Here is a 54,343-nt window from a genome sequence, read left to right on the forward strand (position 1 = left end):
GGGACCCTGTGGGAGAGTAGGACGCCGCCGAACAATCATTGTGGGGAAGCCCCGCACCAAGCCTTCGGGCCCGGTGCGGGGCTTTTCTGCGTTTACGGCCCGCCGTACGCGCCAAAAGCTTGGGGTATCCGTTGTGAGCAACAGCAGGCGAAGGCTTGGCCTGGCCGGCGCGGCCAGCGCGGGCACGTTTCTGTTGGCTGCGACAGCTTGCGGGGTTCTTGGGTCTTCTACGCCTCCCCATGTCACCGAGGACCGGCTGGTCGGCCGCTGGAGCGGCGATTGCGGAGCGGCCATGGAGGTGAGCGAGGACCACACCTTCAACGTCACCGGGTTTCCCGTCGACTTCCGGGGCGTGGGGACCAAGCCGGAGCTGGCCTCGGGGAGCGGGAAGTGGCGGCTGGCGCCTGCGATCAAGGGCGTTCGGTGGCAAGAGCTGTCCCTCCTCATGGAGGGAACCCACTTCGATCTTGCGGTGGGCGGGAACAGCGAAGAGGTTCTGCTCCTGTGGGAGGTCGGAGATCCTGACTACTCCTACAGGTGCGAGTTCGCCGCTGAACCACTCGACTAGTCGAGGAGCCCGGCGCCGGAGGCCGAGAATTCTCCGATGTTCAGCCGATCACCGGCATCAGGTTGCCGGGGAGGGGAGCTGACGGCTCGTAGGGTTGGGGTATGGGCTATGACCTCGTCATCTTCGACAACGACGGCGTGCTGGTGGACAGTGAGCCGCTCGCCAACAGCGTCCTCGCCGGGTATCTGACCGAGCTGGGGCACACGACCACGTACGAGGACTCGCTCCGCGACTACATGGGGGCGGCCGTGCACCGGGTGCACGACCTCGTCCAGGAGCGGACCGGGGAGCGGCTGCCCGCGGACTTCGACGCGACGCTGGCCGCCCGGACCATCGCCGCGTTCGAGCGGGAGCTGAAGCCGGTCGCCGGCATCGAGGACGTGCTCGGGGCGCTGACCGCGAGCGGCGTCGGGTACTGCCTCGCCTCCTCCGGGAGCCACGAGCGGATCAGGGCCGCGCACCTGGCGGCCGGCATCGACGGATGGTTCGAGGAGGAGTGGATCTTCAGCTCCGAGGACGTGGGCCACGGCAAGCCGGCACCCGACCTGTTCCTGCACGCGGCACGGCAGATGGGCGTCGAGCCCGCGCGGTGCGTCGTCATCGAGGACAGCCCCCGCGGGATCCAGGCCGCCGTCGCCGCCGGCATGGACGTGTACGCGTACACCGCGATGCTTCCCGCCGAACAGCTGCCCGGGGCCACCGGGTACTTCGGGGACATGATGCAGGTCCCGCTGATCCTGCAACTGCCTGTGTGATCGCTCTACCCACGGGTAGCCCCGGGGCCTACGCTGACCCGCCATGACGGATGATGTGCGGCTGCGGCGCGGCCGCGGCGCCCTGGGGTTCAGTTTCTTCGCGCAGGGCGTGGCCTTCGCGCTGCTCGTGACCCGGATCCCGGCCATCCAGGACCGGTACGGGATATCCGACGGGCTGCTGCCCGCCTTCCTCGCGGCCGTGCCGATCCTCGCCGGGGCGTCGAGCGTGGCCACCGAGCACCTGGTGAAGCGGGTGGCGCCCAGCGTCGTGCTGCGGTGGGCGCAGCCGCTCGTGCTGCTGTCCCTGCTGGGCGTCGGGACCGGCGGCCAGATGTGGCACGTGGCGGTGGCCCTGGGGGCGTTCGGGCTGTCGGTGGGTGCGCTGGACGCCTCGATGAACATGCTCGGGGTCAGCCTCCAGCGGGCGTACGGGCGGAGCATCATGCTCGGCTTCCACGCCGCGTACAGCCTCGGCGGGATCCTGGGCGCGTCGGCGGCGTGGGCCGGGGCGCACTGGCACCTGAGCCTGTTCACCGGCTATCTGCCGGCCGTGGTCGTGCTGGTGCCGCTCGTGGTGGTGCTGAGCCGGCGCTACGTGGACGGTGGGGGCCCGGCCGATGTGCAGGAGAAGGAGAAGGAGAAGGGGCTGGGCAGCGGCGGGTTCAAGCTGTTGCTGCCGCTGTGCCTGGTGATGGCGTGCGCGTACATCGGTGACTCGACGGTGGCGAACTGGAGTGCCAAGTACCTCCAGGACGTGCTGGGGAGCTCGGAGCAGATGGCGACCGTCCCCTACAACGTCTACATGGTGACCACGCTCATCGGGCGGGCCGTCGGGGACCTGGGCGTGCGCCGTTTCGGGGCCGCGGCCGTGGTGCGGGCCGGGACGCTGGTCGCCGCGGCGGGCTTCGCCGTCGTCGCGGCCGCGCCGGGCGCGTGGGTGGGGATGCTCGGTTTCACGCTGCTGGGGATCGGGCTGTGCGTGATCGTGCCGCAGACCTTCGCGGCGGCGGGGCGGTTGTTCCCGGGGGCGTCCGACACGGCGGTCGCGCGGCTCAACATCTTCAACTACGTCGGCTTCCTGATCGGGTCGCCGCTCGTCGGTGCGGTCGGCGACGCCTGGAGCTACCGGGGCGCGATGCTGGTGCCGATGGCGTTGGTGCTGGTGACCTTGCTCCAAGCCCGCTCGTTCGGCTCCGAGAAGGCCCGATACGGTGTCCGGCATGAGCGGCGAGCCGGTGACCGGGCTGTTGATGTGGGACGAGGCGGTAACGAGGTATGACTTCGGACCGAGCCATCCGATGGACCCGGTGCGCCTGGCGCTGACCATGGGCCTGGTGCGCGCCTTCGGGCTGGACCGGGCGATGGAGGTACGGGCGGCCCCCGCGGCCGGTGATTCGACGCTGCGGCTGGTCCACCGGGAGGACTACGTCGCCGCGGTGCGCGAGGTGTCTGCGGATCCGGGGATCGCCGACGGGTCGTACGGGCTGGGCACCGTCGACGATCCGGCCTTCCCCGGCATGCACGAGGCGTCGGCGCTGATCGCCGGGCAGTCCGTGGCGGGCGCGGAGGCGCTGTGGCACGGGGAGGCGGAGCACGCGGTGAACTTCGCGGGCGGGCTGCACCACGCCATGCCGGGCGGGGCGGCCGGTTTCTGCGTGTACAACGACGCGTCGCTGGCGATCGCGCGGCTGCTGGAGCTGGGGGCCGAGCGGGTCGCGTACGTGGATGTGGACGTCCATCACGGGGACGGCGTGCAGGCGGCCTTCTGGGACGACCCGCGGGTGCTGACGATCTCGATGCACGAGCACCCGCGGACGCTGTTCCCGCAGACCGGCTGGCCGGAGGAGACCGGGGGGCCGGCGGCCGAGGGGTCGGCGGTGAACATCGCGCTGCCCGCCGGGACGGGGGACGAGGGGTGGCTGCGGGCCTTCCACAGCGTGGTGCCGGAGCTGCTGGCGGACTTCCGGCCGCAGGTGCTGGTGACCCAGCACGGGGCCGATACGCACTTCGAGGACCCTCTCGCGCACCTGGCGGTCTCGCTGGACGCCCAGCGGGCCGTCCAGGAGTCCTGTCACCGGCTCGCGCACGAGTACGCGGACGGGCGGTGGCTGGCGCTGGGCGGCGGCGGGTACGCGGTGGTGGACGTCGTGCCGAGGTCGTGGACGCACCTGGTGGCGATCGCCGCGCATGCGCCGGTGGATCCGGCGTCGGCGGTCCCGACGGCGTGGCGGGACGAGGTGTACGCGCGGACGCGGCAGTTGGCGCCGGCCCGGATGACGGACGGGCGGACGCCTTCGTGGCGGGACTGGGACGCGGGTTACGACCCGGCGGACCGTACGGATCAGGCCGTTCTCGCGACGCGCCGGGCGGTCTTCCCGCTGCGCGGAATGCTGACCTGACCCCTCTTGATGACCTTGATGCATCGTTACGCCAACGGTGGGGCTGTTCGCCGGAATTGATGACCTGCCAGATGTGTTGGAGGCAGCATCGGAGGGTGTTGAGCACCGGCGCGCTGCGTGCGCATCTGCTGGCCGCCCGGTTGGCCGGGCCCGTCGCCACCTCCCGGGAGGAGAGCCTGCGCAGTTACCGGCTGTTCGCGGCGCGTGATCCGCGGGTGCTGCTGGGGCTGGATCCGGAGTGGGGCTGGGGCGAGGGTGACCTGCTGAGGCTGATGGCGGACAAGTGCGGTGTCTCGGCGGACCCCGCGCACGTCAGCGGGCCGGACGTGATCGATCCGGAGCGGACGGTGGCCGCGCTGGAGGCCTTCGCGGGGCGGCTGCGGGAGGCGGCGCGGGCGCGGTCGCCGGTGCTGTTCGGGACCGGTCATCCGCACCGGCTCCTGGGCTTCTACGCCGGTTTGGCCGAGGCGATGTCGGCGGCGGGATGTGTTGTCCTCACCCCGGCGCAGGGGGCGAGTGTCGACATGACGACCCGGTTCGGCGTACGCACGTACCGCATCGAATACGTACGGGGGGTCGCGCTGGTGCGGGAACCCGGCGCGCGGGTGCCGGGGAGTGCGACCGGCGTGCACACCCATTCACCCCTGCCGGTACGGATGGCTCTGGGGGCCCTCGCGGAGGCCGGCGGGCCGCTGCCGGAGCTGGTCGTGGGGGACCACGGGTGGGTCTGCGGCGCAGGTCAGCTCGGTGTGGAGGCGATCGGGCTGGCGGACACGGATGATCCCGCGCTGTTCGTCGGGGAGGCCGAGGGGCGGGTGTCGGTGGCCGTTCCACTTGATGACGCGGTGCGAGCGGACTACTACCGACCGCTTACGCGCTACGTTCTCGGCAGGGCGAGTCTGACGGCTCGGCAGGAGTGGCCGTAGCTCCTCTTCCCCACTCGTATCACGCGCCCCTACTCTGGGGAGTGAGCGTGCGACGACGAGGAGTAACCGGAGGGGAAGCCGGTGCCCGTCATGCGCGGAAGGTCAAGGTGTGTCATGGCTGCTGGCGAGAGGCCTCTCAGTGAGGTTCAGTTCCTGACCGTGGCGGAGGTTGCCTCGGTGATGCGAGTGTCGAAGATGACCGTGTACCGGCTGGTGCACAACGGTCATCTGCCCGCAATCCGGGTGGGCCGGTCCTTCCGGGTCCCCGAGAACGCGGTCCACGAGTACCTCCGAGAGTCCTATGTGGGGGTGGAGTCGGCCTGAGACTGACCCCGGCACGCCCTCGGATTACAAGCTCAGAGCTCGGGACGGTAGGCTAGGCCGACGTAGGTCGTGTGGGCCCCGACGCCCCGCACCGAATGAAGAGAAGTGAGCGAGGGTAGTCGTGGGCTCTGTTATCAAGAAGCGGCGCAAGCGGATGGCTAAGAAGAAGCACCGCAAGCTGCTCAAGCGCACCCGCGTCCAGCGCCGTAACAAGAAGTAAACGGCAGCTGTACGTGTTCTCCGCAGCCCCTCCACCATCCTGGTGGAGGGGCTGCGGTGCAGCCGGGGGACTTCTTCGAGGGAGGCGCTGAGCTCGTGGGGAAGGTCGTACTCGTCACCGGGGCAGCCCGGCAGCTGGGCGGCCGCTTCGTGCGCCGGATCCAGCGTGACCCGGACGTCGAGCGGGTGATCGCGGTGGACGCGGTGACACCGCCGCACCGGCTCGGTTCGGCGGAGTTCGTCCGTACGGACATCAGACAGTCGGCGATCGCCCGCGTGCTCGCCGAGCACGCCGTGGACACGGTGGTCCACCTGGCGGTCACCGGGAGCGCCGCGGGCGCCGGCGGCGCGCGCAGCGCCGTCAAGGAAACGAACGTCATCGGGACGATGCAGCTCCTCGGGGCCTGCCAGAAGTCGCCGACGGTACGACGGCTCGTGGTGAAGTCCAGTACCAGCGTGTACGGGGGCACTTCCAGGGACCCGGCCGTCTTCACCGAGACCACCGAACCGAAATCGCTGCCGGCGGGCGGCTTCGCCAAGGACGCCGCCGAGGTCGAGGGCTACGTACGCGGCTTCGCGCGCAGGCGGCCCGATGTCGCGGTGTGCGTCCTGCGGTTCGCGAACATCCTGGGGCCCTTCGCGGACTCGGCGCTCGCCGAGTACTTCTCGATCCCGGTGATGCCGACCGTGCTGGGCTACGACCCGCGGCTGCAGTTCGTGCACGAGGACGACGTCCTCGACGTGCTGCGGCTCGCCGCACAGGAGCCCCGGCGCGGAACGCTGAACAGCGGGACCTTCAACATCGCGGGTGACGGCGTACTGCTGCTGTCGCAGTGCTCGCGGCGGCTGGGGCGGCCCACGGTGCCGCTGCTGCTGCCCGCGCTGACGTGGGTGGGCTCCGCCCTGCGGGCGGTCGGGGTCACGGAGTTCTCGGCGGAGCAGATGAAGCTGCTCACGCACGGCCGGGTCGTGGAGACCTCGCAGATGCGGGAGGTCCTCGGCTTCGAGCCGCTCTACACGACGGCGGAGACCTTCTCGGACTTCGCGCGGAGCCGGGGGAGCGGGCTGCTGCCGCCGGAGCGGGTCGGGCGGGCCGTGGACCGGGTGGCGGCCATGCTGGGGGCAGACGGGCTCGATGTCGATGCCGACGCGGTTGAAGGAGCGAAGCGATAGTGGCGGACGCCAAGGTCATTCCGTTCGACGAGGACCGGCCGCGCCGGCGGATCCCCCGCCGGGTGCGGGCGTTGTCCGTTCCCGAGCCGGTGGAGCCGCCGCCGGCCCCCGAGCCGGCGCCGGAGCCGGCACCGTCGGGGTCCGGTGACGGCTGGGACCGGCGGATCGCGGGCGGGCTGGCGTTCCTGCGGCGGCGGATCACCGGGGACTACGAGGTCGACGAGTTCGGCTACGACAAGGAACTGACGGACCAGGTCCTGATGTCCCTGATGCGGCCGCTCTACGACAAGTACTTCCGCGTCGAGGTCAGGGGCATCGAGAACATCCCGGCGGAGGGCGGCGCGCTGATCGTGGCCAACCACTCCGGGACGCTCCCGCTGGACGGGCTGATGCTCCAGGTCGCCGTGCACGACCGCCACCCGGCACAGCGCCACCTGCGACTGCTGGCGGCGGACCTGGTGTTCATGCTGCCGGTGGTCAACGAGCTGGCCCGCAAGGCGGGGCACACCCTGGCGTGCGCGGAGGACGCGCAGCGGCTGCTGGAGGCCGGGGAACTCGTCGGTGTGATGCCGGAGGGCTTCAAGGGGATAGGGAAGCCGTTCGGGGACCGGTACAAGCTGCAGCGCTTCGGCCGGGGCGGGTTCGTGTCGACGGCGCTGCGGGCGGGGACGCCGATCGTGCCGTGCTCGATCGTGGGGGCGGAGGAGATCTACCCCATGGTCGGCAACGCGAAGACGCTGGCGCGGCTGCTGGGGGTCCCGTACTTCCCGATCACGCCGACGTTTCCGTGGCTGGGGCCGTTGGGGGCGGTGCCGTTGCCGACGAAGTGGACGATCCAGTTCGGCGAGCCGATTCCCACGGCGGGGTACGCGGCCGAGGCGGCGGAGGATCCGATGCTGATGTTCAACCTGACGGATCAGGTGCGGGAGCAGATTCAGCACACGCTGTACAAGCTGCTCGTGCAGCGGCGGTCCGTGTTCTTCTGACCCGCCGCGGGAGGACAAGGGCGGGGCTGCGCAAGCAGCCCCGCCCTTGCTCTACTCCGCGTCCTCCGCGCCCAGGCCCAGGCCCGGGAGGATGCCCGGGAGGAGGGGCGGGAGGGTGATGTCCGGGCGGGCTTGCTCCGGGGTGCCCGAGGGGGGCGGGGCCGACTCTCCCGCGGGCGGGTTGAGCAGGTCGCCCGTACCGCCCAGGAGGCCGCCGGCCGGTGGCCGGGTGCTGCCCGAGGGGGACGGCGCGGGGCTGCCGGAGGGCGTGCTCGCGGCCGGGGCGGACTGGTGCGCTCCGCTGGGGGTGCCCGGCTTGCCGGAGGTGCTGCCGGGCGTGCCGGTGCCGCGGGTCTGCTCCGGCGGTTTGGGGAGCAGGCTCTGGAGCGGCGCCACGTCTTCGTCTATGGCCTGGAAGACCGACTCCACCTCACCGCCCACGTCCGTGAGCTGCGCCGGGAGCCGTTCGCGGAGCTTGCCCCACGCGTCGCGGTGGGAGCGGGAGAACGACGACAGCTTCTGGATCGGGCCGAGCGAGCCGTCCCGTTCGTATGCCGCCTGGAGGAGCCGGTGGCCCTCCTCCGCGTCGTGCTTCACGCCCGCCAGGGCCCGGCGGATCGCGCCCAGGGACTCGTGGTCCAGGTCGCCCAGCCGGCCCCGTTCCATCAGCCTGCGGGCTTCCGACAGACGGTTCGAGGCCTGGTCGAGATAGAGCTCGCCCCGGTCCGAGTCGTCGTCGGCCATCCCCAGCTTCAGGTCCTCCATGCCCCGCTTCACGGGGTAGAGGTGGTCACCGGGCAGGGCGTCGGAACTGGCAGCGGCCACTCCGCTGAAGGCCCCCGCGGCCACACCCACGGTGAGGCCTCCCGCCGCGATGCCCTTGGACCAGCGGGAGCGGGGCCGCAATTTCCGGAGCGGGGTCGCCCGGTGGGCGCCACGGCCGGTCCGCTGCTCGGGCACCTGAGGGTCCGAGGCGGTACCGCCCCCGGCCCTCTCTTCCAACACCATGGCCTCCATGGCGGCAACGAGCTGGGCTCGCTGCACCACTTTGACCTTGGGGTCCAGCACCGGGCGCGGCATTCTTTCGCCGAGCACGCTCGCCAGGGCCAACAACCGGTCGTGGTCGGCAGGTTCGGCAGGTGCCTCGGACTGCTCGGCCGCCGGGTCCGGTTCCGAAAGGTCGGACAGGGTCCGATCCTCCAGGGCCTGGGCGAAGGCGTTCGCCCGCCGGTGCGGAGTCACGTTCGCGATCACTGGCGGCACCTCCTCTCGTCATGACGATCGACTCCCCAAGGTGTCCGGAAGGTTGCCTGCCTTGAGCACATCCACACTTTCGAGTGAGCGGCTTCGGGCAGGGCGTGTCCACAGGGAGTCTGCATTCCGCACAACGAGCGTCGCGGCACTTGGGTTACGGACGAAGGATGATCGGACCACAGCGTCATCGAGGGGTCACCGGATGTATGTGAGGTTGTGTTGATTTATGAGGGGGTCAGCGGGCGTCGTCCGGGAGGAGGCGGGCCAGCGTGCGGACCGCCCGGTACTGGAGCGTCTTGATCGCTCCTTCGTTCTTTCCCATGACCCGGGCCGTCTCGGCGACCGAGAGGCCCTGCAGGAAGCGCAGGGTCACGCACTCCTGCTGCTGCGGATTGAGCTTCCGTACGGCCTCCAGCAGGGCCGCGTTGGAGAGGGACTCCAGGACGGAGTCCTCGGGGCTGCGCTCGACCTCGTTGGCGTCGAGCATCTCGCCGGTGGTGACCTCCAGCCGGAAGCGGCTGGACTTGAAGTGGTCCGCCACCAGGTTCCGGGCGATCGTCACGAGCCAGGCGCCGAAGTCGCGGCCCTGCCAGGTGAAGGTGGAGATCCGGCGCAGCGCGCGCAGGAAGGTCTCGCTGGTGAGGTCCTCCGCGGTCGCCTTCCCTCCGACCCGGTAGTAGATGTAGCGGTAGACCGTGTCGCTGTACTGGTCGTAGAGGCGGCCGAAGGCGTCGGCCTCGCCCGCCTGGGCGCGTTCGACCAGGTCCATCATGCGGGCCTGGTCGCTGTCCGCCGTGGGGCGGCGGGGGGTGGCCTGGGTGCTCGTGCCGGCTGCGCCGTTCGAGCCCCCGGCCGCGCGGCCTCGTCTGCCCACCGTCGCTCCGCCGTCGGTCAGGGCATAGCAAGGACCGGCCGGGCCGATACCGGCGGGGACCGCTGCGGCGAAGGCGGGGACGGCGTACGCGGTGGGGACGAAGCCGCGCAGGTGGTCGAGGACCGTTGCGCGCAGCTGAGCCAGGCCCGAGGCGTCAACCCCGACAGGTGGGTACACGGGACTCCCAGAGGCAGAGCTTCCATCACGTGCAGTGCGGAACCGTTCACCCGTCGTGGCGACAGATGGCCGGTGGCATGCGTTTGAGGAGAATAACGCTTCGTACAGGCGGCGCTACACCTAGTTGCTCAAATCACCGGTTCCGACACTTCTGTTGCGTGTCGAGGGCATATTCAGTCGCCGTTGGTGATCGATTCTTGATCACTTGGGCGCGCGGAATGGACGCTTCCAAGGGGGCTCACGACCGAGTCGGGCAGGCCGGAGTGCCGGGTCCCGTCCGGGGGTAGGGCTGGGGGAATGCCCGGTCGGCCGGGGTCGGAGCGGGGGAGGCGCCGAGGCGGCGCGGGCCGTGGTGCCGGTGCGGGCCCTGGACCGGTGCGGGTTCCGGCCCGGGCGGCGGGCCGGGGCTCCGCTACTTGCGGCGGCGGTGCAGGGCGATGGCGGCGGCCGCGCCGCCCGCGATCGCGCCGACGCCGGCGGCTGCCGGGACGCCGACCTTCACGGCCTTGCGGCCGGTCCGATAGTCGCGCAGCCGCCAGTCGTTGGTCCGGGCATGCTTGCGCAGTTTTGTGTCCGGATTGATCGCGTACGGATGTCCGACCAGCGACAGCATCGGGATGTCGTTGTGCGAATCGCTGTACGCGGCGCAGCGCGCGAGGTCCAGGCCCTCGGCGGCGGCCAGGGCGCGGACCGCCTCGGCCTTGGCGGGGCCGTGCAGCGGCTCGCCGACCAGGCGGCCGGTGTAGATGCCGTCGACGGACTCGGCGACGGTGCCCAGGGCGCCGGTCAGGCCCAGCCTGCGGGCGATGATCGTGGCCGTCTCCACCGGGGCGGCGGTGACCAGCCACACCTTCTGGCCGGCGTCGAGGTGGGCCTGGGCCAGGGCGCGGGTGCCCGGCCAGATCCGCTCGGCCATGTACTCGTCGTAGATCTCCTCGCCGATGGCCATCAGCTCGGAGACCTTGTGGCCCTTGACGATGGACAGGGCGCTGTCGCGGGCGTCCTGCATGTGCTCGGGGTCCTCGACCCCGGCGAGCCGGAACCAGGCCTGCTGCCAGGCGAAGCGGGCGAGTTCGCGGCGCTGGAAGAACTCGCGCTTGTAGAGGCCGCGGCCGAAGTGGAAGATCGCGGCGCCCTGCATGACGGTGTTGTCGAGGTCGAAGAAGGCGGCGGCGAGGTCGTCGCCCGCGACCGGGAACTCGGGCTCGGCCGGCGGCTCTTCCAGGGGCGCCTCGACCGCCGGCGCCTCGATCCCGGCCTCGGCTCCGGCCTCGGCCAGCGCGGTCTTGCGGGCGGCCTCCGCCGAGGCCTCGCCTGCCAGCACGCTCCGGGCGGTTGCGGAGCGTCTACGAGGGGTGAGCCATCCGAGAGCGGCCATGCGGCGAGCATAGCCACTGTGTTCGGTACTTCCCGAACCGATGGGAAACGGAGGCGTTAACACTTCGGGAGAATGAAGCCATGAGCCCTTTGTTGCGCCGTAAGGAAAAGAAGCGTCCCGGCGAGCGGATGGTGACGCTGATCGGGAAGCCCGGGTGTCACCTGTGCGACGAAGCCGAGGAGGTGGTCGCCAAGGTCTGCGCCGAGACCGGGGCGCAGTGGGAGAAGAAGGACATCTCGCAGGACGAGGAGTTGTACCGGCTGCACTGGGAGCAGATCCCGGTGGTGCTCGTCGACGGCGAGCAGCACACCTTCTGGAGGGTGAACCCGGACCGGCTCCGGCGGGCGTTGGAGGCCTGACCCCTTTCCCGGTTACCATCATGGGCGATTTATGGGGTCTCGGGGGCGTATCTGTGAGGAGTGTGCACGGTTTTGCCCCCTTTGGGATTTGAACGGGTTCGGCGTGCCGCCGGTTCCGGGTTTACGTGGCGAGGTCGCGTGACCCCGGTCACTTTGCGCGGACAAAGCGGACACAATCTTTGTGCACGCGTTCACAAAGGCATAGCCTGCTGTCGACGGGGCGGTCTTGGGACAAGTGACCGCCTGCAGCCCCGCTCATCCCGCAGGAGCATCGTGGCAACTGGCCGAACTCACCGACCGGCGACCCGCAGCCGAGGTATTCCCGAGGCCACTGTCGCCCGGCTTCCGCTGTACCTGCGTGCCCTCACCGCGCTCTCCGAGCGATCGGTGCCCACGGTGTCCTCCGAGGAGCTCGCAGCCGCCGCCGGAGTCAACTCCGCGAAGCTGCGCAAGGACTTCTCGTACCTCGGTTCCTACGGGACCCGCGGCGTCGGCTACGACGTCGAGTACCTCGTCTACCAGATCTCCCGCGAGCTCGGCCTGACCCAGGACTGGCCGGTCGTCATCGTCGGCATCGGCAACCTCGGCGCCGCGCTCGCCAACTACGGCGGCTTCTCCGCGCGCGGCTTCCGTGTCGCGGCCCTCATCGACGCTGACCCGGCGATGGCCGGAAAGCCGGTCGCGGGCATGTCCGTGCAGCACACCGATGATCTGGAGAAGATCATCTCGGAGAACGGCGTCTCGATCGGTGTCATCGCGACGCCGGCCGGTGCGGCCCAGCAGGTCAGCGAGCGGCTGATCGCGGCCGGAGTCACCTCCATCCTGAACTTCGCGCCGACCGTGCTGTCCGTGCCCGAGGGCGTGGACGTGCGCAAGGTCGACCTCTCCATCGAGCTCCAGATCCTGGCCTTCCACGAGCAGCGCAAGGCCGGCGAGGAAGCGGCCGCCGCCGCTGCCGCCGGCGGCTCCTCCGTGGGCGGCGCCGCCCCCGCCGCGGCCGTCGTGCCGCCGGCCGGGCGCGCGGCCGCCGAGGCACGCAAGGGCAACCCCGACGGTGACCACCCGGCGGTGATGCCGGCATGAGTCTGCTCGTCGTAGGGCTGAGCCACCGCAGCGCACCCGTGAGCGTCCTGGAGCGGGCCTCGCTGTCCGCGGACGCCAAGATCAAGCTGCTGCACGACACCCTCGCCGCGGAACCCGCGGCGGAGGCGGCGGTGCTCGCCACGTGCAACCGGATCGAGCTGTACGCCGACGTGGACAAGTTCCACGCGGGTGTGGCCGAGCTGTCCACGCTGCTGGCCCAGCACAGCGGGGTGGCGCTCGAAGAGCTCACTCCCTACCTGTACGTGCACTACGAGGACCGGGCGGTGCACCACCTGTTCTCGGTGGCGTGCGGTCTGGACTCGATGGTCGTGGGCGAGGGGCAGATCCTCGGCCAGATCAAGGACGCGCTGGCGCTGGGGCAGGAGCTGCACACCGCCGGCCGGCTGATCAACGATCTGTTCCAGCAGGCGCTGCGGGTCGGCAAGCGGGCGCACTCGGAGACCGGGATCGACCGCGCGGGCCAGTCGCTGGTGACGTTCGGGCTGGAGCAGCTGGCCGTGCGGGTGCCGGTCGCGGAGTGGGCCGCTGGGAAGCGGGCCCTGGTGATCGGGGCCGGGTCGATGTCCTCGCTGGCCGCCGCGACCCTTGCGCGGGTCGGCGTCGCCGAGATCGTGGTGGCGAACCGGACCGCGGAGCGGGCGGAGCGGCTTGCGGAGATTCTGGTTGCCTCAGGCACGGGTGTGCGGGCTTCGGCCGTGCCGATGGCTGAGGTCGCGGATGAGCTGACGCGAGTCGACGTGGTCGTGTCCTGTACCGGGGCGACTGGGCTCGTCCTGAGCGCCGATGACGTGCTGGACGCCGTGTCCTGGGGCTCCGCCCCAGACCCCGCGCCTCAAACGCCGGCGGGGCTGAAAGAGCGGGGCTCCGCCCCGGACCCCGCGCCTCAAACTCCCCCAGCTACCGCTGGGAGGGGCCCCCAGGCGGGGCTGGAGTTGGCCGGGCTGGATGTGTCGGCGGGGCTGGAAACGGCGGATGCGGCCGTCATTGCGCGGCTTGTTGCTGCTGCGCAGGACGGCGGGCGGTTGGCTGATGCCGGGGCGGCTCGGACGATCAGTGCTCCCGTCGAGGGCGACGGGTGTCCCGTCGGGCCCGATGGGCGGGCCGCGCTGACCGGGGTCGACGCGAGCTCCCTCGAACTGCACGGGACCTGGGCCGACCAGGGTGAGGCCGCCGCGCAGCGGCAGCCCCGCAAGGGCGCCCGCAGCCAGGTCGACGTGGCGCCCGTACGGCTGGCCCTGCTGGACCTGGCCATGCCGCGCGACATCGACGCCGCCGTGCACCGGATCCCCGGGGTGCGGCTCGTCGACATCGAAAGCCTGGCCGAGGCCTCGGCCGACGCCCCGATGGCGGCCGACGTCGACGCCGTGCGCGGCATAGTCGCCGAGGAAGTGGCCGCCTTCGGGGCCGCACAGCGGGCCGCGCACATCACGCCCACCGTCGTGGCCCTGCGCGCGATGGCGGCCGAGGTCGTGGCCATGGAAGTGGCGCGGCTCGACGGGCGGGTGCCCGACCTCGACGAACGGCAGCGGGCAGAGGTCACCCAGACCGTGCGCCGCGTCGTCGACAAGCTCCTCCACGCGCCGACCGTGCGCGTCAAGCAGCTCGCCAGCGAGCCCGGCGGCGCCGGGTACGCGGAGGCGCTGCGCGAACTCTTCGACCTCGACCCTCAGACGGTTGCTTCCGTCAGCCGGGCGGACGCGGCCGATCCGATGAACGACGACGACCCAGGACGGGCATCATGAACACACGTCCCGACCAGCCGCTGCGGCTCGGTACGCGGCGGAGCAAGCTGGCCATGTCCCAGTCGGGGCACGTCGCCGACGCCGTACGGGCGATCACCGGCCGGGCCGTCGAGCTCGTGGAGATCACGACCTACGGCGACGTCTCGCGCGAGCACCTGGCGCAGATCGGCGGGACGGGCGTGTTCGTCACCGCCCTGCGCGACGCGCTGCTGCGGGGCGAGGTCGACTTCGCCGTGCACTCGCTGAAGGACCTGCCGACCGCGCAGCCCGACGACCTCGTGATCGCGGCCATGCCGCTGCGCGAGGACGCCCGGGACGCGCTCGTCGCGCGGGACGGCCTGACCTTCGAGCAGCTGCCCGACGGTGCCCGCATCGGCACCGGGTCGCCGCGGCGCACCGCCCAGCTCAACCACCTGGCACTGTCGCTCGGCAAGCGGATCGAGACGGTGCCCATCCGCGGCAACGTCGACACCCGGATCGGCTTCGTCCGCGACGGCGAGCTCGATGCCGTCGTGCTCGCGGCCGCCGGCCTCAACCGGATCGGTCGCGGTGACGAGGCGACCGACCTGCTCTCCGTCGACAGCGTTCTGCCGGCCCCCGGCCAGGGCGCCCTCGCCGTGGAGTGCCTCGCGTCCGACACGGACCTCATCGCCGCGCTCGGCGAACTCGACGACCCGCACACCCGGGCCGCCGTGACCGCCGAGCGTTCTCTGCTCGCCGCCCTGGAGGCCGGCTGCAGCGCACCCGTGGGCGCGTTCGCCGATCTTCTGGCCGACGGCCAGGTTGTCAATGAAATGCGCCTGCGCGGCGTCGTCGGAACCCTCGACGGCTCGACGCTGGTGCAGCTGTCCACCACCGGTCCCGTGCCCCAGTCGTACGACGAGGCCATAGCGCTCGGCCGCGAACTCGCGGACGAGATGCTGGCCAAGGGCGCGGCCGGTCTGATGGGGGAGCGATCGCTTTGAACCCCTCAATTCCGACCACCTCCGCCTATCCGGCCGTCGCCGCCCACGGACGCGTCACCTTCCTCGGTGCCGGCCCCGGCGACCCGGGTCTGCTGACGCTGCGCGCCGTCGAGGCGCTCGCCGCCGCGGACGTACTGATCGCGGAGCCCGAGGTGCTCGAGGTCGTACGGACGCATGCGCGCGCGAATGTCGACACGCCGCAGCTGACGATCGCTGACGAAGTGTCAGCAGCCGCCGGGGTCCCGGTGATCCGGGATGCGGCCAATCTTGTCATGGAGGCCGCACGCTCCGGCAGGCGGGTCGTACGTGCCGTCACGGGCGACCCCGGGCTCGACGGCAACGCGGCCGAGGAGATGCTCGTCTGCGCCACCGCAGGCATCCCCTTCGAGGTGGTGCCCGGAGTCGCGACCGCGGTCGGCGTGCCCGCGTACGCCGGTGTCCCGCTGCGCGACAAGCAGGGCGCGGACGTCCGCTTCGTCGACGCGAAGACGGCCTCGGCGCGCTGCTGGAGCGAGGTCGGCGCGAGCGACGGGATCCTCGTCGTCTCCGCGACGCTGGAGACCGTCTCGGCGGCCGCCGCCGAGCTGGTGAGCGCCGGGCGCAAGCCCGACACCCCGCTGACGGTGACCGTCGCCGGCACCACCACGCGGCAGCGGACCTGGTGCGCGACGCTGGGCACCATCGCCCAGGTGTTCAAGCAGGGCAAGGTGCTCCCGTCCCCCGAGGGCGCCCGGCCCGTCATAGCCGTGGTCGGTGAGCACAGCGCCGCCGCGCGGCGCGAGGAGCTGGCCTGGTTCGAGTCGAAGCCGCTGTTCGGCTGGCGGGTCCTCGTACCGCGCACCAAGGAGCAGGCCGCCTCGCTCTCCGACCAACTGCGTTCGTACGGCGCGGTGCCCCACGAGGTGCCGACCATCGCCGTGGAGCCGCCGCGCACCCCGCAGCAGATGGAGCGGGCGGTGAAGGGCCTGGTGACGGGCCGCTACGAGTGGATCGCTTTCACGAGCGTGAACGCCGTGAAGGCGGTGCGGGAGAAGTTCGAGGAGTACGGGCTCGACGCGCGCGCCTTCGCGGGCATCAAGGTCGCCGCGGTGGGCGAGCAGACCGCGGCCGCGCTGGTGGAGTTCGGCGTGAAGCCGGACCTGGTGCCGAGCGGTGAGCAGTCCGCGGCCGGACTGCTGGAGGACTGGCCGCCGTACGACCCGGTCTTCGACCCGATCGACCGCGTGTTCCTGCCGCGGGCCGACATCGCGACCGAGACGCTGGTCGCCGGGCTGATCGAGCTCGGGTGGGAGGTCGACGACGTCACGGCCTACCGGACCGTGCGGGCGTCGCCGCCGCCGGCGGACACGCGCGAGGCGATCAAGGGCGGCGGGTTCGACGCCGTGCTCTTCACGTCGAGCTCCACGGTGCGGAACCTGGTGGGCATCGCCGGGAAGCCGCACAACGTGACCGTCATCGCGTGTATCGGGCCGGCGACGGCCAAGACCGCCGAGGAGCACGGGCTGCGCGTGGACGTGCTGTCCCCGGAGCCGTCGGTGTCGAAGCTGGCGGAGGCGCTGGCCGAGTACGGTGCGGCGCGCCGCGAGGCGGCCAAGGAGGCCGGCGAGACGGTGTTCCGGCCGAGCGAGCGACGGCCGGGAGCACGGCGGCGTCGTACGACGTGAGCGGCTTAGGCCGGCTGGCGCGGGAAGTGATCAGGGCCCGGGTGCGGTGCGCACCCGGGCCCTTCGCCGTGTGATCCACGTCGCACCGGTCCCTTCGGCCCGTTTGGGAGCGCCGTGACCGCGCAGACGGGAGGGCTGGAACACCCACCGAGGAAAGGACCGGCCATGGCGGCCCCCCGACCCCCGCAGGTGGCCGATCCGGAAGCGGTGAAGCGCCATCCCGTACTCTTCCGAGCCGTCCGTCAGCGGCTGAACCCCAGACTCCGCCGGACCGACATCACCGTCACGGACGACCTGGCCGTCAAGCGCGCCGTGAAGGCGGCCTCGCTCGGCAACGCCATGGAGTGGTTCGACTTCGGCATCTACTCCTACCTGGCCGTCACCCTGGGGCGGGTCTTCTTCCCGTCGGGGAGCGACACCACGCAGCTGTTGTCCTCCTTCGCGACGTTCGCCGTGGCCTTCCTGGTGCGGCCGCTGGGCGGGATGTTCTTCGGCCCGATGGGCGACCGCATCGGGCGCAAGAAGGTCCTGGCCCTCACCATGATCATGATGGCGGTGGGCACCTTCGCCATCGGCCTGATCCCCTCGCACGAGGCGATCGGGCTGTGGGCGCCCGCCCTGCTGATCCTCTTCCGGATGCTCCAGGGCTTCTCGACGGGCGGGGAGTACGGCGGCGCCTCCACCTTCATCGCCGAGTACGCGCCCGACAAGCGCCGCGGCTTCTTCGGCAGCTTCCTGGAATTCGGCACCCTGGCCGGCTACGTCGGAGCGGCCGGTCTGGTGACCGCCCTGTACGCGCTGCTCGACGACGCGGCGATGGACTCCTGGGGCTGGCGCGTGCCGTTCCTCGTCGCGGGGCCGCTCGGACTGGTCGGCCTCTACCTGCGGATGCGCCTGGACGAGACCCCGGCCTTCCAGAGGCTGGACGGGGGCACGGGCGCGCGGGCCACCGAGGCCGCCGACGCGGTGGAGACGACCACCAAGGGCGACCTGGCGAAGATCTTCCGCGAGTACTGGCCGACGCTGATCCTGTGCGTCTGCCTGGTCGGCGCGTACAACATCACCGACTACATGCTGCTGTCGTACATGCCGACCTACCTCTCGGACGAGCTGGGCTACAGCGAGACGCACGGCCTGCTGATCCTGCTCGGCGTGATGGTCTGCCTGATGCTCGTCATCAGCCGGGTCGGCACCCTCTCCGACCGCTACGGCCGCAAGCCGCTGCTGATGGCCGGCATGACGGGCTTCCTCCTGCTCTCCCTTCCGGCGTTCCTGCTGATCCGCCAGGGCGGCGTGCCCGCGGTCACCGCCGGCATGCTGATGCTGGGCCTCTCGCTGGTCTGCATGCTCGGCACCATGTCCGCCGCGCTGCCGGCCCTCTTCCCGACCCAGGTCCGCTACGGCTCCCTGTCGGTCGGCTACAACCTGTCGGCGTCCCTCTTCGGCGGGACGACGCCGCTGGTGATCACCGCCCTGATCGGCTGGACCGGCTCGAACCTGATGCCCGCGTTCTACGCGATGGGGGCGGCCCTGGTCGGCATCATCGCGGTGGCGTGCATGAAGGAGACCGCGCAGAAGCCGCTCGACGGGTCCCCGCCGTCGGTGGAGACCGAGGAGGAGGCCGCCGAACTGTGCGCCGCCCAGACCCCGGACCCGAAGTTCTGACCGCAGCCGCCGGGCCCGGACGACGGGCGGAGTCCGGGCACGGGGGAGCCGGGCCTACCCTTGTCCGGACTGCTGTCGATGCTCGAAGAGGCGACTGGAACATGAGCACGTACGGATCCTTCCCCGGCTCGCGGCCCCGCCGGCTGCGCACCACCCCGGCGATGCGGCGGATGGTCGCGGAGAACCGGCTGCACCCCTCGGACCTGATCCTCCCCGCGTTCGTACGGGAGGGCATCAGCGAGCCCCTGGCGATCTCGGCGATGCCCGGCGTCGTCCAGCACACGCGGGACACGCTGCGGAAGGCCGCCGTGGAGGCGGTCGGGGCGGGGGTCGCGGGGATCATGCTGTTCGGTGTCCCGGCCGACGAGAACAAGGACGCGCGGGGCACGGCGGGCACCGAGCCGGACGGGATCCTGCAGGTCGCGATCCGCGATGTGAAGGCCGAGGTCGGGGACGACCTGGTGATCATGTCGGACCTGTGCCTGGACGAGTACACCGACCACGGGCACTGCGGCGTGCTGGACGAGCACGGGCGGGTGGACAACGACGCGACGCTGGAGCGGTACGCCGAGATGGCGCAGGTCCAGGCCGACGCGGGCGTGCACGTGGTGGGCCCGAGCGGGATGATGGACGGTCAGGTCGGTGTCATCCGTGACGCGCTGGACGAGACCGGGCACGAGGACGTGTCGATCCTGGCGTACACGGCGAAGTACTCCTCCGCCTTCTACGGTCCCTTCCGGGAGGCCGTCGCCTCCTCGCTCCAGGGCGACCGCAAGACGTACCAGCAGGACCCGGCCAACGCCCGGGAGTCCCTGCGGGAGCTGGCCCTCGACCTGGAGGAGGGCGCGGACATGGTCATGGTCAAGCCGGCCGGCCCCTACCTCGACATCCTGTACCGGGTCGCGCAGGCGGTGGACGTCCCGGTGGCGGCGTACCAGATCAGCGGCGAGTTCGCGATGATCGAGGCGGCCGCGGAGAAGGGCTGGATCGAGCGGGACCGGGCGATCCTGGAGACCCTGCTGGGCATCAAGCGGGCGGGCGCCGACACGATCCTGACCTACTGGGCGACCGAGGTCGCCGGCTGGCTGCGCAACGCCTGATCCGTTCTACGGCCAGTCGACGAGGCCGTTGAAGACGATGAAGTCGAAGACGACGGCCGCCGGGGCGACGACGGCCAGCCACACCCTGGCGGCGGCGTGCCGCCGCTGCCAGGGCAGCGCCCACGCGGCGACCAACACGGCCAGGACCACCAGCAGTCCGAAGCCGAAGGTGCCGAAGGCGGTGCCGTACGAGGCGTCGAACCGGTCGCTCGCCGCTTCACCGCAGGAGTCGCAGGCCATCGGGGACAGCCCGACGAAGAAGAACGCGACGGCCGCGAGCGGCAGCGTGAGCAGGGTGGAGACGAGCGGCGCGACGAACGCACGGGGGTGGCGGGCGGTGTCCGGGGTCATGGATCCAGTGAACTCCCTGCGAAGAACTGGAACATGAGTGCGCATACTCAGGTGACCCCGGTGTCCCACCTGCGAAACTCTTAGGCGTACGTACGTATGCACGTACGTATGGACGGAAGACGGGGTGGACATGACGGACGGCGATCTGAGCGTCTCGGAGGACGGCCTCACCAAGCTCGCGGACGACCTCGATGCGATGCAGGGTCATCTGGAGCGCCAGATCCGGAACATGGACCGGGTGGTCGACAGCATCGCGGCGGGCTGGCAGGGGCCCACGGCCACGGCCTACCGCGCCCTGCACCGGGGGGCCGCCGAGGACGCCGTGCGGATCCGGCAGGTGCTCTCCCTCCTCGAAGCGGCCACCAGAGCCTCCCGTGACGGCTTCACGGCCCAGGAGCTTGAGGTCCTGGCCGCGTTCAGACGCGTCCAGAGCCAGGAGGACGTGTCCGCTTCCGCCGCGGAGCTGACCGTGCCGGACCAGCCGGCCGCCGCCCCGCACAGCCGTCTGCAGGACATCTGAGAGCAGCGAGGAACAGCACCGCCATGTCGGACGACGACCGGATCACTGTCGATTTCGCCACCCTGCAGCGCCTGTCGGGGGATCTGGAGGAGATCCTCAAGGACCTCAACGAGAAGCTGGAGCTGCTGTACGAGCGCTCCAAGAAGGCCGTTCTGAGCTGGGACGGCGAGGCCCGGCAGGCCTTCATCGACGAGCTGGACAAATGGGACCGCTCGGCCCAGGACCTCAAGGCCGCGCAGGCCTGGCTGCACGAGGTCGTGGTCAAGGGGCATCTCAATTACGCCGCGGCGAACAAGTCCGTGCTGCAGGGCTGGGGAGGCGGCGCCTGATGGCCGGACCCACCCCGGGCCCCCCGTCGAGCCCCGGCCCGGCGCAGCCGCCCGCCGGAGGCGGCACCATCGACGTCAAGCCGTCGAGCCTGTGGACCGTCTCCGGACGGGTCGCCGGTCAGCAGGATCCCATGATGCGCGGTGGGAACACGCTTGTGCGGGAGTTGCAGAAGCACCCGGACGCCGGTGGGGCGGGCACCGAGGCCGAGAAGTTCGCGGTGGCCTACAAGAAGATAGGCAACCGCTGGCTGGAAGTGTTGGGCAAGAGCGTGGTGAGCATCGGGGGTGTCGCGGTCGGCTTCACGGAGACCGCCAACGCCTACACCAAGGCCGATGCGGCGGCCCACCCCAAGCCCGGACAGGCCCCGGAGCAGCGCCCGCTCCCCACGGTCATCGACAAGGATCCCAAGTTCGGCAGCGTCCCCGACATCAAGTGGGGTGACGACGACGGCGGCGACGACCTGATCCGCGGCGCGATGGAGGGCATACCGGAGATCATCCGGGACGTCCTGCAGCCCGTCGCGAAGCACGTCTTCCGTGTCGGCAAGGTGGCGGACGTCCATCCCTTCCCGGAGCAGCACTACCTCAACTCGCACTGCCACAGCTGGATGAACGCCTCGGTCGTCCCGAGCAACACGGCCGCCGAGCTGACGATGATCATCGGCACCATCACCAACCACCAGAAAGCGGACTGGGAGGCCGCCATGCGCACGTTCTGCAGTGCGCTGTGGGGCGGTACGGATTGGGGCCAGACCCGGCACGGCCTCCAGTGGGCGCACACCACGGGTCCGTACGGAGCGACGGTGGCCACGGGCAGCGAGCCGGTGATGACCGTGCTCAACGACGTGGCGATCAAGATCAGCGACTGTCTGCGCGAGTATGCGGAAGCCGCCGTCGAGCTGAACCACGATGTCTTCGAAGAGCTCAAGCGGGCCATGAAGAAGGCCGCCATGAGCATCATCGAGGACTTGGAGAAGGCCAAGGACAAGCCCAGCGTCAAGAGCATCGTCGGCGCGGTCACCAGTGTGGCCAGTGGGGTCGGCGGGGCCGCCGGACTCCTGCTGAAGTTCGATGTCAACACGGTCCTGAAGCTGGACAAGGCCAAGCTCAACCGGATCGTGGACAAGTACACCGGCATCGTGGACGGCCTCACCACGCGCATGAACGCGCTTGAGGCCGTCCTGGACGAAGCGCACCTGAGCGCCCCGAAGTTCGAGGCCGGCGTCGCCCGCGCCCACGGCTTCGGCGCCCGGTCGCTGGAGGACTTCAAGGACACCTCGCAGACCTGGCTGAAGATCGACTCAGTCACCGGCAAGTACGTGCTGGACCTTGCGGCCAACGAGTACATGAACGACGGCCACACACTGGACAAGCACGTCGGCAAGACGGACCAGCAGTTGATGCAGCGTCTGCGCGACCAGGTGCAGGGCAACTCGACCCAGACCTGGCCGTTCGGCAAGCCGAAGACGAAGGCTTCCTCGGCCTTCCCGGACTACCAGCGGGCGCAGGAACTCACCCAGCACAACCTCAACGAGAACGCCGCGGCGATCGACGCCTGGATCAAGGGCCCACCGCCGCCGGACGAAGGTGCCGTGAAGGACTTCAAGGGGACGGCGCCCAACGGCGGGGTCAGCGGGCGCAGCGTGAGCAGAGCGCCGGCGGACCTCCAAGAGCCGCTGTCCGGATGGCAGAACGGCGGCATCAGGGCCAAGGCGCATGATGTGAAGGGCATCGACACGAGGATCAAGTACGACAGCAACCGCAATCCTCCCTTCACCGTCATGACATCCATGCCCAGCGACTGAGAAAGGCCCTTCGGAAATGTCCACTGACCAGACGTCCTGGGAAGCGGCGGTACGGCACCTCTACGAGGACGCGTTCACGTTCAGCGCCACCGGTCCGCGCAGGCACGAGGACTGGCGGACCGATGTGCTCGCCGTCATGGAACGCGCCGTCCCCGACCCGCGCGGCTGGGCCGGGCTCGACGACACCGCGAACGAGCGCACCACGGAACACCCCGCCGTCCCGTTCTACCGCCCGTCCTTCAGGGACGAACCGGCCCGCCCGCTCACCCCGGCCGACATCGGGGAACGGATGCACGAGATCGACCGTGCGAGTGCCGAGAACCTCCTCCTCGCGCTCACCGACGGCGGCTGCACCCTGCGGAACCTCGAAAGGTTCACCGAGAGCTTCGACGAGCTGCAGAACATGGCCCGCACCATCCTCGCCCGCTACGGGGACACGTTCACCTGCTACACCAACGTCACCGTCGGCGCGCGCAAGGACGACACGCTGGACTTTGGAGCGTCCCACTGGGGCTACACCCCGATGACCTACTACCTGGAGGACGCCGGCCTGGTCATCGTCTCCGACACCGAGGTCGGGCTGTTCTGGACATTCGATTGCTGAGCCCGGAGAGAAGGGACTCCATGCCGAGCCGATCCGTCGATGCCGCCACCTGGGAAGCCGCGCTGCTGCGGCTCCTGGAGGACGTCTTCACCTTCGCCAGGAGCGGTCCCCGGCTGCACGAGGACTGGGCCGAGGACGTCCGCGCCGTCATGGAGCGGTCGGTCGCCGACCCGCGGGGCTGGTCCGCCCAGGATTCGGAGACGTTCAAGGAGGGATGGGAGGCCGGGTTCCCCTCCTACCCCTTCCGTGCGATGACCGCCGAGGACCTGCGGGCCGGGCTGCGGCCGGTCACGGCCGGCGCCGCCGTCGGGCTGCTCGCCTCGCTGGCGCAGGAGTGGTTCTTCGAGGGCTTCCCGGTCCGGTCCCGGGAGGACAGGGACGCCGTGCTCGCGGACGCCCGGACCGTGCTGGACCGGTTCGGCCCCGATGCGGCGTTCTGGACCTCCTCCGACCTCGCCCGCGGCTCCGACGCGCCCGATTTCCTGGCGCGGGACCTCGAAGGCGGCCACCCCTTCACCGACTACATGATGGACCTCGGCCTGATCGCGGTGTCGGCGGACGAGGTCGGCGTCTTCTGGTCGTTCAACGCGAATTGAGACAATGATCCGATGCTGACCCGATCCGCCACCTACCCCGACCGGGAGACCGCCCAGTGGGCCACCCAGCAGGTGGTGACCGCCAACGAGCAGGTCATCCACCGCTGGCTCGCCCAGGGGACGCGGGCCCGCCTCACCCTTGAGGCCGCCTGGCCGTCCCGGGAGGAGCCCGTCGGCCGGGTGCAGCTGGAGGCCATGCTGCTCGCCGGCCAGGGCCCCGTCGACGTCCGCGCCGCCCGCGTCGTCCTGCGCCGCGAGCCCGCCAGCCCGTACGGATTCGTCGTCCTGACGACCGTCCCGTTCTACCCGTAGAGGCAGCCGACCGTGTCCATGAAGCCCCTCGAACACGACCGGCGCTACGGCGAGCTCGACCAGGTGCTGCGCGCCTACCTCGGCCAGTCCGCCGACGACACGGCGGAGCAGCGCAGCCGCGCGCTGGACGCCTACCTGCGCCACACCTGGCACACCCGCCCCTGGGCCATCGCGGAGGCGGAGCGCCAGCTGCGCGAGTACGGCCGCAATCCTCCGGGGCGCCTGCGGATCGACCTCGGCGAGTTCTACGCCGTCCCCGACGTCGGGATCCCGCAGTCCGCGATCGGCAACTGGCTGTTCGTGCTCGCCGACCACCTCAAGCAGAGCATCGAGGACGGCGAGGTGCCGCCGCCGGCGAACCCGCAGACCCACTGGGAGTGGCACGCACGGTTCCCGGAGACGGCGCAGCTGCTGGGCGGCTGGTTCTCGCAGGACATCGTCGACGAGTTCCCCGACCACGAGGCGGCGGTCGCGGACTACGCCGCCACCACCGACCCGCAGATCGTCGCCCGCCTCGTCGGTGAGCTCCACGAGCTGATCGCGCTCCCGCTGGACGAGGGCGACTACGCCCTGGCCGCCGCCGAGCTCGGCATGGAGGTCAACCCGCCCGAGCCGTTCTCGTACGGGGCGTGGTTCCGGACGGTGGCGGCGACCCTGACCGAGGCCTGACCGCCGGCTGACGGCCGGGAGCCCCCCGGCTCCGGCTCGCGCCGCCCCTCCCGCGGGCGCACCCTGGAGGGAAGGGTGACCCCCTGGAGGTGATGCACCATGGCCACGCTCGTCGGGTGGCATGTGGAGCTCGAATTCACCGAGGAGGGCCACCGCACCAGTGCGGCGGCCCTGGTCAGACTCGGGGACGGCTCCGAGATCAAGGCGCGGGGCTACGCCCTGCGTCACCCCTCCGACCCGGAGCAGCTGAGGGTCGGGGAAGAGATCGCGGGTGCTCGCGCGCTCATGGATCTCGCGTCGCAGATGCTGCAGAAGGCCCACGCCGAGATCGACGAGGCGACGGGCCGGCATTCCTACCCGCTCAATCGCTGAGCGGGTACGCGCCGTCGGCGTGCCGAGGGGCTCCTCCCGGTGAGGAGCCCCTCAGCGCGTCCTGCTGCGGAACAGGACCGTCGACAGGGCCACGGCCACCGCCGTGATGCCCGCGCACCAGGTCAGGGCCACCCAGGGCGCGTCCCCGGCGGGCTGCGCCAGGAGCAGGGCGCGCAGGGATTCGATGACGGGGGTCAGCGGCTGGTGGTCGGCGAAGCCGTGCAGCCAGCTCGGCATGGTGTCGATGGGGACGAAGGCGCTGGACGGGTAGGGCAGGAACATCATCAGGAAGGTGAAGCCGCCCGCCGCCTCCGGGGACTTGGCGAGCAGGCCGAGTGCGGCGGCCAGCCACGAGATCGCCGTGATGTACGTCAGCAGCAGGCCGGCCGCGGCGAGGAAGGCGGCCGGGCCCGCCTGGGGCCGGAAGCCGATCGCGAGGGCCACGGCGAGGACCAGGGTGGTGGAGATCAGGTTGCGCAGGACCGAGGCCGTGACGTGTCCGGCGAGGATCGGGATGGCGCCGATGTCGAGGGAGCGGAAGCGGTCGATGACGCCGTTCGTCATGTCCTCGGCGACGCTGACGGCGGTGGAGGCCGCGCCGAAGCCCGCGCAGAGCAGCATGGCGCCGGGGACCACGTACGTCACGTACTCCGTCCCGGTGTCGATGGCCCCGCCGAAGAAGTAGACGAAGATCAGCATCAGCATGACGGGCAGCATCAGGGCGCCGATCAGGGCGTCGGGCCGACGGCTGCTGATGCGCAGGCTGCGGCCGGCCAGGGCGAGGGCGCTCACGGGCAGGGCGGTCATCGGTCGGCTCCCGTCAGGGTGAGGAACACGTCGTCGAGGGTGGCGCTGCGGACGGTGAAGCGGTCCACGGCGGTGCGGTCCGGGTCGAGTTCGTCGAGCAGGGCACGGACGTGGGCGGCGGTGCCGTCGGTGGGCAGGCCGAGGGTGAGCGCGTCGGGGTCGAGGTGGACGGCGCGCGGGGCGAGGGCCTCGTAGGCGGCGCCGGTGGCGAGGGTCAGGTCCAGGCGGTGCCCGGCGACGCGTGACTTCAGCTCGGCCGGGGTGCCCTCGGCGGCGATGCGGCCGCCGGAGAGGACGGCGACGCGGTCGGCGAGCCGGTCGGCCTCCTCCAGGTACTGAGTGGTCAGCAGGACGGTGGTGCCGTCGCCGCGCAGTTCCCGTACGAGGTCCCACAGGTCCTGGCGGCTGCGCGGGTCGAGGCCGTTGGTCGGCTCGTCCAGGAAGACCACCTCGGGGCGGGAGACGAGGCTCGCGGCCAGGTCGAGGCGCCGTCGCATGCCGCCCGAGTACGTCTTCGCGGTGCGGCCGGCGGCCTCGGTGAGGCCGAAGCGGGCGAGGAGTTCCTCGGCGCGGGTGCGGGCGGCGCGCGGGGAGAGCCCGGCGAGCCGGCCCATCATGCGCAGGGTCTCGGTGCCGGTCAGGAGCTCGTCGAGGGCGGCGAACTGGCCGGTGAGGGAGATCAGTTCACGGACGCGGGCTCGTGCGGTGACGGTGTCGTGCCCGGCGACACGGGCGGTTCCGGCGTCGGCGGCGGTGAGGGTGGCGAGGATCCGGACGGTGGTGGTCTTGCCGGCGCCGTTGGGTCCGAGGAGGGCGAGGACGCTGCCGCGCGGGACGGCGAGGTCGATGCCGTCGAGGACGCGGAGGTCGCCGTAGGACTTGGACAGGCCGGTGGCGTGGATGCCGAGGTCACCGGAGGCGTGCGTGGTCATGGGGGATGGGCTCCCTTCCCAGCTTCTGCTTCTGGAGCGCTTCTGCGTATGCCTTACGCTCTTCTGTGTAAGTAATACACAGAACTAGGATGGGGGTCAATCGAGGAGCGGGCGGTCATGGCGGACGAGGACAACGGGACAGGGCTCCCTGCGAGCCTGGAAATGGCCTGGGGCTTGCGCGAACGCCCCGGCAAGGGGCCGCGCCCCACGCTCACGCTGCCGAAGATCGTGGACGCGGCGGTGGCGCTGGCTGCCGCCGAGGGGGTGGACGCCGTCTCCATGGGCCGCGTCGCCAAGGAGCTGGGCGTCTCGACGATGTCCCTCTACCGGTACGTCGCCGCCAAGGAGGAGCTCTACGTCCTCATGGCGGACGCGGGCGTCGGCACCCCGCCGCCGCTGCCGCCCGAGGCGCAGGAATGGGGCTGGCGCGAACTGCTCACGGACTGGGCGTACGCGCAGCGGGCCGTCCTGATGGCCAACTCCTGGATCCTGCGCATCCCGATCACCGCCGCGCCCGTCTCCCCGAACCAGCTGGCCTGGATGGACCGGGGCCTCGGCGCCATGGCAGGCACGGCTCTGGCGGAGAGCGAGAAGCTCTCGACGATCATCCTGATCGGGGGTCTGGTACGGAACGAGGCCACCATGACCGCCGACATGATCGACGCCATCGTGAAGTCCGGGGTCGCCCCGGACCAGGCGCTCGGCCAGTACGTCCGCACACTGCGGCTCATGACCGGACCGGACAGCCACCCGGCGGTCACGCGACTGCTGGACTCGGACGCGTTCACCGGCTCCGGCGAGCCGGACTTCCAGTTCCGCTTCGGCCTGGACCGCATCCTGGACGGCCTGGCGGCGCTGGTGGCGAGCCGCCCCTGAGGTCAGACGGGCGGCAGCAGATCGCTCTCGCTGACGGTGTACGTCAGCGGGGGATAGACGAAGTCCGTCTCATCGTTCTCACGGCGCCGTAGCCGGTAGAACGCGCGCCTCTGCTCCTCGTCGGCCGAGGTGAGGCGTGCGCCCTGCGGGAGGTACGCGTGTCCGTCGCGAAACCGGACGAGGGTCTTCGACGTCCGAAACGTCACGCCCAGCCAGTGGTTGTCCACCGTCGGGACGGGCGCGTCCAGCACGATCTTGTGCTTGAACCGCCGGTTCGATGCGACCGAGAACACGACGAAGCTGTTGTGGTCGAGAGGGATCTCGAACGGGTCGACACCGGCCCCCTTTGATTCGACCACCAGCTTCCGTGGCGGGCCCGCTTCGGGATGCCGGTAGCAGGAGAAGACGGCGATGAACGACTCGTCCGCCAGATCCAGGGCCTGATCGGAATGGCTCCCCATGGTTCGGTACGCGTTCGTGTAGCTCTCGATGAGAGCGTTGTTGAAGCCGACCGGGATCGCCAGGTGTTCTTGGATCTGCTGCGCCAGCCGTTCGTGCACCGCGCGGAAACGCTGCGCCGGGCTGCCGTATTGAGTGGTGGTGCGGACGAGAGGGACCCCGACCTCCGCCTCGTCGACCCTGGTGAGCACGGCACCCTGCCGGCCCTTTCCCGCGGCCTCCAGACGAGCCGACGCGGACAGCTCCGCAAAGAGATCCGGCGCGGCCGGCAACGCGTACGAGACGAACGCGTCGGAGACCCTAGGCGCGGGGAGCAACATAGTCTCCGGTGTTCATGCTGAAGAGGAACGCGTCGCCGTAGTCGATGAAAGACGAGGTCCTGTTCTCCTCGGCGTACAGCCTGCGCAGCTCGTCCATGCCCTCGGGTGTGGGCGGCCCCAGCCTGACCAGATCCCCGGCCGCCTTGAGGAACGTCTGCCCGTTCCTGTGAACGGCTTCGGCGCTCGAACACCGCACCACGTACCCCAGACGGGTCGGGAGGGCCTCGGCGCCCAGCGTCGAGGGCACGATCTCGTGCGTGTACAGACGGTTGGTGGACAGCGGCATGAAGAACACGGAGCCCGGATAGAGCGTCAGGGCGAACTGCGCGGGGAGCGCCTCCGCGTCGCGTCCCTCGCTCGGCTCCTTGAGGCGAAAGCGGAGCCTGGTCAGCCCGCTGGCACGCTTCACGCCGTAGTCGAAGGGGTCTTCGGCCAGGGGCCGCAGCTTTTCGAGCCCGTCGTAGAAGGTGCAGAAGGCCATGACGCCATTGACGGGCATGTCCTTGGTCTTGTCGGCATGGGCCGAAATCCTGGCCTTGGACTGCTTGCGCTCCGCCGTGGCGAGGGTGTTGTGGTAGATCTGCGCGAGGACATGATTCAGCGGCGCCTGGCCCCGGAAGACGGTGGCGGCCTCGCGATTCAGCGCCTCGACGATGTGGGTGTCGGTCGCGCGGAATCCCTCGGTCGGCCCCGAGAGATTCGTGGAGCACCGGAGCAGGCGGAAATGCAGGTCCTCGCCGTCTTGCTCGACGGGCGTCAGATAGATTCCGCTGCGATGAGCCGTACCGGGCTTGGTGGACTCCGTCAGGGACTGGAAGGCGTGCTCCGCGCGGATCCGCCCGAAGTGGTCGGCGTCGAGGTCGAAGAACCGGCGGTAGTACACGCCGACGCCATACACCCGGAGGGGAACCCGTCCGACGTCGACGAGGGTCCAGGGCGCGTCGACGACGTCCTCGCGGTACCCGCGCGACAGCTCCCGTACGACGAACACCCTGTCCGCCGCGTTCAGCTGGCCGCTGCTGATCCCGGAGACGTCACCGCACAGGTAGACGGTCTTCTGCGCGAGGTCGGGCGCACCGGAAGCGAGGTCCTCCGGGGTGATCACGGACCCGAAGAAGTCCCTGGTCAGGTCGTTGTCATGCAACGTCGAAGGCGCGACGAGTATGTTGCCCGCACCATCGAGGCGGGCTTCCGTCAGCTCTGTCGGGTACATGGGGCTATTGAGCAACCCAGCCGGTCAGCGCCGCCCAGCTCGCCGGAGCGAGGTCGAGGACGGGGCCGTGCTGGACCTTCGAGTCCCGGACGTAGACCTGGGTCGCGGAGGCGGCCACCTCGACGCAGGCGTCGCCGTCACCGCCGCTGTAGCTGGACTTGAACCACTTCAGTTCGGTGCTCATAGCTCTCCTAACAGGCCGTCCAACAGGCCCTGCGTCTGGACGGTGTTGAGGGCCTGAGTCCGCAGCATCGCATATCGGCGAGCCATGATGCTGACCTCGTCGGGGTCTGAGATGAGCCTGCTGCCACGCTGACTCTTCGAGTACCCGAGGTGCTGGTGGGTGGGGGTTTCCAAGAGGATGAACGGGCCGTCGAGTGCTGCGTGGGCGGCCTGCTCCAGCGGCATCACTTGGATGGACAAGTCCGGAAGTTCCGAACAGGCAAGCAAGTGCCGCAGGAGCTCCGCATGTACTTCTCGGCCGCCGATGCGGTGGCGGACGGCGGGCTCCCAGATGACGAAGCTCAGGGTCGGCGGTGTCTTGCGGCGCAGGATCTCCTGCCGTGCCATGCGGCGGGCGGTCAGATCCTCGATCGTTTCCTCGGGGTGCGCTGGTACCCGGCACTTGAAGAGGGCCCGGGCGTAGCCCTCGGTCTGGAGTAGCCCCGGCACGCGCTGGCCCTCGTACCAGGACAAGGTGATGGCCTTGCGCTCAAGGGCCAGGTACTCCTCGGCCCATGGCGGTGTCGTGTCGATGTCGGGGAGTTCCAGCGCTGCCACAGTCAGCAGGCCCGGCAGGCCCAGGTGTAGGTCCATCAGCTGCGCGACGTTCGGCATCAGCGCGCGGCGGCCCTGCTCGATCGACGCGATGGTCTCCGCGTCCAGCCGGACCAGCTCTCCGAGCTGCTTCTGGGTCAGGTTCTTGGCGATGCGGGCGGCGGCCACCATCGCGCCGACCATCTTCATGGTCGTCGCGTTCGGCCGTACTCGTTTCCTCGGTGGCATGACAGCGAACTCCCCACCCACGCACGCGGAATACCCCGTACCGACCCGTACTCATCAATGAGTACGGGTTGGCGCTCAGCCACACGCTAGTCACGGAACGCGACGATCGTCCCGTGAATCCAACTATTCAGGCGGCGCTCATGCGCGAGCGTCTGTACCCGCGCTCACCCCGATCCGTCGCAGCTGCGCGGCACTTCACACGTGACACCTTGCGGGCGTGGGCGGCAACGGAACGCCTCGACGACATGTTGCTCTGCGTGAGCGAGCTGGCGACCAACGCCCTGCGGTACGGGGTCCCGCGCGGCCGCGGCTACCTCCTGCGGCTGTTCGGCTTCGAGGACGGGACCGTACGGGTCGAGGTGCACGACAGCGGGCCCGGCTTCTCCCGGATCACCGGGCGACCGCACGGGCACGGGCTCATCCTTGTCGCCGCGGTCGCCGACGAGTGGGGGGTGCTGGCCCGGACGCCGGGGAAGGTCGTCTGGTGCGAGTTCGGCGGGGGTGCCTGCTAGCTTCGGATGCTCGGGAGACGCATCAAGGGGGGCCAGTGTCACGTCCGTTGCGGTGGGCTGTCGTCATCGGGGGCACGGCGATCGTGTTCCTGCTCAGCTTCAAGCTGGGCCAGGCGGACCCCTTCGGCTGGTTGCCGGACAAGGACTCGGACAAGGTGGCGGCCGCCGCCGGATTCGCGGGGGCCATGGCGGCGGCCTTCGGGCTGGCCGGGGCCTGGTGGGCGGGCAGCGGGCCGGGCGCCGCGGGTGCCGGACAGACCGTCGTGCGGCAGCGGGCCCGCGCCTCCGGGACGGGTCAGATCACCCAGTCCGGCGGCGGCCCCACTCCTGGTCTGCTGGATCAGCGGGCTCGGGCCGACGACGACTCCCGCGTGCAGCAGACCACCGACACCGGGAGCAGCACCCCCGGCACGGGCACCGGCACCGGCACCGCCCCCACCCCCTAGTGGGCAACGAGCAGTGGGCCCGCGCCGACGGGAACGCGCGGATCACCCAGGCCGCCGGCGACCACATCAGCTACGCGGCCGGCGCCGGCCCCGCGCCCCGGGCGCTGCTCGGCCTGCCCGACGCGCCCGCCGCCCTGGTCGGGCGCGAGGGGCCGGTCAAGGAGCTGGTGGGCCTGCTCGCGGAGGGCGGCCCGACGGTCGTCGTGGTGGCCGGGCTGGCCGGCGTGGGCAAGAGTGCGCTGGCGGTGTCCACGGCCCACCGGGCCGTGGAACTGGGCTGGTTCGGCGACCGCGTGTTCTTCCTGTCGCTGCGCGGCTACGCCCCCGACGGCGGGGTGAGCGGGCCGCAGGCGGTCCAGGAGATGCTGCGCCACCTGGGGATCCGCGACACGGACATGCCGGAGTCGCCGGATGGCCGGGTCGCGCTGTACCGGGCGCGGCTGGCGGCCTTCGCCCAGGCCGGGCAGCGCGTGCTGATCGTGGCCGACGACGCGGGTGCGGTCGGGCAGGTGCGTGACCTCGTACCGGCCGCCGACGCGCACCGGCTGCTGGTGACCTCGCGGCACCGGCTGGTGGCGCCCGGGTTCGCGGGGCGGGTGCTCCCGCTGGACGAGCTGGCGGAAGGGCCCGCGGCCGAACTCCTCGCCGACGCGGTGCTGCGCGCGTGGCCGGACGATCCCCGGCCGGCACGGGAGCCCGAGGCCCTGGCCGGGATCGCCCGGCGCTGCGGACGGCTGCCGCTGGCCCTCGCGGTGGCGGGGGCGGTACTAGCGGGCGATCCCGGACTGTCCGCGGGGGAGCTGGCACGGCGGCTGGCCGAAGCCCGGAGCCGGCTGGAGGCGCTGACCTTCGACGAGGGCGGTGTACCGGTGGGGGTGCGGGCCGCGTTCGACCTCTCGTACGCGCGGCTGCCCGCCGACCAGGCGCGGGTCTTCCGGCTGCTGACGGTGAACCCGGGCCCGGACTGCCGCACCGAGTACGCCGGCCTGCTCACAGGCGAGGGCGAGGAGGTACGGCCCAAGCTGGCCGCGCTCGTACGGGCCAGCCTGCTGACGGAGCAGCCGGTGGGCTCGGGGCGGTGGCGGATACACGACCTGCTGCGGCTGTACGCGCTGGAGCGGGGGGAGGAGTGCGCGGAGGAGGACGGGAGGGAGGAGGCGACGGACGCTTTCCTGGCCAACCTGGTCTTGAGCACCGGAGTGGCGCAGGAGCTCCTGGGGGTGAACAGTCCGGGCAGCAGCGGGCCGGGACTGCCTTCCGTGGCGCAGGCGCTGGACTGGCTCGACACGGAGCGTCCGCTGCTGGTCGCCGCCGTGGGCTTCGCAGCCGACACCTGTCGGGTGGACACCGCCGTGGAACTGGCCGACTTCCTGGCTCCCTACCTCCGGCTCTACGGGCATACGCAAGAACACTTGCTGATGGCGCGCCACGTACTCGCGGCCGTGCGCACGACGGGCAGGCCCGACGGCCTGGCCGTCGCGGTGTGCGACCTCGGCAGCGCACTGTGCCAGGCGCAGGACTCGGAGGCCACCGAGCGGCTGACGGAAGCCCTCGCCCTGTTCCGCGAGGCCTCTGACCGGGAGGGGGAGGGCAGGGCACTGAACCTGCTGGGCACCTCGTACCGTGTTGCGCGCCGTTTCGAGGACGCGCGGCAAGCTCACCAACAAGCATTGGACATCTACCGCGAGCTGGGGAACCTGCATGCGGAAGCCGCGGTGCTCGTGGCGCTGGCCAGCGATCTTCAGCACCTGGGACAGCTGGAGGAGGCGATCGCCATGCACCGGCGGTCTCTCGCCCTCTTGCGGGAGTTGGGTGACAGGCACCGCGAGGTCATCGTGCTGGACGCACTTGGTGAGGCGCTATCGGCGGCGGGACGGCGCGAGGAGGGCGTGGCCGTATGGGAAGAGGCACTCGCCATCGTGCGGGAGCTGGGCTACCGGACCCGCCTGGCGTGGCTGCTGAGCGGGATCGCTGCCACGCTGTTGTCCACGGGGTCGTCGCATGGGGTGCGGGCCCGGTTGGAGGAGGCGCTGATCGTCTTCACGGGGGAAGGCGACAGGCACGGCGAAGGCGTGGTGATGATCAACCTGGGCGTGATGCACCAGGTGGAGGGGGACTGGAAGCAGGCGCTGGAGGCGCACGAGCGGGCCTGCGCACTGTTGGACTCCGCGGGGGACCAGGCCGGCCGGGCCGCTGCGGTACGGGCGCTGGCAGGGACCCTGGGCAGTCTGGGCCGCTTCGCGGAGGCGGCGGAGGGCTTCGAGCGGGCCGCGGCGGGCTTCGCCGCGGTCGGCGACGCGGAGCGGGAGGCCAAGTGCAGGCAGGAGGCCGCGGGCATGCGCGAGGCGGCCCGGCGGCCCCGTCGCTGGTGGCACCGGTTCACGAGGTGAGGGGGCGCACGGGGAGCGGGTTCCCCGTGCGCCGGGTGACATCAGGTCACCTCAGCCGGTCTGCTCCGGGGTGGTCGCCGTGATCACCGAGAAGGCGCCGCCCTGGGGGTCGGCGAGGACGGCCATCCGGCCCGCCGCCATGTCGAAGGCCGGGGCCATGACGCTGCCTCCGGCCCGTACGGCGGCGGCCTGGATCTCGTCGACGTTGTCCACGTGGAAGTACGGCATCCAGTGCGGCGGGACCCCCTCCGGCAGCTTGGCCAGGTCCATCATCCCGCCGACCGCGCGGCCGTCGACCTGGAACTCGGTGTAGTCGCCGGCGCCCGGCATCTCGGAGCGGGCCGTGGTGACGGGCAGGACGGCGGTGTAGAAGGCGGCCGCGGCGGGGATGTCGGCGGTGCTCAGCTCGTTCCAGATGAGGGCGCCGTGCTCGTTGACGATGGCGGCGCCGTCGAAGGTGCCGGCCTGCCACAGGCCGACGGCGGCGCCGGTGGGGTCGGTGATCACGGCCATCCGGCCGAGGTCCATGACGTCCATCGCGCCCATCATCACGGAGCCGCCGGCGTCGGTGACCGACTTGAGGGTGGAGTCCAGGGAGTCGGTGGCCAGGTACGTGGTCCACACGGTCGGCGGCATCGGGTCCGGGACGGTGCCGTCCGGGTTGCTCGCCTTCATGATGCCGGCGACCGGCTGGCCCTTGAGGGTGCAGACGGAGTAGCCGCCCTGTTCGGCCGGGCCGATCTCGCCCTGCCAGCCGAAGAGGTCGTTGTAGAAGTCGAGGGCCGCCTGCTGGTCGGGGACCATCAGGTCGATCCAGCAGGGGGTGCCGGGCTTGTAGGGGCCGTTCATGTCGGGCACGGAGGCCTCCGGAGGTCGGATGGGGGAAGGACGGGCCGTCCCCTACCCGGGGTGCAGAGCCCGAATCGGCCCGAACGGGTGACGCCGGCCTTGCTGCCGGGCTACGCGGGCCGTCCGGGGCGACGCCAAGACTGGTACGGTAAACCCGTACGAGTGTGTGTCCGTAGTGTTCAGGAGGACGAACGTGTCGATGTCCGCGAACGAGGCTCGGCAGCGCTTCTACCCGCTGATCCGGCAGGTCAACGAGGACCACGTACCCATAGAGGTGACCTCCCGGGAGCACGGCGACGTCGTCATCATGTCCGCCGAAGACTTCCGGTCCTGGCAGGAGACCGTCTACTTGCTGCGCTCACCGCGCAACGCGCAGATCCTCATGGAGTCGATCGCCGAGCTGGACGCCGGTCAAGGCCAGGCCAGGGAGCTCATCGAAGCGGAAGGCGACGAGGGGTTCGCCGCGTGAAGGTCCTTTTCTCCAGCAGCGCCTGGGAGCAGTACACCTACTGGGCGACCGCCGACCCCAAGCTCCTGAAGAGGATCAACCGCTTGATCAAGGAGATCCAGCGCACGCCGTTCGAGGGTGCAGGCAAGCCGGAACCGCTCAAGGAGAACCTCTCGGGGTGGTGGTCCCGGCGGATCACCGACGAGCAGCGTCTGGTGTACCGGATCAGGGACGCGGCCGTGGAGATCGCTCAGGCCCGCTACCACTACTGACCGGAAAGGCGCGCGGCCCCGCCACCGGGTGGGTGACGGGGCCTGGCGACCGAGTGGCTCAGGCGGTGGCGCGGCGGCGGCGGCGGCCGGTGCCCGCTACCAGGGCGGCGCCCATGGCGAGGGCCACGCCCGCGCCGCCGAGGGCCCAGGTGGTGGCCGCGTCGGCGCCGGTGGTGGCGAGTTCGCCGCCGGTGTGGCCCGTGGTGTTGTCGGCGATCGGCTTCGCGCCGCCGTTCGGGTTCGGCTGGTTGCCGTTCCCGCCGGTGGCCGGGTCGGCGGCGACGATCTTCGTCAGGCGGGCCTTGGAGCGCGAGGTCGCCCACGGCGTCGGGGTGTCCGGGCCGACCTGGGAGGAGCCCCAGGAGGAGATCCGCAGGTCGCCGAGCGGCGCGTCGGCCGTCAGGCGGATGCGGACCTGGATGTCGAAGCTCTGGCCGTCCGCGACGGGGCCGCCCGCGAGGTCGAATCCGAGGAACATGCCCTCCTCCTCGTCCCGGACCTCGGCCTCGTGCCAGCCGGACTTGCCGTTCTTGTCCTTGCTCAGGACCTCGACCTTGACCTGGGAGCCCTTCATCGGAACCCAGTCCGGCCGGGCCAGGACCAGGCCGACGTTGAAGCCGTCCAGGGCCTTCTTGCCGGAGTTGTCGACGCGGACGGACAGGTTGGTCCAGTCGCCGCCGGCCTTGACGGTCTCCGGAACGCCGTTCACGGTGAGCGCGGGGCCCTCGACGAACGGGTCCTCTTCGCCGTCCTCGGCGCCTTCGATCTTGGCGTCGTACCAGGTGCTGGGGCCGTACTTCCAGCCGTCGGCGCTGATCTTCACGGCGTCGGAGGCCATGTCGAAGTTGATGCGCGGGGCGTCCGCGGTGAAGCGGATGCGCACGTCGAGGTCGCGGCTCTCGCCGCGGTCGAGGGTGCCGACGGTGTCGACGGTGCCGATGAAGTAGTCGCTCATGCTGGTGGCGTCGGTTTCGTGGTCGAGCGCCGTCGCGGGCCACCAGTAGCTGGTGCCGTCCGTGCGGACGATGCGGGTCTCGATCTCGTAGTGGCTGGCCTTCAGCTTGCCGCCGGCCTTGTCGACCGAGAGGCGGGGCGCGAGCCCGGTGATCCAGTCGCCGCCCGAGTTGTCGACCGACACCTTGAGCTGGGTCCAGTCGCCGCCCGGCTTGAAGCCGTTCTTCGGGATGCCCGCGACGGTGACCTCGGGGCCCATCATGATGCCGTCGGAGTCGGCGTGCTGCTTGTCCGCGGCGGGCTTGGCGTCCTTCGCGGGCTGCTCGGCGGGCGCCGGGGCCGGGGTGGTCGGCGCGGGCGACTCGACGACGGGCGCGGGCTTCTCGGCGACGGGCTGGTCCGCGACGGGCTTCTCGGCGACGGGCGTGGTCGGCGCACCGGCGTCGGTGGTGGCGTCGTCCTTCGGCGCCACGTCAGGAACGATCACGGCCGGCTGGTCGGCGGCCATGGCGGGCGTGGCGGTCAGGATGGTCGGTCCGGCCACGGCGACCGCGGCGACCGCGGCCATGCGCTTGATCTTCTTCACTTGTTTCCCCCATACAGATCTTTTGAACATGATCAGATTAGTGGGGGTGGCGTGAAAGTTGATGGCTTAAACATCACGAAAAGCCAACGACCCCGGCAGTGGATGCCGGGGTCGTTGATCTTTGGTGCGTTCTGTCCGGATTCCGGATATCAGAGCTTCTCGGGCGTCCGGATCCCGAGGAGGGACATGCCCTTGGAGAGCGTCCGGGCCGTCAGGTCACACAGGAACAGCCGGTTCTCGACCTGCTCCGGGGTGTCCGCCTTCAGGACCGGGCACTCCGAGTAGAAGGTCGTGTAGAACGACGCCAGCTGGTAGAGGTACGCCGCCAGCTTGTGCGGGGCGTGCTCCGACGCCGCCTCGGCGATGAGCTCGCCGAAGTGGTCCAGGTGCAGACCCAGGGCGCGCTCCGCCGGGGTGAGGGCCAGCTCCGGGTGGGCAGCGGGCTTCGCGTCCCCGGCCTTGCGCAGGATGGACTGGATACGGGCGTACGCGTACTGGAGGTACACGGACGTGTCACCCGTCAGCGACACCATCTGGTCCAGGTCGAACTTGTAGTCCCGCGCCGCCGAGGTGGAGAGGTCCGCGTACTTCACCGCGCCGATGCCGACCTGGACCGCCCGCTCGCCGATCTCGGCCTCGGACAGGTCCTGCGCCTTCTCCCGTACGACGGCCGCCGCGCGGTCGATGGCTTCGTCCAGCAGGTCCACCAGCCGGACCGTCTCGCCCTCACGGGTCTTGAACGGCTTGCCGTCCTTGCCGAGGACCGTGCCGAAGGCCAGCTGTACGGCCTTGACCTCGTCGTTCAGCCAGCCCGCGCGGCGGGCCGTCTCGAAGACCATCTTGAAGTGCAGGGACTGCCGCGCGTCGACCACGTAGATCAGCTCGGTCGCGCCGAGGTTGGCCACCCGGTCACGGATCGCCGACAGGTCGGTCGCCGCGTAGCCGAAGCCGCCGTCCGACTTCTGCACGATCAGCGGGGTCGGGTTGCCGTCCGGGCCCTTGACGTCGTCGAAGAACACGCAGAGCGCGCCGTTGGAACGGACGGCGACGCCCGACTCCTCCAGCAGCTTGCAGGTCTCCACCAGCATGTCGTTGTAGCCGGACTCGCCGACCACGTCCGGGTCCTGGATGTCCATGTCCAGCTTGTTGAAGACGGAGTAGAAGTAGATCTTCGACTCGTCCACGAACCGCTGCCACAGGGCGAGGGTCTCCGGGTCGCCCGCCTGGAGGTCCACCACCCGGGCCCGGGCCCGCGTCTTGAACTCCTCGTCGGAGTCGAAGAGGCCGCGCGAGGCCTTGTAGAGGCGGTTGAGGTTGGACATGGCCTCCTCGCCGGAGACCTCCTCGTCGGACTTGTGGTCCAGCTCGTGCGGGTGCTCCAGCAGGTACTGGATGAGCATGCCGAACTGGGTGCCCCAGTCGCCGATGTGGTGGCGACGGACCACCTTCTCGCCCGTGAACTCCAGGATCTCCACCATCGCCGCGCCGATCACGGCGGACCGCAGGTGCCCGACGTGCATCTCCTTCGCGACGTTCGGCTGCGCGTAGTCGATCACCGTGGTGCCCGGGTTCGCCGCGAGCGGCACGCCGAGCCGGTCGTCGAGCGCACGCGCCGCCAGGGTCTCGATGATCGCCTTGTCGGTGATGGTGATGTTGAGGAAGCCCGGACCCGAGACCTCGATCTCCTGGATCAGGTCACCGGTCGGGATGCCCTCGACCACGGTCGTCGCCAGCTCGCGCGGGTTGGCCTTCGCCTTCTTCGCGAGCGCCAGGATGCCGTTGGCCTGGAAGTCGGCCCGGTCGCTTCGTCGCAGCAGCGGGTCCGCGCCACCGGCCTCCGGCAGGGCGGAGGCAAGGGCGTCGGCGACGCGCTGATTGACGGACGAAGCGAGCGAAGGGACCGAGGCCATGAGCTGCCGTTCCTGTGAGGTTCTGTACTTGGGTCTTCCGACAAGTGCCGAGTATCCCACGCGGGCGCCATCCCTTTCGCGGGATATCACTGGGCGGAAGCAACCCCGGAGGGGCCTGTTCCGTCTGGGAGAATGGCTGAAGCCAGCATTCGAGATAGAAGGACGTGTCGTGGCTCAGAGCAGCACCGAGACCGACTGGGTCTCCCGTTTCGCGGACGAGGTCATCGCCGAGGCGGAGCGCCGAGCACCCGGCAAACCTGTCGTCGTCGCGTCCGGACTCTCCCCCTCCGGCCCCATCCACCTGGGCAACCTCCGCGAGGTCATGACCCCGCACCTGGTCGCGGACGAGATCCGCCGCCGGGGCATCGAGGTCCGCCACCTCATCTCCTGGGACGACTACGACAGGTACCGCAAGGTGCCCGCCGGCGTGCCCGGCATCGACGAGTCGTGGGCCCGGCACATCGGCAAGCCGCTGACCTCCGTGCCCGCCCCGGCCGGCTCCGCGTACCCGAACTGGGCCGAGCACTTCAAGGCCGTCTTCGTCGAGGCCATGGCCGAGATGGGCGTGGACTACGACCCGATCAGCCAGACCGAGCAGTACACCACCGGTGTCTACCGCGAGCAGGTCCTGTTCGCGATGAAGCACCGCGGCGACATCGACGCCGTCCTCGACCAGTACCGCACCAAGCAGAAGCCGGGCGGCAAGAAGCCCCAGCAGAAGCAGGTCGACGAGGCCGAGCTGGAGGCCGCCGAGGGCTCCGGCGCCGCCGCCGAGGACGACGGCAGCACCGGCGAGGGCGGGTACTTCCCGTACAAGCCGTACTGCGGTGAATGCGGCAAGGACTTCACCAAGGTCACCTCGTACGACGACGCGACCACCGAGATGACCTACGTCTGCACCGAGGACGAGTTCACCGAGACGGTCAAGCTCAGCGAGTTCAACCGCGGCAAGCTCGTCTGGAAGGTCGACTGGCCCATGCGCTGGGCCTTCGAGGGCGTGATCTTCGAGCCCTCCGGCGTCGACCACTCCTCGCCCGGCTCGTCCTTCCAGGTCGGCGGCCAGATCGTGCACATCTTCGGCGGCGAGCAGCCGATCGGACCGATGTACGCCTTCGTCGGCATCAGCGGCATGGCCAAGATGTCCTCCAGCAAGGGCGGGGTCCCGACCCCGGCCGACGCGCTGAAGATCATGGAGCCGCAGCTGCTGCGCTGGCTGTACGCCCGCCGCCGCCCCAACCAGTCCTTCAAGATCGCCTTCGACCAGGAGATCCAGCGGCTCTACGACGAGTGGGACAAGCTGGAGGCCAAGGTCGCCGACGGCTCCGTCCTGCCCGCCGACGCCGCCGCGCACACCCGCGCCGTGCGCACCGCCGCCGCCGAACTGCCGCGCACCCCGCGCCCGCTCCCGTACCGGACGCTCGCGTCCGTCGCCGACATCACCGCCGGCCACGACGAGCAGACCCTGCGCATCCTGACGGACCTCGACCCGTCGCAGCCGCTCACCTCCCTCGACGAGGTGCGGCCGCGCCTGGACCGCGCCGAGAACTGGATCACCACCCAGGTCCCGGCCGACCAGCGCACCCTCGTACGCGAGGACGCCGACACCGAGCTGCTGTCGTCCCTGGACGACGAGGGCCGCGAATCGCTGCGCCTGCTGCTGGAGGGCCTGGACTCGCACTGGTCCCTCGACGGGCTGACCACGCTCGTCTACGGCGTCCCGAAGGTCATGGCCGGGCTGGAGCCCGACGCCAAGCCGACGCCCGAGCTCAAGGTCGCGCAGCGGACCTTCTTCGCGCTGCTCTACCGGCTCCTCGTGACCCGGGAGACCGGGCCGCGACTGCCCACGCTGCTGCTGGCGGTGGGCGCGGACCGGGTGCGCAAGCTGCTCGCCGCCTGAGGCACCGGTACCGACATGCGGAAGGGCCCGCACCCCGAGGGGTGCGGGCCCTTCCGCATGATCGGACGACGTGCTCGGCCGCTCAGGCTCAGGCGATGTGCTCGGCCTCGCGGTCCTTGTTGTAGCGCAGCTTGAACGCCGGGATCATCCGGCGCAGCAGGGAACCGCTGCGCGGGTGCGTCACGCCGTAGCCGTCCGAGAGGTGTATGTCGAGCGCCTCGGCCGACGGGTAGTCCTGCTTCTCGTCGGACAGCGCGCAGAACACCTTGTACGCGACCTCGGCGAACTCGGCCTCGTCGGGGGTCTCCGGGCCTTCCTCCGGGGCCTGCTGCATCTGCTGGGCCTGCTGGGCCTGCTGCATCTGCTGGGCCTGCGCGGCCTGGGGGACCTCCTCCTGGCGGGGCGCCGGGATCGGGATGTCCTGCCGCACCGGCTGCTCCTCCTCCGGCCCCATCGGAGGCAGGACCGGAGTCGGCTCCAGCCCCTCGACGTACTGCGGGTTGTAACCGCCCTCGTACGCCGCCTGCGGAGCCTTCGGCGCGGCGAACCACGCGCTGTTGTGCGCCGCAGGCATGGCCGTCGGCTCCACCGCGAACGGCGGCGGGCCGTGCACGACCGCGGGCTGCCCGGGCACCGCACCCTGCGCCTCGGCGGCCTGGCGGGCCTGCTCCATCTGCTCCGCCTGCTGGGCCGGCCCCGGCGCGGCCGCCGCGGCCGCCGCGGCCACCAGCGCCGGAGCGCCGGCCGCCGCACCCTGCTGACCCAGCGGGGGCAGCACCGCAGGCTCGATGCCCGTCATCGCCAGCGCCTCCGGAGCCGTCTCCTTGAGCGGCACGCCGATCCGCGCCAGCTTCAGCGGCATCAGCGCCTCCACCGGCGCCTTCCGCCGCCAGGAGCGCCCGTACCGCGCCTGCAGCCGGGCCTGGTAGATCAGCCGGTCCTGCTCCATGCCGACCGCCTGCTCGTAGGAGCGCAGCTCCCACAACTTCATCCGGCGCCACAGCTTGAACGTGGGTATCGGCGACAGCAGCCACCGCGTGATGCGCACGCCCTCCATGTGCCGGTCCGCGGTGATGTCCGCGATCCGGCCCACGGCGTGCCGGGCGGCCTCCACCGTCACCACGAACAGGATCGGGATCACGGCGTGCATGCCGACACCCAGCGGGTCGGGCCAGGAAGCCGCACCGTTGAAGGCGATGGTGGCCGCGGTCAGCAGCCAGGCCGTCTGACGCAGCAGCGGGAAGGGGATCCGGAGCCACGTCAGCAGCAGGTCCAGCGCGAGCAGCACACAGATGCCCGCGTCGATGCCGATGGGGAACACCAGCGAGAAGCTGCCGAAGCCTTTCTGCTCGGCGAGGGAGCGCACCGCGGCGTACGAGCCCGCGAAGCCGATCCCCGCGATGACCACGGCTCCCGCGACCACGACGCCGATGAGTATCCGGTGCGTACGAGTCAGCTGCATCGCGGCCACCCGCGATCCCCTCCCCTTGTCGAGCACATACCGAGCGCTGAAGTGCTTACCGAGCCTTTACCGAGCTGCGGCAGGCACAGCGTACGGGTGACTCGATGTCAGCGCCCCAGGAGGCCCCACCCGGGGCCTCCACCGTGACCACTACTGGGGCTGCGGCGACTGCGGCTGCTCCGGCTGCGGCTGCTCGGCCTGCTGCTTGTTGGCGGCGTCGACCGAGGCCACGGCCTCCTTGGCCGCCGCGATGGCGTCCTGGAGCAGCTTCGCCTGGTCCGGAGCGCCGGCACCCTCGTACGCGGCGCCGTTGTAGTCGAGCGTGACCACGACGTTCTGGTGGCGCGCCACGATCGTCGTGTTGAAGAAGTCGACGTCCTTCTTGACTCCGTAGACGACCGACGTGCCCTGCTCGCCGATCCCCTCCGTCGCCTCCGCCTTCAGGTTCTGCGCGCCCTCGGCCGCCTTCGCCTTCTCGACCTGCTTGTTGTACTCCTCCTCCGCGCGCTTGTTGGCGCTGCCGAGCGAGGTGTGCGAGTCGGCACGGAAGAAGGAGAGCGACAGCCAGCGGTACTGCGAGCCCTTCAGGCCGTCCGACTGCAGGCCGTTCCAGGCACAGCCGGCACGGCTGGTCAGGTCGTTCGACTTGGTCCCCGTACCGTTCTTGTCCTTCGCGTCCGGGACGACCGTGTCTATCGTCGCCGACCCGAGCGCCTTGCAGGGGTCCGGGAGCGTGGCGAACGTCGCCTTCTCCAGCGGGGCGGACGACTTCGCGTTGGGCTTCGCCGACGAGGAGGAACTGGACTTCTTGCCGTCGTTCGAGCCCGAGTCCTTGCCCGAGTCGGACGAGCAGCCGGCGACGGTGAGGATCACCGGGACGGCTGCGCAGGCGAGAACGCGGGTGAGGCGCGAGGCTGATCGGTGCATGGTTCCTTCAGTGCGTGTGAGGGTCATCTTCGGACGCGGGACCCGGGCAACGGTAGCCCGATCGGGTGCCCGCCTGCTGTGCGCGGCGTCACGCCCGGCTGCGGCGGGCGCCGCTCACTCGTTGAAACGCTCCACCAGGGCCTGCGCCAACTGCCGTGCCCTGTCCTGGGTTTCCGTACTCGACGGGACCGTGCCGGGCAGGGCCGGCTGCACGCTGTACTCGACCTTGACGATGACATTCGAGGTACGGAACACAATCCGCACGGTGCGCGCCTGCGCGGCCGTGGCCCCGGCGGGGCTCAGCTTGTCCTCGATGAAGGCGTCGCTGCCGAGGCCGTCCAGGACGCGGGAGCCGAGCTCGACCGGGGCGGACGGGGTCGCGCCGGGGGTCGGCGCGCCGGCCGGCGGCGTGGCGGAGGCCGAGGGGGCGGCGGGGTTGGGCGCGGCCGGGTTGGGCGAGGCGGGGTTGTTGGGGGCGGTGGGAGTGGCGGGAGTGCCGGTACTGGGGCTCGTGGCCGGGCCGGGGAAGGGCAGGTGCGCGTCGGTGAGCAGCCGTACGTAGACCTGCTTCGCCTTGTCGTCGTCGCTGGCGGTGGCCCGGTCGTACGAGACCACGCGCTCGAACCCGACCGACAGCAGCCGCGTCTCCTCGGGCGACTGCGCGGTCCAGCGGCAGCCGACGTGCCGGTCGCCGTCGTACGAGGCGTCCGCGACGCCGGCGTACAGCTGGTCGCGCTGCTCGGGAGTGAGGCTGTCCCCGGCCGGCAGCATGGCCTTGAGCTTCTTGCTGTCGACGCCGGCCTTGCAGGGCGCGGGCAGACTGCGGTACTTCCCCGGCTGGGCGGGCACGGCGGGGTTGCCGCCGGCCTTCGAGTCGCTGGTGCCGCCGCCGCTGCTCCCGCCGGTGCACCCGGTCAGACCGAGCGCGCCGGCCGCGAGCGCGGTGAGCACCGCGATGCCTGGCAGGATCCGCGACCCTCGCCGTACCGCCTTGCGCTGCACGTCCACTGGCTCCCTTCGACCGCCGGGACCCCGGTGGTCAGGAAAATGCGTTGCCGCTACTTGGTCACGGCTGGACACAATGTCTATCGCACACGCTGGTGCTGGCGCCGGTCCCCTGTCGTATTTGGGATCAAGAGCGAGGCTTTTTGCGCATTCTGACTTTTCTGTGGTTTTCGGGGGATTGATTCCGTATGTCGTATGTAGAGGTACCTGGGGCGAAGGTCCCGATCCGGATGTGGACGGACCCGGCGTCGGTCGAGGACGGCGCGATGCAGCAGCTGCGCAACGTCGCCACCCTCCCGTGGATCAAGGGCCTGGCCGTCATGCCGGACGTCCACTACGGCAAGGGCGCCACGGTCGGCTCGGTGATCGCCATGAAGGACGCGGTGTGCCCGGCGGCGGTGGGCGTGGACATCGGCTGCGGCATGTCGGCGGTGAAGACGTCCCTGACGGCGAACGACCTGCCGGGCGATCTGTCCAAGCTCCGCTCGAAGATCGAGCAGGCGATCCCGGTGGGCGCGGGCCTCCACAAGGAGGCGGTGGACCCGTCGCGGCTGTACGGCTTCTCGGAGGCGGGGTACGAGGACCTGTGGGCGCGTTTCGACTACCTCACCGATGCGGTCAAATTCCGTCAGGAACGTGCCACGAAGCAGATCGGAACGCTCGGATCCGGGAATCACTTCATCGAATTCTGTCTGGATGAGACAGGTTCGGTCTGGCTGATGCTGCACTCCGGGTCCCGGAACATCGGCAACGAGCTCGCCGCGTACCACATCGGCGTGGCCCGCAGCCTGGACCACAACCAGAACCTGGTCGACCGGGACCTGGCGGTGTTCCTGTCCGCGACCCCGGAGATGGAGGCGTACCGCAACGACCTCTTCTGGGCGCAGGAGTACGCCAAGTACAACCGCGCGGCGATGATGAGCCTCTTCAAGGAGGTCGTGCGCAAGGAGTTCCGGAAGGCGAAGGTCTCCTTCGACCGCGAGATCAGCTGCCACCACAACTACGTGGCGGAGGAGCGGTACGACGGCATGGACCTGCTGGTCACCCGCAAGGGCGCGATCCGCGCCGGCAGCGGTGACTACGGGATCATCCCGGGCTCCATGGGCACGGGCTCGTACATCGTGAAGGGCCTCGGGAACGAGAAGTCGTTCAACTCCGCCTCACACGGCGCGGGCCGGAAGATGAGCCGTACGGCGGCCAAGAAGAAGTTCTCGGCGCGCGACCTGGTGGAGCAGACCAAGGGCGTGGAGTGCCGCAAGGACTCGGGCGTCGTGGACGAGATCCCGGGCGCGTACAAGTCGATCGAGCAGGTCATCGACCAGCAGACCGACCTCGTCCAGGTCGTGGCGAAGCTCAAGCAGGTCATCTGTGTGAAGGGCTGAGGCCCGGGCGCGGCTGTCGGGGGAGTGCAGGGGCGCGGACCGATCACGATCGGTCCGCGCCCCTCCACGTACGTCAGCCTTCGTCCCCGTCGAGGAGGCGGTCCACGGGGAGTTCGAGGGCGATGCCGAGTGATGCGGGGAGGGGGACGGACGTGCCGCGCTTGAAGGCCTTGCGGGAGCGGTATTCGCCGCTGCGGGGGTCGGTGTGGAGCAGGGCTTCGTCGTGCCGTCGGTCGGCGACCAGGTAGATCGGGATGCCGGCCTGGGCGTAGCAGTCGACCTTGGTGCCGAGGTCGTCGGACCAGTTGGACGAGGTGACCTCTACGACCATGCGGAAGATGTGGGGCGCGAAGCAGTTCTTCTCGACGTGCGCATCTCGATAGTCGGACTCGACGAGCGAGAGGTCCGGAATCGCGAAGTCGGTCGGTCCCGACGGCAGCCACAGACCGATGCCCTGGAGGTACTTGAGGCCCGCCTGTCGGGCCCCGGCCGTGAAGAGCTCCTCGATGAGCCAGGTCAAGGATTCGGCGTGAGGTCCGTCGGCAGGTGGTGTCACGGTGAGCCTCCCCTGGAGAATTTCCACTCGGTGCCCGGGAAGCTCCCTGGAGAGTCGATCGGCGGCCTCCGCGATCGTGGTCTCGTGCTGTATCACGGCCATAGCTTCCTCCCTTTCGCGGCTCACGCTTTCGGAGGGTAGCCGCGCCCGCTGACATTTCGCGCGGATTCACCCATACGGACCTGGGGTGCGTGGTCCGCCAACTTCCGCTTGTGGCACGAGGGTTGACGGTGGAAGTTGGTCTAGACCAGGGTGGCGGCATGGGGAGAACTCGGGTGGTTCTGGCCGCGGTCGCGGCGTTGTCGCTTGCCTTGGGGGCCGCTGGGTCCGCGCAGGCGGGGGTGGGGTTGCCGGCTGTCGTGGGGCGGGTGCCGACGTCCGAGAAGGTCGTGTTCATCACGATCGACGATGGGTGGGACCACGATCCCGAGGCGGCCCGGATCCTGCTGGAGAAGCGGGTGCCGGTGACGTTGTTCCTGCTGCCGGGGGCGACCTCGTACGACACCGGGTACTTCACCCGGCTCACGGACGAGGGGCGGGCGAGTGTGGAGAACCACACCGTCAGCCATCCGGATCTCACCACGCTCGACGCGGTCGGCAAGGATGCCGAGGTGTGCGGGGCCGGTGAGCGGATCGAGGCCGCCTTCGGGCGGGCGCCGAAGCTGCTGCGGCCGCCGTACGGGGCCGTGAACGACGAGGTGCGGCTCGCGGCGAAGGCGTGCGGGGTGAAGGCGCTCGTCACGTGGACGCACGACTTCACCACCTGGGGCGAGACCCCGCCCACGCCGCGGCTGAAGGCCGGGGACATCGTGCTGCTGCACTTCACGCCGACGCTGGCGGCGGATCTGGAGCGGGCGCTGGGCGCGGCGAGGGCTGCGGGGCTGAAGCCCGCGGCCCTGATGCCGCACCTGAAGGCGGCCGGGCTGGCGTAGCCGGCCCGGACAGGGCGACAGGGCCTAGAGGTCGCGGTGGACCTTGGTGTTCGAGGCCTGGGCGCGGGGGCGGACCACGAGGAGGTCGATGTTGACGTGGCTGGGGCGGGTCACGGCCCAGGTGATGGTGTCGGCCACGTCGTCGGCGGACAGGGGTTCCGCGACGCCCGCGTAGACCTTTTCCGCCTTCTCGGCGTCGCCGCGGAAGCGGGTCTTCGCGAACTCCTCCGTCTTGACCATGCCGGGGGCGATCTCGATGACGCGTACGGGCTGGCCGACGATCTCCAGGCGGAGGGTCTCGGCGAGGACGCGGGCGCCGTTCTTGGCCGCGACGTAGCCGGCGCCGCCCTCGTACGTGGAGTGGCCGGCGGTGGAGGAGAGGACCACGACCGTGCCGTCGCCGGAGGCGGTGAGGGCGGGGAGTAGGGCCTGGGTGACGTTGAGGGTGCCGATGACGTTGACCTCGTACATCGTGCGCCAGTCGGCGGGGTCGCCGGTGGCGACGGGCTCGGCTCCGATGGCGCCGCCCGCGTTGTTGACGAGTACGTCGACGGAGGGGTAGCGGTCGAGGGAGGCTGCGAAGGCGTCGACGGCGGTGCGGTCGGTGACGTCGAGGGCGTGGGCGGCCGCGGAGTGGCCGGCGTCGGTGAGCTCGGCGGCGAGGGCCTCGATGCGGTCCTTGCGGCGGGCGGTGAGGACGACGTGGTAGCCGGCTGCGGCGAGCTGCCGGGCGGTGGCCGCGCCGATGCCACTGCTCGCGCCGGTGACGACGGCGGTTCGGGTGGCCGGTGCGGTGCTCATCTGCGGGCTCCTCGGTCGTGTGTGGCGTAGGTCGTTCGTACGGGCGATTACCCGCCAGCATAGGCGGGCCCGGCGGCCGGGCGGTCCGGCGGCCGGTGGATCAGCGGCCGCGCGGGACGTACATGATCACGGCCATGCCGCCGAGGCAGACGAGGGCCCCGGTGATGTCCCAGCGGTCGGGGCGGTAGCCGTCGGCGACGGCGCCCCAGATGAGGGATCCGGCGACGAAGACCCCGCCGTAGGCGGCGAGGACGCGGGCGAAGTCGCCCTGGGGCTGGAGGGTGGCGACGAAGCCGTAGAGGCCGAGGGCGATCACTCCGGCGCCGATCCAGGCCCAGCCCTTGTGCTCGCGGACGCCTTGCCAGACGAGCCAGGCGCCGCCGATCTCCAGGAGCGCGGCGAGGACGAACAGTGCGGCGGAGCGGGCGATCGGCATGGCTGGAAGCCTATGAGGGCCCGCGGGGCAGATGGGGGTACGGCCCGCCCTCATTCGTGTGATGGTCCGATCGGCCGTGGTTCCGGGTGGCTAGCCTCCGCGCGAGGAGGTGGTGGCGGTGCGCCGTGGTGCCGTACGGAGTGTGGTGGTGGCGGGGTTGCTGGCGCTGGGTGCGGGTGTGGGTGCGCCGCCCGGGTGGGCCTCGGTGTCGGCCGGGCCCGAGGACGAGGCCGACGTGGCGTACCACGGCCGGGTGCACCTGTCGGGGGCGCGGCTGCGGATCTGGCTGGTCCCGGAGAACGACGGGCCGGCGGCGCTGGCGAACGCGACGGTGCGGGTGCGGCTGTCGGCCGAGCTCGCGGACCGGCAGCGGCTGGCGGAGGGCTGTGCGCGGGCGGGTGTGCGCGAGGTGGTGTGTGAGACGGGTCCGCTGCCGCTGCACGGGCGTGGCCGGCACATCGGGCTGGCGCTGGAGCTGCGGGAGCGGATGCCGGAGGTGGTGGTGCGGGTGGACACGTGGTGGAACGGTGGCGCGACGGACCGGAACCACGTGAACAACGAGCACGTGGTGCTGGCGCTGGACACGGGTGACGCCTACGCCTTCTAGGCCCTGGCTGCCTGACTGCCTGGCCGTCTGACCGCCTGGCGGGGCCCGGATGGGCCCCGGCCGGGTCAGGGGGTGCCGAATTCGACGAGGGCCTCGTCGACGATCCGTTCCAGGCGGGCGTGGTGGGCTCCGCGCCAGTAGACGCGCTCGCATGCGGAGCACTGCGCGAACACGTCGTAGGAGCGGTGCGTGCCGTGTTCGAGGCGGTCGCCGACGCTTTCCTTGTCGGCTTCGCGGAGCGGGCCGTTGCAGGCCGTGCAGCGGGTCCACGGTGCGAGGACGGGTGCGAACCTGCTGAGGACGTCGCGCAGTTGTTCGTCGGGGTTGTCGCTGTAGACGTACGCGCCGGCGAACAGCTCGCGGCGGCGCAGCAGCCCGCGGTCGCGGGAGAGCAGGACGCGCTGTTCGGCGGCGGAGCGGGTGGCGAGGGCGGGGTCGCCGATGTCCTCGTTCTCGTAGGCGGCGTCGACGCCGAGCAGGCGCAGGCGGCGGGCGAGGGTGCCGAGGTGGACGTCGAGGAGGAAGCGGAGCGGGGCGCCGGGGATCCGCTGGGGGCGTTCGACCCCGAACACCTGTACGTCCTGGCCGTCTTGGGGGACGTAGGAGGTGGGTACCTCGTGGCCGTCGACGAGGAGGCGGCCGACTTCGGTGAGCGGGACGCCGGCCGATTCGACGACGTGGCCGAGGCTGGAGGCGCCGTCGGTCGTGGTCGGTACGCGGTCGGCGCGCCGGCTGGGCGGGGCGAAGAGGCGCAGTTCGGGGGCGAGGGTGAGCTGAATGCCGGGTCCGTTCACCCTGTCAGCATGCCATTGCCGGGGTGGTGGTCGCGGCTGATTTACGAGGGCCCGGTGGCTTGGTCGTACGTGTCGCGATGGGCGCTGACCTCGTCGAAGTGGTTCTCGGCCCAGAGCTTCACGGAGGAGAGGAGGCAGCTGAGGCTGCCGCCGAGGTCGGTGAGCCGGTAGTCGACGCGGACGGGGACGGTGGGCGTGACGGTGCGGTCGACGAGGCCGTCGCGTTCGAGGGAGCGCAGGGTCTGGGTGAGCATCTTCTGGCTGACGCCGGGGATCTTGCGGCCGAGGTCGCTGTAGCGCAGGGAGCGGTTTTCGGCCTCGGCGAGGGCGCTGACGATGAGGCCGACCCACTTGTCGCTGATGCGGGCGAGGAGCTGGCCGGTGGGGCACTCCTTGAGGAAGGCGTCGTAGTCGGCGCGGGCTTCCGTGCGTCGGGCTGCGGCGGTGCTGGTGGCCATGGGTCCCCCACTTCCGGGTCGGATACGCACCTTGGAGTGCGTACTTACGGAAAGAGAGTACCTCTCCCTAGGTTAGTGCTCATGGGGAGCGCAGTAACGAACTGCGCGATGCACAAGGGGAGATGGCGACATGAGTGACGAGCGGACGATGCTGGCGGTCGTGGTGAACGGGTTCGGCGGGCCGGAGCGGGTCGAGCTGGCCGAGGTCCCGGTGCCGCGGCCGGCGGCGGGCCAGGTCCGGATCCGGGTCCGGGCCGCCGGGCTCAACCCGGTGGACGGGGCGGTCCGCGCCGGCGTCTTCGGTGGGGCCGGGCAGCGGCTCGGCCTCGGCTGGGAGGCGGCCGGGGAGATCGACGAGGTGGGCGCGGACGTGACGGGCCACAGTCGCGGCGACCGGGTGGTGGGGCTGCACCACGGGGCGGTGAAGGCGCTCGGCACGCACGCGGAGTACGCGGTGCTCGACGCCTCCGCCGTGGTGGCCGCGCCGACGGCCGTGGACGCCGTGGCGGCGGCGGGGCTGCCGCTGGCCGGGCTCACCGCGGCCCGCGCGGTGGACCTGCTGGGGCTCGCCCCCGGCGCCTCGGTGCTCGTGACCGGCGCAGCGGGCGTGGTCGGCGGGCTCGCGGTGCAGCTCGCGGCGCGGGCCGGACTGGTGGTGACGGCCCTGGCGGGGGCCGGGGACGAGGCCCTCGTACGGTCCCTGGGCGCGGCCGGCTTCGTCCCGCGCGGCGCGGCTCCGGCCGGGCCGGTGGACGGGGTCCTGGACACGGCCGTACTGGGGGAGTCCGCGCTGGGCTTCGTCCGCGACGGCGGGGTCTACGTCGGCGTGATCCCCGGTGCGGCCCCGGCCGCGGAGCGCGGGATCCGCGTCGAGGAGCAGGAGGTCGCGGCGGACGGGGAGCACCTGGCCCGCCTGGTGGCCCTGGTGGACGCGGGCGAGCTCACGCTCCGGGTCGCGGAGACCGTGCCGCTGGCCGAGGCGTCGAAGGCGCACGAGCGCCTCGCCGCGGCGGGGGTCCGCGGCCGCATCATCCTGACGGCCTAGGCCTGCGTGGTTCCGGGCCGCCTGCCCACCCGGTAGCGCCAGTCGAGGCTCGGGTGGGGCACGCCGGGCGGGTACTCGAAGTCGACCTCTCCCAGGTTCTCGAAGCCCGCCCGCCGGCAGACCGCGTTCGACGCCGGGTGGTCCGTGCCCGGGAAGGCGTGGACGCTGTCGCGGGTGCCGTGGGCGCGGACGTGGGCCAGCAGTTCCGTGAGCGCCGCCACCGCCAGACCCTGGCCCTGGAACTCGGGCAGCACGCCCCAGCCGGCCTCGTAGACCGGCTCGCCCCGCCACTCGCGCTCCCAGAAGCCGATGCTGCCGACGGTCTCGCCGGACGGCTCCCGTACGACGCGGAACATCCGCCCGGCGGACGGCTCCCGCGCGCTCAGGGCCTCGTACCGCCGCTGCCGGTCGGCGAGCTTCTCCGGGGTCTCCGGCCCGCCGAGGTGCTCGGTCATCGCGGGTTCGTTCTTGCGCTCCAGCAGCCAGAAGTCCCCGTCACCCCACGGCTCCAGCCGCACACGTGTGTCCATGCGGACCCACGGTATGCGGCCGGGGCGTGGGGTGGCCGTCCGGGTTCGCGGCGACCCCGTGCAGGGCTGCCCTTCGTGCGTCCATCGGATTCCCCTCGGTGGTGAGTGGTCAACTCACCCCGAAGGATATCGACTCGGAAATACGTGCGTATTTCGCTCGAACGAGTGGATTGGTTTCGCCGCGTCCCGAGAACTGGCCAAGGAACGTATCTGCGCGGGCCCGTCAGCTTCGCTGGAAGAACTCCACCTCCGCCAGGGCGAGATGGCGGTCCGGGGCCGACCCGGCGGGTGCGTCGAGGGTCAGGCGGATCGTCGTGGCGTCGCTGATGCCGGTGGGGAAGGTCTGGGGACCGGGCTTGTCGCTCAGGGCGAACTTCTTGTGGACCTTCCGGCCGTCCCGCGCCGTCACCTCCATGTCGATCTGGAGCGCGCGCGCCTGCTTCGCGTAGTCCTCGGGCGACGAGGAGGCGCCGTTGGTGATGATCACGGCGACCAGGCGGAAGGGCTTGGCGAAGGTGTACGTCGCCGAGGCGCCGGGGGCGGGCGCGCCCCAGTAGCGGTTGCTGAGCCCGTCCGTGCTGCTGCCCACCGGATGCCCGGGGATGTCGGCGCTCGCCTCGACGCGGGTGGCGGTCACCGCCTTGGCCTTGCCGAGCTTGTCCCGGGTGTCCTCGATCAGGTGGCGTCCGGCCGGCAGCAGCAGGAAACCGCCCGCGCACAGGGCCAGTACGACGGCCAGGACCACCAGGAAGCGCACCATCCGGCCCGAGCCGGCGCGGGTGCGGCGGCGCAACGGCCAGATCGTCCGCCACCACGGGAGGGGCGGCGGTGCGGTGGTGGGCGTGAGCGGGGCCGCGCAACGGCGGCAGAAGCGGCGGTCGGGCGGGTTGGGCGTGCCGCAGGCGGGGCACGGCACCCCGGCGACGTCGTCGCTCACCGCGGCGGGACGCACGACGGGGCGCGGGGCGACGGCCCTCGCGGGCTGCACGGGCTGAGGGGAGGCCGGTGTCGCTCCCGCTGGGGTGGCGGGTTGGGCGGGTGCGGGTGCGGGTGCCCGCGGCGCGACGGGCTCGGGCGCGGCCGGTCGCCTGGCGGCGGGCGAGGCGGCGGCGGGCGGTTGCGGCTCGGGCCGCACCCCGCCGTCGGCGCCGGGCTCCGCCGGGGCGGACCGCCTCCGCAGCCAGGGCAGCCACCGACCCACCCAGCCGGGTGCGGACTCCGCCCGGGCGGGCGTGGGCGGGCCCGGCTCGGCACCGGCGGGAGCCGTCGGGTGGGGCTCCGCCCCGGACGAGGCGGGCATGGTCCTGGTGGAGGCCGGCCGGCCTGCGTCGGCCCCCGCGGGCGGGCCGGGCTCCGTCCCGGCGGGCGCGGCCGGCGTCGGCTCCGCTCCGGCAGGCGGGCGCGACTCGGCCCCGGTGGCCGCGGGCGGTTCGGTGCCGGTGGGTGCGGGCGGGCGCGACTCCGTCGCGGCGGGTGCGGATGAGGTCGGCGCCACCCCGGTGGGCGTGGAGGGGCTGGACTCGGCCCGGGTGGGCGCGGGCGGGGCGGACTCCACCCCGGCGGGTGCGGAGGGGGTCGGCTCCGCGCCGGGCTCGGTGTTGGCGGGTGCGGCCGGGTGGGGTTCCGAGGCAGGAGGTGTGGGCGAGTTGGACCCTCGGCGGGGCGACGGCAGGCGCCGATCCGTGCCGGCGGGGGCCGGGGAGGCGGGTGCCGCCCCGGAGGGGGCGGGCGGGGTGGGCCCGCGTCCCGCGGGCGCCTGTCGGTCTCCACCAGCTGTCGTGGGCGTGGCCGGGTTGGCCCCCGTGCCGGCGGGTGCGGCTGGGCCGGCCCCGGCGCCGGTGGGTGTGGCTGGGCCGGCCCCGGTCCCGGTGGGTGTGGGCGGGGTGGCCCCCGACCCGGCGGACTCCGGCCGGGACGGCGGGTGTGATTCGGTGTCGGGCGTCGGGGGTGTGGATGGGGTTCGGGTGGGGGTGGGGTCCGACCAGCCCAGGTAGGCGCCGCAGTTGCCGCAGAAGTCGTCCGTCGCGCCGTTGGACGCGCCGCACACGGGACACGCACGCATCGTCGTCGTCACCTTTCCTCACCCGCGGGCGGCCCGGGCAGGACCTCGACGCGGCAGACCGTGTGGACGGGGCACAGGGTGCGGACGAGGGCGCGGACCCGGTCCGCGTCGACCGCGTACGCCGCCCCCTCGTGCCGCGGCCACACCCGGATCAGGACCTCGTCGGCCGGCGCCGGGGGCAGGTCCGCGCCCGCCGTACGGGACCAGGTGGCCGCGCCGTCCCCCGTGACCTCGGCGGACACGCCCAGGACCAGTCGCAGGGCCTCGATCAGGCCGCGCC

General features: G+C 71.2%; 59 protein-coding genes (1 of these 59 cut by a window edge). 35 read left to right on the forward strand and 24 right to left on the reverse strand.

Features of this window, described 5'->3' with window-relative positions; all coding sequences use genetic code 11:
• Positions 1-292 precede the first annotated feature (292 nt).
• The 9 genes from ACFYZ4_RS14500 (at position 293) to ACFYZ4_RS14540 (ending at position 7,350) form a co-directional block, all read left to right on the forward strand.
• Complete coding sequence (locus ACFYZ4_RS14500) at positions 293-568, forward strand: hypothetical protein (protein ID WP_384347733.1); 276 nt, start codon at positions 293-295, stop codon at positions 566-568.
• Positions 569-669: 101 nt separating this feature from the next.
• A complete protein-coding gene (locus ACFYZ4_RS14505) occupies positions 670-1,323 on the forward strand; it encodes an HAD family hydrolase (RefSeq protein WP_351302593.1) in 654 nt (217 codons plus the stop codon).
• A 43-nt stretch (positions 1,324-1,366) separates the two neighbouring features.
• Positions 1,367-2,602, forward strand: coding sequence for an MFS transporter (locus tag ACFYZ4_RS14510; protein WP_390784024.1), 1,236 nt, complete (start codon positions 1,367-1,369; stop codon positions 2,600-2,602).
• The gene (locus ACFYZ4_RS14515; RefSeq protein ID WP_351302596.1) at positions 2,574-3,722 is read left to right on the forward strand and encodes an acetoin utilization protein AcuC; all 1,149 of its coding nucleotides are present in this window, start codon (positions 2,574-2,576) and stop codon (positions 3,720-3,722) included. Before ACFYZ4_RS14510 ends, ACFYZ4_RS14515 begins: the two co-directional genes overlap by 29 nt.
• A 95-nt stretch (positions 3,723-3,817) precedes the next feature.
• The gene (locus ACFYZ4_RS14520; protein WP_351594147.1) at positions 3,818-4,648 is read left to right on the forward strand and encodes a phosphatase; all 831 of its coding nucleotides are present in this window, start codon (positions 3,818-3,820) and stop codon (positions 4,646-4,648) included.
• 114 nt (positions 4,649-4,762) lie between these two features.
• A complete protein-coding gene (locus ACFYZ4_RS14525) occupies positions 4,763-4,972 on the forward strand; it encodes a helix-turn-helix domain-containing protein (protein WP_008738568.1) in 210 nt (69 codons plus the stop codon).
• Positions 4,973-5,093: 121 nt separating this feature from the next.
• The gene (locus ACFYZ4_RS14530) at positions 5,094-5,192 is read left to right on the forward strand and encodes a 30S ribosomal protein bS22 (RefSeq protein WP_003948845.1); all 99 of its coding nucleotides are present in this window, start codon (positions 5,094-5,096) and stop codon (positions 5,190-5,192) included.
• 95 nt (positions 5,193-5,287) lie between these two features.
• Positions 5,288-6,364: an NAD-dependent epimerase/dehydratase family protein gene (locus tag ACFYZ4_RS14535; protein WP_351302584.1), complete on the forward strand. Its 1,077-nt coding sequence runs from the start codon at positions 5,288-5,290 to the stop codon at positions 6,362-6,364.
• Complete coding sequence (locus tag ACFYZ4_RS14540; RefSeq protein ID WP_351594153.1) at positions 6,364-7,350, forward strand: lysophospholipid acyltransferase family protein; 987 nt, start codon at positions 6,364-6,366, stop codon at positions 7,348-7,350. The genes ACFYZ4_RS14535 and ACFYZ4_RS14540 overlap by 1 nt, the downstream gene beginning before the upstream one ends.
• Positions 7,351-7,401: 51 nt before the next feature.
• Here ACFYZ4_RS14540 and ACFYZ4_RS14545 read toward each other — a convergent pair whose 3' ends face one another.
• The 3 genes from ACFYZ4_RS14545 to ACFYZ4_RS14555 form a co-directional block, all read right to left on the reverse strand.
• The gene (locus ACFYZ4_RS14545; RefSeq protein WP_390784025.1) at positions 7,402-8,604 is read right to left on the reverse strand and encodes a DUF5667 domain-containing protein; all 1,203 of its coding nucleotides are present in this window, start codon (positions 8,602-8,604) and stop codon (positions 7,402-7,404) included.
• A 235-nt stretch (positions 8,605-8,839) separates the two neighbouring features.
• Positions 8,840-9,655 (reverse strand): ECF subfamily RNA polymerase sigma factor, BldN family, encoded by an 816-nt coding sequence (locus ACFYZ4_RS14550; protein ID WP_030721275.1) that lies wholly within the window; start codon positions 9,653-9,655, stop codon positions 8,840-8,842.
• Positions 9,656-10,067: 412 nt separating this feature from the next.
• Positions 10,068-11,033 carry an HAD-IB family hydrolase gene (locus tag ACFYZ4_RS14555; protein WP_351302576.1) on the reverse strand — a complete coding sequence of 322 codons (966 nt, stop codon included), beginning with the start codon at positions 11,031-11,033 and terminating at the stop codon, positions 10,068-10,070.
• A gap of 80 nt (positions 11,034-11,113) precedes the next feature.
• On the opposite strand from ACFYZ4_RS14555, the gene ACFYZ4_RS14560 reads away from it, so the two are divergent.
• The 7 genes from ACFYZ4_RS14560 (at position 11,114) to hemB (ending at position 19,632) form a co-directional block, all read left to right on the forward strand.
• Entirely contained in the window at positions 11,114-11,392 is a 279-nt protein-coding gene (locus ACFYZ4_RS14560; RefSeq protein WP_351302573.1) for a glutaredoxin family protein, read from the forward strand.
• Between the two features lie 273 nt (positions 11,393-11,665).
• Positions 11,666-12,475 (forward strand): redox-sensing transcriptional repressor Rex, encoded by an 810-nt coding sequence (locus ACFYZ4_RS14565; protein WP_351302570.1) that lies wholly within the window; start codon positions 11,666-11,668, stop codon positions 12,473-12,475.
• Entirely contained in the window at positions 12,472-14,238 is a 1,767-nt protein-coding gene (locus tag ACFYZ4_RS14570) for a glutamyl-tRNA reductase (RefSeq protein ID WP_390784026.1), read from the forward strand. Before ACFYZ4_RS14565 ends, ACFYZ4_RS14570 begins: the two co-directional genes overlap by 4 nt.
• Positions 14,235-15,203, forward strand: a complete 969-nt coding sequence (gene hemC, locus ACFYZ4_RS14575) for a hydroxymethylbilane synthase (protein WP_390784027.1) — start codon at positions 14,235-14,237, stop codon at positions 15,201-15,203. Before ACFYZ4_RS14570 ends, hemC begins: the two co-directional genes overlap by 4 nt.
• Positions 15,200-16,867, forward strand: a complete 1,668-nt coding sequence (locus ACFYZ4_RS14580) for a bifunctional uroporphyrinogen-III C-methyltransferase/uroporphyrinogen-III synthase (RefSeq protein WP_351297449.1) — start codon at positions 15,200-15,202, stop codon at positions 16,865-16,867. Before hemC ends, ACFYZ4_RS14580 begins: the two co-directional genes overlap by 4 nt.
• Positions 16,868-17,032: 165 nt before the next feature.
• Positions 17,033-18,532, forward strand: a complete 1,500-nt coding sequence (gene proP / locus ACFYZ4_RS14585) for a glycine betaine/L-proline transporter ProP (protein WP_390784028.1) — start codon at positions 17,033-17,035, stop codon at positions 18,530-18,532.
• Between the two features lie 101 nt (positions 18,533-18,633).
• The gene (hemB, locus tag ACFYZ4_RS14590) at positions 18,634-19,632 is read left to right on the forward strand and encodes a porphobilinogen synthase (protein ID WP_351297455.1); all 999 of its coding nucleotides are present in this window, start codon (positions 18,634-18,636) and stop codon (positions 19,630-19,632) included.
• 6 nt (positions 19,633-19,638) lie between these two features.
• Here hemB and ACFYZ4_RS14595 read toward each other — a convergent pair whose 3' ends face one another.
• The gene (locus ACFYZ4_RS14595; RefSeq protein ID WP_351297458.1) at positions 19,639-19,983 is read right to left on the reverse strand and encodes a hypothetical protein; all 345 of its coding nucleotides are present in this window, start codon (positions 19,981-19,983) and stop codon (positions 19,639-19,641) included.
• Between the two features lie 130 nt (positions 19,984-20,113).
• Between ACFYZ4_RS14595 and ACFYZ4_RS14600 the strand changes: the two genes are divergently transcribed.
• From ACFYZ4_RS14600 to ACFYZ4_RS14635, 8 genes are all read left to right on the forward strand, one after another.
• Positions 20,114-20,503 (forward strand): WXG100 family type VII secretion target, encoded by a 390-nt coding sequence (locus tag ACFYZ4_RS14600; RefSeq protein WP_351297461.1) that lies wholly within the window; start codon positions 20,114-20,116, stop codon positions 20,501-20,503.
• Between the two features lie 23 nt (positions 20,504-20,526).
• Positions 20,527-20,832 carry a WXG100 family type VII secretion target gene (locus ACFYZ4_RS14605; protein ID WP_351297464.1) on the forward strand — a complete coding sequence of 102 codons (306 nt, stop codon included), beginning with the start codon at positions 20,527-20,529 and terminating at the stop codon, positions 20,830-20,832.
• Positions 20,832-22,637 (forward strand): RNase A-like domain-containing protein, encoded by a 1,806-nt coding sequence (locus tag ACFYZ4_RS14610; protein ID WP_351297467.1) that lies wholly within the window; start codon positions 20,832-20,834, stop codon positions 22,635-22,637. The genes ACFYZ4_RS14605 and ACFYZ4_RS14610 overlap by 1 nt, the downstream gene beginning before the upstream one ends.
• A gap of 16 nt (positions 22,638-22,653) precedes the next feature.
• The gene (locus tag ACFYZ4_RS14615; protein WP_351297470.1) at positions 22,654-23,241 is read left to right on the forward strand and encodes a hypothetical protein; all 588 of its coding nucleotides are present in this window, start codon (positions 22,654-22,656) and stop codon (positions 23,239-23,241) included.
• A 20-nt stretch (positions 23,242-23,261) separates the two neighbouring features.
• A complete protein-coding gene (locus tag ACFYZ4_RS14620) occupies positions 23,262-23,837 on the forward strand; it encodes a hypothetical protein (protein ID WP_390784029.1) in 576 nt (191 codons plus the stop codon).
• Positions 23,838-23,849: 12 nt separating this feature from the next.
• A complete protein-coding gene (locus tag ACFYZ4_RS14625) occupies positions 23,850-24,149 on the forward strand; it encodes an RNase A-like domain-containing protein (RefSeq protein WP_266483190.1) in 300 nt (99 codons plus the stop codon).
• Between the two features lie 12 nt (positions 24,150-24,161).
• The gene (locus ACFYZ4_RS14630; RefSeq protein ID WP_351297477.1) at positions 24,162-24,818 is read left to right on the forward strand and encodes a contact-dependent growth inhibition system immunity protein; all 657 of its coding nucleotides are present in this window, start codon (positions 24,162-24,164) and stop codon (positions 24,816-24,818) included.
• Positions 24,819-24,917: 99 nt separating this feature from the next.
• On the forward strand, positions 24,918-25,190 hold the full coding sequence (locus ACFYZ4_RS14635) for a DUF1876 domain-containing protein (RefSeq protein WP_109778371.1): 273 nt from the start codon (positions 24,918-24,920) through the stop codon (positions 25,188-25,190).
• 51 nt (positions 25,191-25,241) lie between these two features.
• Here the strand turns inward: ACFYZ4_RS14635 and ACFYZ4_RS14640 are convergent, their stop codons facing one another.
• Together ACFYZ4_RS14640 and ACFYZ4_RS14645 are read right to left on the reverse strand one after the other, a co-directional pair.
• Positions 25,242-25,997 (reverse strand): ABC transporter permease, encoded by a 756-nt coding sequence (locus ACFYZ4_RS14640; protein WP_351297480.1) that lies wholly within the window; start codon positions 25,995-25,997, stop codon positions 25,242-25,244.
• A complete protein-coding gene (locus tag ACFYZ4_RS14645) occupies positions 25,994-26,929 on the reverse strand; it encodes an ATP-binding cassette domain-containing protein (RefSeq protein WP_390784030.1) in 936 nt (311 codons plus the stop codon). Before ACFYZ4_RS14645 ends, ACFYZ4_RS14640 begins: the two co-directional genes overlap by 4 nt.
• A 117-nt stretch (positions 26,930-27,046) precedes the next feature.
• Between ACFYZ4_RS14645 and ACFYZ4_RS14650 the strand changes: the two genes are divergently transcribed.
• Complete coding sequence (locus tag ACFYZ4_RS14650; RefSeq protein ID WP_390784031.1) at positions 27,047-27,805, forward strand: TetR/AcrR family transcriptional regulator; 759 nt, start codon at positions 27,047-27,049, stop codon at positions 27,803-27,805.
• A gap of 2 nt (positions 27,806-27,807) precedes the next feature.
• Here ACFYZ4_RS14650 and ACFYZ4_RS14655 read toward each other — a convergent pair whose 3' ends face one another.
• From ACFYZ4_RS14655 to ACFYZ4_RS14670, 4 genes are read right to left on the reverse strand one after another with little or no spacing between them, the layout of a single operon-like run.
• Positions 27,808-28,584 (reverse strand): alpha-ketoglutarate-dependent dioxygenase AlkB, encoded by a 777-nt coding sequence (locus tag ACFYZ4_RS14655; RefSeq protein WP_351297489.1) that lies wholly within the window; start codon positions 28,582-28,584, stop codon positions 27,808-27,810.
• Entirely contained in the window at positions 28,565-29,797 is a 1,233-nt protein-coding gene (locus tag ACFYZ4_RS14660; protein ID WP_390784032.1) for a hypothetical protein, read from the reverse strand. The genes ACFYZ4_RS14655 and ACFYZ4_RS14660 overlap by 20 nt, the downstream gene beginning before the upstream one ends.
• A 4-nt stretch (positions 29,798-29,801) precedes the next feature.
• On the reverse strand, positions 29,802-29,981 hold the full coding sequence (locus ACFYZ4_RS14665; RefSeq protein WP_390784033.1) for a DUF397 domain-containing protein: 180 nt from the start codon (positions 29,979-29,981) through the stop codon (positions 29,802-29,804).
• On the reverse strand, positions 29,978-30,763 hold the full coding sequence (locus ACFYZ4_RS14670; RefSeq protein ID WP_390784034.1) for a helix-turn-helix domain-containing protein: 786 nt from the start codon (positions 30,761-30,763) through the stop codon (positions 29,978-29,980). The genes ACFYZ4_RS14665 and ACFYZ4_RS14670 overlap by 4 nt, the downstream gene beginning before the upstream one ends.
• A 179-nt stretch (positions 30,764-30,942) precedes the next feature.
• Here ACFYZ4_RS14670 and ACFYZ4_RS14675 point away from each other — a divergent pair, with 179 nt between their 5' ends.
• The 3 genes from ACFYZ4_RS14675 to ACFYZ4_RS14685 are packed head-to-tail and all read left to right on the forward strand — an operon-like array spanning position 30,943 to position 34,150.
• The gene (locus ACFYZ4_RS14675) at positions 30,943-31,314 is read left to right on the forward strand and encodes an ATP-binding protein (protein WP_390784035.1); all 372 of its coding nucleotides are present in this window, start codon (positions 30,943-30,945) and stop codon (positions 31,312-31,314) included.
• Positions 31,315-31,349: 35 nt separating this feature from the next.
• Positions 31,350-31,760, forward strand: coding sequence for a hypothetical protein (locus ACFYZ4_RS14680; protein WP_390784036.1), 411 nt, complete (start codon positions 31,350-31,352; stop codon positions 31,758-31,760).
• Positions 31,760-34,150: a tetratricopeptide repeat protein gene (locus ACFYZ4_RS14685; protein WP_390784037.1), complete on the forward strand. Its 2,391-nt coding sequence runs from the start codon at positions 31,760-31,762 to the stop codon at positions 34,148-34,150. The genes ACFYZ4_RS14680 and ACFYZ4_RS14685 overlap by 1 nt, the downstream gene beginning before the upstream one ends.
• A gap of 51 nt (positions 34,151-34,201) precedes the next feature.
• On the opposite strand, the gene ACFYZ4_RS14690 is transcribed toward ACFYZ4_RS14685, so the two are convergent.
• Complete coding sequence (locus tag ACFYZ4_RS14690; RefSeq protein ID WP_351297524.1) at positions 34,202-34,999, reverse strand: VOC family protein; 798 nt, start codon at positions 34,997-34,999, stop codon at positions 34,202-34,204.
• A 193-nt stretch (positions 35,000-35,192) separates the two neighbouring features.
• Between ACFYZ4_RS14690 and ACFYZ4_RS14695 the strand changes: the two genes are divergently transcribed.
• Complete coding sequence (locus ACFYZ4_RS14695) at positions 35,193-35,468, forward strand: type II toxin-antitoxin system prevent-host-death family antitoxin (RefSeq protein WP_351297509.1); 276 nt, start codon at positions 35,193-35,195, stop codon at positions 35,466-35,468.
• On the forward strand, positions 35,465-35,719 hold the full coding sequence (locus tag ACFYZ4_RS14700) for a Txe/YoeB family addiction module toxin (RefSeq protein WP_351297512.1): 255 nt from the start codon (positions 35,465-35,467) through the stop codon (positions 35,717-35,719). Before ACFYZ4_RS14695 ends, ACFYZ4_RS14700 begins: the two co-directional genes overlap by 4 nt.
• Before the next feature lie 58 nt (positions 35,720-35,777).
• On the opposite strand, the gene ACFYZ4_RS14705 is transcribed toward ACFYZ4_RS14700, so the two are convergent.
• Together ACFYZ4_RS14705 and argS are read right to left on the reverse strand one after the other, a co-directional pair.
• Positions 35,778-37,259, reverse strand: a complete 1,482-nt coding sequence (locus ACFYZ4_RS14705; RefSeq protein WP_390784038.1) for a hypothetical protein — start codon at positions 37,257-37,259, stop codon at positions 35,778-35,780.
• Positions 37,260-37,408: 149 nt separating this feature from the next.
• On the reverse strand, positions 37,409-39,169 hold the full coding sequence (argS, locus tag ACFYZ4_RS14710; protein ID WP_390784039.1) for an arginine--tRNA ligase: 1,761 nt from the start codon (positions 39,167-39,169) through the stop codon (positions 37,409-37,411).
• A gap of 169 nt (positions 39,170-39,338) precedes the next feature.
• Between argS and lysS the strand changes: the two genes are divergently transcribed.
• Positions 39,339-41,066, forward strand: coding sequence for a lysine--tRNA ligase (gene lysS / locus ACFYZ4_RS14715; protein ID WP_390784040.1), 1,728 nt, complete (start codon positions 39,339-39,341; stop codon positions 41,064-41,066).
• A gap of 88 nt (positions 41,067-41,154) precedes the next feature.
• Here the strand turns inward: lysS and ACFYZ4_RS14720 are convergent, their stop codons facing one another.
• The 3 genes from ACFYZ4_RS14720 to ACFYZ4_RS14730 all read right to left on the reverse strand — a co-directional run bounded on the left by ACFYZ4_RS14720 (position 41,155) and on the right by ACFYZ4_RS14730 (position 44,457).
• The gene (locus ACFYZ4_RS14720; RefSeq protein WP_390784041.1) at positions 41,155-42,537 is read right to left on the reverse strand and encodes a DUF2637 domain-containing protein; all 1,383 of its coding nucleotides are present in this window, start codon (positions 42,535-42,537) and stop codon (positions 41,155-41,157) included.
• 141 nt (positions 42,538-42,678) lie between these two features.
• Complete coding sequence (locus ACFYZ4_RS14725) at positions 42,679-43,455, reverse strand: DUF3558 family protein (RefSeq protein ID WP_384352335.1); 777 nt, start codon at positions 43,453-43,455, stop codon at positions 42,679-42,681.
• 114 nt (positions 43,456-43,569) lie between these two features.
• Positions 43,570-44,457: a DUF3558 domain-containing protein gene (locus ACFYZ4_RS14730; RefSeq protein ID WP_351304649.1), complete on the reverse strand. Its 888-nt coding sequence runs from the start codon at positions 44,455-44,457 to the stop codon at positions 43,570-43,572.
• 191 nt (positions 44,458-44,648) lie between these two features.
• On the opposite strand from ACFYZ4_RS14730, the gene ACFYZ4_RS14735 reads away from it, so the two are divergent.
• Positions 44,649-45,842, forward strand: coding sequence for an RtcB family protein (locus ACFYZ4_RS14735; protein ID WP_351304652.1), 1,194 nt, complete (start codon positions 44,649-44,651; stop codon positions 45,840-45,842).
• A gap of 73 nt (positions 45,843-45,915) precedes the next feature.
• Here ACFYZ4_RS14735 and ACFYZ4_RS14740 read toward each other — a convergent pair whose 3' ends face one another.
• Positions 45,916-46,425, reverse strand: a complete 510-nt coding sequence (locus tag ACFYZ4_RS14740) for a Uma2 family endonuclease (protein WP_390784221.1) — start codon at positions 46,423-46,425, stop codon at positions 45,916-45,918.
• A gap of 341 nt (positions 46,426-46,766) precedes the next feature.
• Here ACFYZ4_RS14740 and ACFYZ4_RS14745 point away from each other — a divergent pair, with 341 nt between their 5' ends.
• Positions 46,767-47,330 carry a polysaccharide deacetylase family protein gene (locus tag ACFYZ4_RS14745; RefSeq protein ID WP_351301438.1) on the forward strand — a complete coding sequence of 188 codons (564 nt, stop codon included), beginning with the start codon at positions 46,767-46,769 and terminating at the stop codon, positions 47,328-47,330.
• 24 nt (positions 47,331-47,354) lie between these two features.
• On the opposite strand, the gene ACFYZ4_RS14750 is transcribed toward ACFYZ4_RS14745, so the two are convergent.
• Both ACFYZ4_RS14750 and ACFYZ4_RS14755 read right to left on the reverse strand, forming a co-directional pair.
• A complete protein-coding gene (locus ACFYZ4_RS14750; protein WP_351301441.1) occupies positions 47,355-48,131 on the reverse strand; it encodes an SDR family oxidoreductase in 777 nt (258 codons plus the stop codon).
• A gap of 100 nt (positions 48,132-48,231) precedes the next feature.
• Positions 48,232-48,567, reverse strand: coding sequence for a YnfA family protein (locus tag ACFYZ4_RS14755; protein WP_390784042.1), 336 nt, complete (start codon positions 48,565-48,567; stop codon positions 48,232-48,234).
• 118 nt (positions 48,568-48,685) lie between these two features.
• Between ACFYZ4_RS14755 and ACFYZ4_RS14760 the strand changes: the two genes are divergently transcribed.
• Positions 48,686-49,174 (forward strand): hypothetical protein, encoded by a 489-nt coding sequence (locus ACFYZ4_RS14760; protein WP_351301447.1) that lies wholly within the window; start codon positions 48,686-48,688, stop codon positions 49,172-49,174.
• A 65-nt stretch (positions 49,175-49,239) separates the two neighbouring features.
• On the opposite strand, the gene ACFYZ4_RS14765 is transcribed toward ACFYZ4_RS14760, so the two are convergent.
• Together ACFYZ4_RS14765 and ACFYZ4_RS14770 are read right to left on the reverse strand one after the other, a co-directional pair.
• Positions 49,240-49,968: a Mut7-C RNAse domain-containing protein gene (locus ACFYZ4_RS14765; RefSeq protein WP_390784043.1), complete on the reverse strand. Its 729-nt coding sequence runs from the start codon at positions 49,966-49,968 to the stop codon at positions 49,240-49,242.
• Between the two features lie 41 nt (positions 49,969-50,009).
• Positions 50,010-50,426 carry a winged helix-turn-helix transcriptional regulator gene (locus ACFYZ4_RS14770; protein WP_384352320.1) on the reverse strand — a complete coding sequence of 139 codons (417 nt, stop codon included), beginning with the start codon at positions 50,424-50,426 and terminating at the stop codon, positions 50,010-50,012.
• 148 nt (positions 50,427-50,574) lie between these two features.
• Here ACFYZ4_RS14770 and ACFYZ4_RS14775 point away from each other — a divergent pair, with 148 nt between their 5' ends.
• Complete coding sequence (locus ACFYZ4_RS14775; protein ID WP_390784222.1) at positions 50,575-51,471, forward strand: NADP-dependent oxidoreductase; 897 nt, start codon at positions 50,575-50,577, stop codon at positions 51,469-51,471.
• On the opposite strand, the gene ACFYZ4_RS14780 is transcribed toward ACFYZ4_RS14775, so the two are convergent.
• The 3 genes from ACFYZ4_RS14780 to ACFYZ4_RS14790 all read right to left on the reverse strand — a co-directional run.
• Positions 51,468-52,001, reverse strand: coding sequence for a GNAT family N-acetyltransferase (locus ACFYZ4_RS14780; protein ID WP_390784044.1), 534 nt, complete (start codon positions 51,999-52,001; stop codon positions 51,468-51,470). The two genes, ACFYZ4_RS14775 and ACFYZ4_RS14780, sit on opposite strands and share 4 nt — an antisense overlap.
• Positions 52,002-52,224: 223 nt before the next feature.
• Entirely contained in the window at positions 52,225-52,989 is a 765-nt protein-coding gene (locus ACFYZ4_RS14785) for an NADase-type glycan-binding domain-containing protein (protein WP_384352314.1), read from the reverse strand.
• A gap of 1,082 nt (positions 52,990-54,071) precedes the next feature.
• Positions 54,072-54,343: the 3' end of a phage tail protein gene (locus tag ACFYZ4_RS14790; RefSeq protein WP_390784045.1), read on the reverse strand. Its footprint extends 301 nt past the window's final position; 272 of the gene's 573 nt are visible here — the last part of the coding sequence; its start codon lies off the right edge, out of view; it ends in the stop codon at positions 54,072-54,074.

This window comes from Streptomyces sp. NPDC001513 (assembly GCF_042894695.1).
GTDB lineage: Bacteria > Actinomycetota > Actinomycetes > Streptomycetales > Streptomycetaceae > Streptomyces.

Bases quoted from the DNA above. Each gene is read 5' to 3' on its own strand.
- ACFYZ4_RS14635 (WP_109778371.1), top strand. From the start codon at position 24,918: ATGGCCACGCTCGTCGGGTGGCATGTGGAGCTCGAATTCACCGAGGAG.
- ACFYZ4_RS14500 (WP_384347733.1), top strand. From the start codon at position 293: ATGGAGGTGAGCGAGGACCACACCTTCAACGTCACCGGGTTTCCCGTC.
- ACFYZ4_RS14650 (WP_390784031.1), top strand. From the start codon at position 27,047: ATGGCGGACGAGGACAACGGGACAGGGCTCCCTGCGAGCCTGGAAATG.
- proP (WP_390784028.1), top strand. From the start codon at position 17,033: ATGGCGGCCCCCCGACCCCCGCAGGTGGCCGATCCGGAAGCGGTGAAG.
- ACFYZ4_RS14640 (WP_351297480.1), bottom strand. From the start codon at position 25,997: ATGACCGCCCTGCCCGTGAGCGCCCTCGCCCTGGCCGGCCGCAGCCTG.
- ACFYZ4_RS14660 (WP_390784032.1), bottom strand. From the start codon at position 29,797: ATGTACCCGACAGAGCTGACGGAAGCCCGCCTCGATGGTGCGGGCAAC.
- ACFYZ4_RS14610 (WP_351297467.1), top strand. From the start codon at position 20,832: ATGGCCGGACCCACCCCGGGCCCCCCGTCGAGCCCCGGCCCGGCGCAG.
- ACFYZ4_RS14515 (WP_351302596.1), top strand. From the start codon at position 2,574: ATGTGGGACGAGGCGGTAACGAGGTATGACTTCGGACCGAGCCATCCG.
- ACFYZ4_RS14615 (WP_351297470.1), top strand. From the start codon at position 22,654: ATGTCCACTGACCAGACGTCCTGGGAAGCGGCGGTACGGCACCTCTAC.
- ACFYZ4_RS14755 (WP_390784042.1), bottom strand. From the start codon at position 48,567: ATGCCGATCGCCCGCTCCGCCGCACTGTTCGTCCTCGCCGCGCTCCTG.
- ACFYZ4_RS14605 (WP_351297464.1), top strand. From the start codon at position 20,527: ATGTCGGACGACGACCGGATCACTGTCGATTTCGCCACCCTGCAGCGC.
- ACFYZ4_RS14525 (WP_008738568.1), top strand. From the start codon at position 4,763: ATGGCTGCTGGCGAGAGGCCTCTCAGTGAGGTTCAGTTCCTGACCGTG.
- ACFYZ4_RS14770 (WP_384352320.1), bottom strand. From the start codon at position 50,426: ATGGCCACCAGCACCGCCGCAGCCCGACGCACGGAAGCCCGCGCCGAC.
- ACFYZ4_RS14775 (WP_390784222.1), top strand. From the start codon at position 50,575: ATGCTGGCGGTCGTGGTGAACGGGTTCGGCGGGCCGGAGCGGGTCGAG.
- hemC (WP_390784027.1), top strand. From the start codon at position 14,235: ATGAACACACGTCCCGACCAGCCGCTGCGGCTCGGTACGCGGCGGAGC.
- ACFYZ4_RS14725 (WP_384352335.1), bottom strand. From the start codon at position 43,455: ATGCACCGATCAGCCTCGCGCCTCACCCGCGTTCTCGCCTGCGCAGCC.
- ACFYZ4_RS14780 (WP_390784044.1), bottom strand. From the start codon at position 52,001: ATGGACACACGTGTGCGGCTGGAGCCGTGGGGTGACGGGGACTTCTGG.
- ACFYZ4_RS14655 (WP_351297489.1), bottom strand. From the start codon at position 28,584: ATGTTGCTCCCCGCGCCTAGGGTCTCCGACGCGTTCGTCTCGTACGCG.
- ACFYZ4_RS14555 (WP_351302576.1), bottom strand. From the start codon at position 11,033: ATGGCCGCTCTCGGATGGCTCACCCCTCGTAGACGCTCCGCAACCGCC.
- ACFYZ4_RS14665 (WP_390784033.1), bottom strand. From the start codon at position 29,981: ATGAGCACCGAACTGAAGTGGTTCAAGTCCAGCTACAGCGGCGGTGAC.
- ACFYZ4_RS14510 (WP_390784024.1), top strand. From the start codon at position 1,367: ATGACGGATGATGTGCGGCTGCGGCGCGGCCGCGGCGCCCTGGGGTTC.
- ACFYZ4_RS14690 (WP_351297524.1), bottom strand. From the start codon at position 34,999: ATGAACGGCCCCTACAAGCCCGGCACCCCCTGCTGGATCGACCTGATG.
- ACFYZ4_RS14645 (WP_390784030.1), bottom strand. From the start codon at position 26,929: ATGACCACGCACGCCTCCGGTGACCTCGGCATCCACGCCACCGGCCTG.
- ACFYZ4_RS14735 (WP_351304652.1), top strand. From the start codon at position 44,649: ATGTCGTATGTAGAGGTACCTGGGGCGAAGGTCCCGATCCGGATGTGG.
- ACFYZ4_RS14620 (WP_390784029.1), top strand. From the start codon at position 23,262: ATGCCGAGCCGATCCGTCGATGCCGCCACCTGGGAAGCCGCGCTGCTG.
- hemB (WP_351297455.1), top strand. From the start codon at position 18,634: ATGAGCACGTACGGATCCTTCCCCGGCTCGCGGCCCCGCCGGCTGCGC.
- ACFYZ4_RS14600 (WP_351297461.1), top strand. From the start codon at position 20,114: ATGACGGACGGCGATCTGAGCGTCTCGGAGGACGGCCTCACCAAGCTC.
- ACFYZ4_RS14505 (WP_351302593.1), top strand. From the start codon at position 670: ATGGGCTATGACCTCGTCATCTTCGACAACGACGGCGTGCTGGTGGAC.
- ACFYZ4_RS14560 (WP_351302573.1), top strand. From the start codon at position 11,114: ATGAGCCCTTTGTTGCGCCGTAAGGAAAAGAAGCGTCCCGGCGAGCGG.
- ACFYZ4_RS14675 (WP_390784035.1), top strand. From the start codon at position 30,943: ATGCGCGAGCGTCTGTACCCGCGCTCACCCCGATCCGTCGCAGCTGCG.
- ACFYZ4_RS14595 (WP_351297458.1), bottom strand. From the start codon at position 19,983: ATGACCCCGGACACCGCCCGCCACCCCCGTGCGTTCGTCGCGCCGCTC.
- argS (WP_390784039.1), bottom strand. From the start codon at position 39,169: ATGGCCTCGGTCCCTTCGCTCGCTTCGTCCGTCAATCAGCGCGTCGCC.
- ACFYZ4_RS14750 (WP_351301441.1), bottom strand. From the start codon at position 48,131: ATGAGCACCGCACCGGCCACCCGAACCGCCGTCGTCACCGGCGCGAGC.
- ACFYZ4_RS14625 (WP_266483190.1), top strand. From the start codon at position 23,850: ATGCTGACCCGATCCGCCACCTACCCCGACCGGGAGACCGCCCAGTGG.
- ACFYZ4_RS14670 (WP_390784034.1), bottom strand. From the start codon at position 30,763: ATGAAGATGGTCGGCGCGATGGTGGCCGCCGCCCGCATCGCCAAGAAC.
- ACFYZ4_RS14570 (WP_390784026.1), top strand. From the start codon at position 12,472: ATGAGTCTGCTCGTCGTAGGGCTGAGCCACCGCAGCGCACCCGTGAGC.